Origin of the sequence: Shewanella sp. SM71 (assembly GCF_025653905.1) — a bacterium.
GTDB classification, from domain to species: Bacteria; Pseudomonadota; Gammaproteobacteria; order Enterobacterales; family Shewanellaceae; genus Shewanella; species Shewanella oncorhynchi.
The window spans coordinates 1-57,671 of sequence record NZ_JAKKRW010000004.1; the positions used below are offsets into that span (position 1 = coordinate 1).

Here is a 57,671-nt window from a genome sequence, read left to right on the forward strand (position 1 = left end):
GGGAAATCTGTTATTCCAAGGCGCCGCTATAAGAATACACCTCAAGAAAGAGTCGATTGGTGCTTATATCGGTATCGACATTTAGTGGAGAATGCTTTTGGAAGAATTAAGCACTATCGAGCAATATCAACAAGATATGACAAGCTAGCAAGAAATTACGCCAGTATGGTGTCACTGGCGTTTATGTTAATGTGGCTGCCGATGTATTGCTGAACAACATTTGTACAGCAAAGATCAACAGACCCTAGTTAATGGAACAATTAATTTGTCCTCTTCGGCAATGGGAATCAACAAATCAGGCCGCACTAGCCCATTTGCGGGTGCTGCCAACGTACTAATGCCTCGACTCCCTTAGCTTTACCTTTCTCGGCACATCACTGGCTGATAAGCTAAGAAAAACTCTTCTTTCTCTATTCCACTACAATGTCATCGGTGAGGGAATGGCGAGTAACTCTTGAATCGAGTACAAATAGGATAGAACCCGTAAGTAAGACGATGCTAACTGGCCATGAAATGGCCAGAAATATCCATAAGAAATGCCAGAAAAATGCGGGGGACATTTCTAATAACACTGAAAAATTGTTCTCTTCAGAATCTAGTGTTATCACCTTATTTTTTATAAACTCGAGTGATTCAGGGATCGTGTTGCCAGTTATGGATAAAGCGACATTGATAACAGCGCTGGGAAACACATTCGGCTGTACAAAGGAGTCTAATAAATATCTCCCTTCTTTAATGAAGGCGGCGCCGCGCTTAGAGATAGGATCCTAGTTTAATGATACTACTGCTGGCACTAACATATTGACGAAGGTTAACAAGTAATGAATTACTATAAATTAGGTATAAATTCGGAAAGTAAAAAATGGATGAATTATATGAATCCTAGTTCATTTTTTATAGATGGCGAAGGAAATGAATTAAGTGATGTGAAACTATCTGCGATTCAATCTGGATTCAAAGGTGTTTTATATTTCAATGCCTTAAAAGAAGGTAAATCACCTCCGGTGGTCTCGGTTGGAACCAGGTTATTGGCGTTTAATGAGGATGTCTTTTTTGAGGACGATATTAATGTTAGTGGTGTCCAGTTAATACCATTTATAAATAGGCATAACAATTTAAAGTATGTGTTGATGCATGTATTTAATTATACTGACTGCGTTGATTGGGAATGTTCTAAAATTGAACGCTGGCCTCTGGGCTACATTCCAGAAGTTTGGGAATCAAAGCGTGGGCGATTTTTTATTGAACCCGTTGTCTATAAGGACAAAATACCTGAAAACTTAGACGCCTTTCGTTTGTATGAGTGGGGTGGTGCATTTAATATAATAATATCAGAAGCTTTCAAAGATAAATTGTTGTCTGTGGAGTTTGATAGTTCCCTTCTTGATTTTAAACCACTATCTCTTAAATAATAAATGCCGAGGAGGTTATTAAACATCCTCGGCATAATTTTTTTGTATATCCATCCCTCAACTTTGTAGGCGCATATTGATGCGGGACACATATTGGGCAAGGTTCTTGGTGTGCAGGTCAATACCCACAGATTATTGATCACTACAATGCAGATGACTTGGTAATATCATAGCAACAGTCTAGAACCACGGTGAACAGCTCCTAGACAGCGAGCCCCCGCAGTGCTTTTAGATTCTTTCACGTACGTAATCTCCTAATTCTATAATGTTTCTAAATTCAAGATATATACCTTTCCCATCTAGAAGCCTATATGACTTAAAATCTCTACGAAAGAGCACAACAGCATCTAATGTCTTTAATTGATAAACGAGCCACCAATTCTGCCCTTCCTTTTTTGGGTAGCTCTGACGACATGATTTTAGGTACTCTTTTATAGACAAACCACGAATTTTTCTTCTATCTAAATCTGCCTCCTTCATTACATCCGGAGGATAAACATATGCACTAAGTTTTGCAGCAGAGATACCTAAGAATTCCGCCTGTCTTACTAATTCACTTGAAGGATTAATTATTTCTTCCAGTTCTGACTGTGTGAGATTGCTATAAATGTTATCTTTACCACATATTCCGCAATGAAATGAAAGATTAATTTCATTGCTGGTCATAAAGTCATCAAAAAAACACGCATCGACTTCATTATATTTTTCACAATACTTACACTTTAATGATGCTGTTGTTGACATTGTTATCCCTACAAAAAGCTAACGTCTTAGTATTTATGCGCTGCGCTGTTTGCAGGGCATAAATCGCTTGTCGGACTTGGCCGCTGCCATATCCGTGTCAATTGGTATAAATGATGCTATAGGAATTTGCTTTTTTGCGGTAGCGTTTTTTATACCGTTTGAAGAGTAATTAGTTGATATCTATTACTGGATGTTACCCTATGAACCAGACTAGGAAAGTCTGATTCACTAGCTAATTTTTGGACATTTTCGAGTTAGACTTTAGCTCGAATTAGAGAGTCTCGAATTAAAACTTCTATGGGTAACACCTTGCTCACCGACGAGTAAGTTGGTGCTGTTTTTGCCGCATTTTGTTTTAGCAAAAAGCGCGACAACTGTATCAAGTCCACGTGCAGCAACTTGTTAGGCATTTTTGTTGACGATTTCCTGAAGCTCATTTGCAAATTTTTTAATATCTACAAACATATTAAAAATAGCTTGTTGGTCCAAATAAATTGGATTACCCTCTTTGGTTTTTCCGTTTCTATGGACTATATCATGGCGAATTTTAGTTATTTTATCTACTTCAGAGATATTCAGATCAATTTTGTTTCCAAGTATGGTCTCAAATATTACTTTTACTTTTGGCATGCTGTGATAGAGTATTTTAGATAGTTCCTTTATAGCAAGCGCTTTGGGGTTTGATTCTGTTACTGCTAAAAACTCAAGCGTATATTTTGCATTTTTTAATTCTTCGATTTTAAATGAATTCACAAAAAAACGATCATTATTATTTACTAGAGATTTTACAGTTTCACCGAGAAATGCCTCAAGCAAACTAACCGAATGTGCATAAGTCATTCTATACATAATATATGGTTTTGTTTTTAGTGGGTTATTAACTATAAGTTTTTCAAGCTCTCTTATCTCTTCGAGAAAAAGTCTGTAAAGAGTTGAAGAATCATTTTTTTGTAACCATTTTAGATCTTCTTCGAATTCAAATTGGTCCCTTAAATGCTCTTGAAGATTAAAGTATTCGTCAGCTAAATCTCTATACTCTTCGGATTCTTCATCTGCATCTTTATCCTCAAGACGGTCTCTTATCCATTGATCTGCCTTTTCATTTTCAAGCTCTATCATTAAATCTGACATTCTTCCCATGACATTATTCCTTAGGATAAAAAGTGTTCGATAAAATTGATGCCTAACATTTTATGAGGGGCATGCGCGTTTACCTCATTAGACCAGTAAAAACGCGAATAGTTAATTACTTGTAATATAAGGAACTTATCAGCTTTCTCTCAAATACACCATCCGGAAAAACGCGCATGCGCGTTTTACAAACCTATTATCTAAGTTTCGCTTTATATAACTAATTAATTTTAAATAGTTTTAGATGTTAATGATTGAGATGGCGCGCACAAAAATTGACTTAAAAACACTCAGAGCTACGCATTTTTTAATACGACTGTCTAGCGCTCCAGTTTCGGCCACTTATGGTGAATTGCTGAAAGCAGAAAATAGATGAGAATTTGTTGGGAAATGAGGTAGCAAGTTTGTGGTCAAACGCCCCGTGTTAACTCACTTTGGGGCAAAAGCTGTTTAGGGCTGATTTGTGTATTAATGACTTAGTTAAGATTGGCCTTGTTACAACAGTGACCGTTGGCGATATGGCTGCTCTTTCACATCTGACCCATAGGGATATGGGAAATATCACTATGATGTCGGGAACATCATTGACCATGTGAACGCGGTATTTACACTTTCGTGTGCTGCAGATGTTACCGTCGAGTCCAGAGGGATACTTCTTATTAAATAAAAAATCGACGAGTCACTGGGAAACAATGACAATTAATGCCGCACAGCTAGCTTTTTGCATCAGTTCTTGATGCCGGAATTCGTCATTAAGAATTTGCCTAAGATTGGCATTGCTGTACCTGTGACTATCTAAAAAGGATGCTTTAGTCGAGCACTCAGGTGTCGCGCTGGACAGGCATAAATAGCCAAAGCATTTTATTTACTGGGTATGAAAGGGCATAATGCGGCGCTTACTATTTGTTTGAGATACAAGGAATAACCATGAAGTACTTGGTTAGCGTAGTTGCATGCTGTTTATTATCGGCCTGTTCTTTTGGGGATGCTGATGTTGAGTTTACGCCTGAAAAAGGGGAAGAGCGCTCGTATCAGCTGTATAGCACCACTAACATCACTGTAGACAATGGTAGTCGTACCGAAACGGTTAACGCCACGTCACATCAATTGCTGCGTTATAAGGTCCTCGAAACAGGCAAAAACAGTCGGTTTCAAGTGCACGTCGATTATATGAACATGCGCGATGGCCAAGGGAGCGGTGTCAGTAGTGGCCAGCGGGCCGATCGTAATCCAGAAATGCACGCTATTTTCTCGCAGGGGTTTGAATTTTCTTTAAATCTAGACGATGGGAGCGTTAAAGAATTCAGTGCACTGAACAAACCTGTATGGCAGGCGCTGTTGGCTGAACGCGGCGCAGAGCTTGAGCAGGAACTGAAAAAGCTCTTTAGCTCATCTGCCTTCCTTAGCACCATACCCGCCAAAGCGGGGGCGGTCGTCGCGCTTCCTGCCTATCAAGGCCACGCCAATGCCAAGCTTACTGTATTGCAAGTCACTGATACTCATGTGTTAGCCAAAGTTGAAAGTGGCGGCGAGCAAGCCAAAATATACGGTCAGTTGATGTTAGAACGTGAGCGGGGTTGGTTAGCGCAGTTAGCCTTAGTGGCGGAAGCGCCGTTTGAGCGCTACGGCTATAAGGGCACAGTGCGCAGCAACGTTATTATGTTGCCGCAGGAGCGCCAGTTGGGCGATCTGACGCAGTATTTAGGTTTTTATGATTTCCCAGTATTTGAGTATCAAAAACAACCTGACGTTGTGTTGGATAACGTCAATAAGACCTTAACCCAAGATGCTGTATTTGCCTATGATGCGGGCTACTTTTACCAGCAAGATGATTTATTAAAGCTGACTTATCAGTATGACTTTTCAGGTTTTAAACCCGAAGGCGGGTTTAGCTTAACCGATATCACAGCACACAGTGCGGATGGCACAGTACTGCCGCTGCAATTGAGCAAGGTAGGTAGTTATAGTTATCCAGAACAGGATGGTTTCCATCAGTCTGAGCAGCAGAATTTGCTTATCGGTTGGAATGCGCCGAATGACCTCTTAGCTCAGGTTGCTGAGTTTCGCGCGACTGCCCATTATCGCGGCGCGAAATTAGTCAAACTTAACCTGACCCCCGATCCCAGCAAAACTGTGGCCTTGCAATATGAAGATATACATCTGGAACTCTCGCCAATCCCAGATAAACCATTCAGTTATTTGCTGAAATCGCGAGGCAGCACTGACAAATCTTGGTTATACCGGCGCTTTGACGGTGCCGAAGGCGCTATGGTGAAATATTTTTCACCGCCGCCCACTGGGCCGGATTGGTTAACCCCGGCAGAGCAAAATATGGTGGCGTTGGCCTCATCGGCACAATATGAATCGATCACACAGTTTACCTTTCCCGCAGCGCCGCCCACGCTGACACTCTATGTGAATACTGTGGTTGACAGTGGTGAACTAACTAAGAACATTCGTTTTATTCCGACTCAAGATTACGCGCAAAATGTCGCCTATCCGCCAGCGCAGCAACAACTGCTTTATAGTGATGATATGTATGCGTCCTATGTTAATCTGCCGCAAGTTACTGCACCTGAAGACCCCGCCTTACTTGAGCCGCAAATCGTGGCCAAATACGGCGTCAGTTTGCTGTTAACTTCCGAGCAGGCAGCGGTGTGCACGCTCAGTGTTGTCGATTCACCTAAGGTCAACGGGCACACACTGCAATGGACAAACACAAGCACTAACACTAACAACACGGGTTTTGGTGGAGGGCTGGATAAGTTTGTGCTGTACCAACTGACTAGCGCCGATGGGATCCGCCGCAATTTTTACGACATCAATGTTAGCAGCACTTTGGCCTGTACCGGTACGCCCAAATGGCAAGCGCTAGCGTATCAACCCGAGCAAAGCTGGTTGATTGATATCACTCAGTTGCCGAATGTTGATGCTCATCAAACCGTGGCCGACTTTATGCGGCGCTATCGTTTTTTAAATGCGCAAAATTTACAGCTAGCTCCTGCTATTCAAGGTGACAGCAGTGATTTTTATCAGCGTCCGTTGCAGCAAGTATTACGTGAGGAACGCTGGTTTGTACTGGCGGGGCGCGCAGCACAGATAGAGCAGCTGACGATAAGCGGCGAACCGGTCAATAAACAGTGGGTTAATACATTCCCTGCGTTACCTTAAGGAGCAGAATATGAGAGTCTTATTACTATTATCTGCACTACTTATGTCGTTTAATCTGTCGGCTGAGCGAATTTTACTCGACGAACTATGGCGGCTTAGCGATGTGCCTGGTGAAGCCATTTATTATCAGGAGCAAGCGCCGACAGAGCAAAATGGCGAGTGGCCGCTACAACTCTTTTATCTGGAGACGGATAAACCCGTTTTTAAGGGCAGCGTCAACAGTCCCAATTTAGCCGAGAGTTTTATCGTTGGTGATTTCGAGTTTTTCTACCCCGATGGTCAACTGTCTCGCAAGGGCAGTAGCGATGCACAAGGGCGTTATCAAGGCACGCATCTGCATTATTGGGAAGACGGAGCGCTCTCGGGAGAGTACCACTACCAGAATGGCCAGTTGAATGGAGATCAGAAAAGTTACCATACTAATGGTCAATTAAGGGAGCTTCAGCATCGTGTGAATGGTGCTGAATTAGGATTATCGCAAAGTTATTTTAACAATGGCCAGTTGCAAACACGCGTAACCTACGGCGCTAACGGTATGGAAGGGCTATATGAAAGCTTTCATAACAATGGTCAGCCGGAGCAAACCGTTAATATGGTGGCGGGGAAAAGAGAAGGCGAGCGACTGTATTGGACAAAAGAAGGCTGGTTATACACTAAAGAGTTTTATCTTAAGGGGAAAATACACGGCGAAGTGTTGATTTACCGAGCTGCCGATGTGCTGCAAGAGATTAAACACTATGAACATGATAAACAGGTGGGAAACCAGCAGCGTTTTGATGAACAAGGGCGGTTAGCAGAGCTGCAAAATTATGATAAGGATGGTCGTGAAATTCAACATATTACCTATGATAATGCCGGTAACGTTGCGACCCAAACCGACACGCAATACCTCGCTAAAGGTCGGACTAGCACTGAACAGCGCTTCGATTCTGCGGGTAAGTTAACTTATCAATATCAGCAAGATACTGCAAATGACTGGAGCTTACGTCAGCGTTTTGATGTAGCAGGTCAGCTGATTGAACGTGATGAACAACTCAAGGGGCGATACGATGGCTTGTATATCGGTGCTGGTTGGAACGGTTATATCAGGCGGATAAACTACCGCAAAGGTCAAATGCACGGTGCATATCGAGAAGATAAGGCCGAGGACGGCGGTTTTGTCATCGGCCAATATCACTTAGGGTTAAAGTCCGGCAAGTGGGTCACAAAAAACGCGGATACGACGCGCAATGAGCAGTTTAACCAACAAGGTGAGCTGAGTGGTGAACAAACAGAAATCGCAGCCGATGGCACGATAATGCGTCGAGAGTTTTATAAAAACGCTAAGTTACATGGCGCGTATTTACTGCGTGGCTTTGATAAACAACTGCAAGCCCAAGGTCAGTATGTTAACGGTCAGCGCGAAGGCCAATGGCTGCTGCAAGATGAAAGCAGCTACAGCATGGTTAAGCTCTGGCATGGCAACTATAAAGCAGGACACGAAGTGGGTCACTGGCAAGCCTTTTCCGCCAATGGCCATTTATTAGGGCAGGCCCAGTATGATGATAAAGGTCAATTGCAAGGCAAAGGCTATAGTTTTAACGAAGATGGCAGCCTGCTGCAAAGTGATGAGTATCTTGATAATCAACTGCACGGCAGGTCGGTGTACTACTTCAACGGTGAACCCTCATCCGAGTATCGCTATCAAAATGGTCTGATGATAAGCGAGTAGCACTTCATCACCTAATCACACAATCAAGCAAAAACCGACTAATTAGGCCGGTTTTTTGCTTTTTTGCATCTAGTTTGCTTGCCTTGCTTTATCGTCAGGCATACGGCCGCTTGTCATTAGAGGGCTCACTTCTCAACCCCTCGTTTCGCGTTTACTAACTTGCCAGAACAAACGCAATCTCAGCGTTAAACGTCAACACGCCTTTATACTTCTTCGGCTATCACAGGGGGTGTTTTTAAACATGAACAATGCAGATGGGTGTACGAGCTGATTTTCAGCTAAAAGCATTATATTCATTCGGGATGGATAGTTTTACTTTTCAAACTCTTGAAAATAATTATTTATTGTGTAAAGTAGCGACCCTTGCTATTTTGTAACAAAATGATACAGAGTTGCTGTTTTATTTGTCCATTTATTGGATATCCCTTTGCGTATGTCGCCCGACACAGCTAGCAGCAGTCTTGTTAGCTGTTTTTTTTGCCTAAATTTAAATATTGTTTGTTTTTTGCTCTACAAATCCATAGGTTAACACTTAGCCTTTGGATAATTGCGGCTATGCTTATTTCTATAACAAGGTTCCGTGAAAAAGGAGCGTGAGATGAAGCGAGTATTAATTAATTTGACGGGGAAAGTGCAAGGTGTTGGTTGCCGTCATGCGACCTTGACTAAGGCCAGAGCCCTTGGTGTGACAGGATATGTAACCAATTGCCGCGATGGCAGTGTTGAAGTACTCGCCCAAGGCAGTGACATTGCTGTTAATGCTTTAATTGCTTGGTGCGAAGTAGGTGTGCCTTGCACTGAGGGATTAACCGTAACGGTAGGAGAAGACGAGGCTGATGATATCTACCTCGATTTCTCCATCGTTCAGTCTTAATTTAAACGTACCGTGTTAACTTAAGAATTGTGCGGATTGTGTGTTTGTTCAGTATTGGCCAACAGTCTGTATTGATTCGGCATTCTGATTATTTTGCATTGCACTGGGTTGCGCCATCTTGCGGATTTGGATCACCATGCCCATTTCGGGATGATCTAAATAATGGATTTCTTCACTCTTCACACGGCGGTTTTGCTCCAAAGGCACAGACATTAAAAATGGTGTCATGACTTTGGGCGCCGTGAGTGTTGCGCTGGTATCGGCCGCATCACTGGGTACGGCTGGCATTAATTTTCTGCCTTCTTTGCGCAAGTGCAATGCGGTTTCAATATACAAATAGTGGCTTAAATAGATATTCAGTGTGCCATCTAATTCCCATACTGGTGATACAGCAGGTGCAAGCATTGATGTGCCATCGGCATTAGTCATAGGCTCTGCTTGAGCTTGCTTAATGATTTTTCTGCCATCGAAGTGATAAGTACCTGAGAAATCTTTACCCGCAAATAAGCGTATGGGTACTGAGCCACTTTTACCACGCATAGGTTGTTGCCAAGCCATGTGCAGTAAACTGCGCGTACCACGTTCGCGGGAAATACTATTGATAATGCTCGCGAACTGACTTTGGCTGCGGGTTAACAATACTGGGTTGCCATTGGCTGTAGGATAACTGATCTGTGCGCTGCTGATTTCTGATGGGATCACCGGCGGGTAACGATATTCCACACTCGCAGGCGCGGCAGGCATAGGTTCTGACGTCGAGGTACCGTTTAAGGTTTCAGCGCAGTGGCTATTTGCATCGGCATCAAAGACCAGTGTGCAAGGCGCAGATGCGCTGGGTATCGGCGTGATTGCTTGCGCGATAGCTGGGGAGATTAAGTCTATTGCGTTATCGGTTTTCGTCTTGTTCGGCGCATCAGGCCATTGTTCACTTGACTGACTTTGGCGTTCAAACACATAGACTTCAACCTCGAACCAAGCTTCTGCTTGGACGACCTGGCTGTGTGATAGTGCAATGAGTGTAGCGATAGAGACCGCGAGTTTACGTAACACTATTTATCTCCAAGACGATGTTGCGATAATTGTTCTAGCAAGAGTTTCACTAAAGCGAGCCTGTCTTTACTGGTTTCGGCTGCAAGGCTGAACTTTAACTTATTCGGTCCTTCCATTCGATAGATTTGTGGCTGGCTTTGGAGTAATCCAATAATAAACACAGGATCTATGACATGATCATCACTAAATTCGATGCTGCCACCTTTACTGTGCACTTCTATTTTAGTCGCACCTAAGCGAGTCGCCTCATGTTTATAGAGGGTCATTTCCATTAAGTTACGCGTCGGTTCAGGTAATAAGCCAAAACGGTCGATCAATTCGACTTTTAACTCATCCAGCGCCGCCTGTGTTTCACAACCTGCGATGCGTTTATAGAGCGACAGACGAATATTTACGTCGCTCACATAGGCTTCTGGCAGTAGGGCGGGGATACGCAGTTCAATTTCGCATTGCTGATTGAGCATTTGCGCCAGTGACGGTTCTTTGCCTTGTTTTAAGGCTTTGACTGCCGCTTCGAGCATTTCCATGTACAAGCTAAAACCAATTTTAGAAATATGGCCACTCTGTTCATCGCCCAAGAGTTCACCTGCGCCGCGGATCTCTAAATCTTGGGTCGCCAGCATAAAGCCCGCACCGAGATCTTCAAGAGCATCAATGGCTTCTAAACGTTTGCGCGCATCTGGGGTCATACGTTTGGGATGCGGCGTCATCAAATAAGCGTAGGCCTGATGGTGCGAGCGTCCGACGCGGCCGCGTAATTGGTGTAACTGTGCCAGACCAAAGGTATCGGCGCGCTCAATAATAATGGTGTTGGCACTTGGGACGTCGATACCAGTTTCGATAATAGTGGTACAGACTAACACGTTGAATCTTTGATGGTAAAAGTCTGACATTACCCGTTCTAGATCGCGCTCACGCATTTGACCGTGGGCAACAACGACTCGCGCTTCAGGCAATAAATCGATAATGCCTTGGGCACATTTCTCAATACTTTCAACATTATTGTGTAGGTAATACACTTGGCCGCCACGGAGAATTTCCCGCAAAATAGCCTCGCGCACAGTCGCGGGATCCGATTCCCGCACAAAGGTTTTCACTGCTAAACGTTTGGCGGGCGGGGTGGCGATAATCGATAAATCGCGCATACCCGACATGGCCATGTTTAAGGTGCGCGGAATGGGCGTCGCGGTCAGGGTTAAGATATCCACGTTGGCGCGCAGCGCTTTGATTTTCTCTTTTTGACGCACACCGAATCTGTGTTCTTCGTCGATAATCAACAGGCCTAAGTTTTCAAACTTGGCCTCAGATTGCAGTAACTTGTGGGTACCGATCACGATATCGACTTTGCCTTCTTCCAATTGTTGCAGCACTTGAGTCTGCTCTTTGGCGGTACGAAAGCGTGACATCACTTCAGTGACCACGGGCCAGTCGGCAAATCTGTCTTTAAAGTTTTCATAGTGTTGCTGGGCAAGCAGTGTGGTCGGAACTAGCACGACCACTTGTTTGCCAGCGTTGACGGCCACAAAGGCGGCGCGCATGGCGACTTCGGTTTTACCAAAGCCCACATCGCCACAGACTAATCTGTCCATTGCGGTCGGCGATTGCATATCGGCTAACACGGCGATGATGGCGCTTTCTTGATCAACGGTTTCTTCGAAGGGGAAGCCGCGGGCGAATTGAGCGTATTCTTCTTCGTCAATGGCGCAGCTTTCGCCGGGACGCGCTTGGCGACGGGCATAGACATCGAGCAGCTCGGCCGCGACGTCGCGGATTTTTTCAATCGCCTTTTTCTTGGCTTTAGCCCACGTCTCGTTGCCGAGTTTATTTAAGTGGGCGTCTTCATCGGCGCCAACACTGTAACGGCTGATGAGATGCAATGAAGACACTGGCACATACAGTTTGTCACCGCCAGCGTATTCTAATTGCAAGTATTCTGCGACCAGTCCACCCGTATCTAAGGTGACTAAGCCCCTATAAAGTGCAACGCCGTGTTCTAAATGCACTATGGGCTGGCCAACTTTGAGTTCGGCCAAGTTTTTAATCAGGGCATCATTACTGATCTGACGCTGTTTTTCACGGCGACGTTGCTGGGAAATACGATGGCCGAAGAGTTCAGTCTCACAAATGATACTGATACTTTCTTTGGCGCTGATCTGCAGCAAACAACCGCGTGACAGCGGCGACACGATAAGGCCTAACTTGGCATCACTTTGAATAAATTCATCAAAATGGTTAAACAGCGCAGGTTTTAACTGAATTTTAGCGAGCAATTCAAGCAGCGCTTCGCGGCGACCCTCGGACTCAGCGCTAAACAACATGCGTTTGGCGCTGCTGGCATAATCTTGCAGCGCTAGCAGCGGTTGCTTTAATTTATGATTGGCGCTGATGTCGGGCAGGGTACTGGCGGCAATAACAACCGCTTTCGTTGTTTCAGTGCCATCTGCTGGCACTTGCATTTGATAACGTGGCAGCGGTTTAAAGGCGGCAAATAACTCTTCTATGAGTAAATACAGTTCTTTAGGCGCCAGTAATGGCCGCAGCGGATCGACGCGTCTGTCTTGATAGCGATGCTCGACTTCTTGTAGATGGGCGCGCGCCGACTTTTCGATATCGCCTAAGGTGACGAGTTGAGTGTCCTTGGGCAAGTAATCGAATAGGGTGGCTGTGTCATCAAAAAATAGCGGCAGGTAGTTTTCGATCCCCGCCGGCATCAAGTTACGGCTCACTAGCTGATAAACCGATTCCGGCTCTTTGACTATGACCTCGAAACGGCGGCGGTATCTTTGCCTAAAACCTTCGATGGCCGAACTGTCGGTTGGGAATTCCTTCGCGGGCAATAGGCGAATCGAGTCGACAGGTTGCAATGAGCGTTGGGTTTCTGGATCAAAATGGCGAATGGTTTCCACTTCTTCATCGAATAGCTCGATGCGCAGTGGCATATTCATCCCTGTTGGGAAGATATCCAGAATCGATCCGCGAATGGCAAACTCGCCATGTTCATACACTTGCTCCACCGAATGGTAGCCAGTGTCGGTTAAATGCTGGCGTACATCGTGTAACTTGTAGCTATCCCCCTTTTTGAGCACAAACACGTTGGCGCTTAAATAGGCCTTAGGTGGCAGGCGCATCATCAAGGTGGTGACGGGCACGATAACGATATTTTGCTCAATCTGAGACAGCTGCGATAGCGTTTCGAGTCGCTGGGAAATTAAATCCTGATGGGGCGAAAAACTGTCGTAGGGCAAGGTTTCGCGGTCAGGGAATAATCTGACCTTAATGCCTGTTTTACTGAGCAAATAACTTAGCTCTAACTCTAAGCTTAAGGCGCTTGGCGTGTCACTGGTGACGACTAAGGTCGTTCCCTTATGTTGACGCGCTAAATTGGCGAGTGTAACTGCTTGGCAAACCCCGCCCACGGTGGACAGAGTCTGAATTTGAGTGCCATTTTTGACGGCTGGCGGCGTTAGGGCTGATATGTGAGTCATTGGCGTGCGATAAACTGATTCATTCACAAAGAGTTGCAGACATTGTAGAGACTTGATGGCGTAGGTGCCAGAGAAAAGTCAGCGGCTATTGACGCTCGTCTCTGGCGAGTTTGCGTAACTTGAGTTGTTTCTGTTGCACATTGAGGCTGGCTTTGACTAATTGCTCCACGTCAGATTCAAGAATTTGACTGAATTCAAAGTCGGTTTGCCATTGTAGATGTTCAGGTTGAGTATGTTGTTCTGTTCTGTCATTACGACTCATATCGCCTTCGGCTTGTGCTATTTTTTGTGCTTGAGTGGCGATGACTTTGCCAAAACAGAGAATGGCAACTAATTCGTCGTGAATAAACAGAGTAATTTTATAGTGGGAGCCAATGTCTAAGGCTGTTGGGGTGAGTAATCTCAGGCCACTACCACCAAATTGGTTACCAAAGCATTTTTCGCCCTCTTGGGTTTCTTTTTCTAATACATGTTGCAGCACTAGATCTACTTTGCGGGATTGCAGCTTTAAAAAATCCACGACAACTTTTGCCTCGTTATCTAAATGGCGCAGCTGTAGCAAGCAGTTAGCTTCGAGTGTTTTGACTTCGCTGAGTAGTTGAATGCCTAATGATTGCATTGATCTCAGTGCCATTTCTGAGGGTAATGGCTGGGAACTCGGCCATTGGCTTAGGTAGGCGGTAAAGTGGTGAGGCACACTAAAATACGGATTGGTGTCAGTGAACAAGGCTTGCCTCTTTATTTATAGGACCAATACCCCTATTATCGTGCCCATCTTCATGATTTAGCAAGTTCAGCACACAGGACGCAACCCTCTTTCAATGAATCCAGGATTCCCTTTCTATATTGGTTACCGTTATTGGCGGGCCAAAAAAGCGAACGCGTTCGCGTCGTTCATTACCTTATTTGCCGTTTTGGGCATTTTTTTAGGCGTTGCAGCCTTGATCGTTGTCAGCTCAGTGATGAATGGCCTTGAAGGCCAACTTAAGCAACGTATCTTAGGTGCAGTGCCACAATTAACCCTTTATAGCGAAGCGCCATTAGTCGATTGGACAAAGCAGGCGAGTGCGCTTAAAGCCTTACCGGGTGTGTTAGGCGTTACACCGAGCGTGTCGACGCAGGCCATGGTGCAATCTGCGTCGAATATTCGCGCTGTGCAGGTTTATGGGGTGTTTCCCGAATTAGCACAAAAGTTATCCTCCGTTGCGCAGCATACTTACTCAGGTGCATTTGAACAGTTGGCGAGTGGCGACTTCAAGGTGATTTTAGGATCTGAGCTCGCACGGCAACTCAAAGTTGCTCCCGGTGATACGGTACGATTATTGAGTGGCGATGGTGTGGTGTACTCCCCATTAGGCCCAGTTCCGAGTCAACGTAAGTTCTTGGTATCTGGCATTTTTGAAATGGGCTCTCAGGTTGATGCTGGCGTTGCATATATCCATTATCAAGATGCAAAGCGTCTAATGCGTCAACCGAGTGAGGCTATTGATCAGCTTAGACTCTATTTAACCGATCCCTTTAGCGCGCCCGCTTTAGCGTCTAAAGTGCAGGATGTTCTCGCTAAACAAGATATTAAGGTAACAACCAGCGATTGGCGTGATACCTATGGTCACTTGTTTGGTGCGGTAAAAATGGAAAAGAACATGATGTCGCTGATGCTGAGCCTGATTGTGGCCGTGGCCGCATTCAATATTGTTTCGGCGCTAGTGATGATGGTGGTCGATAAAACCACGGATGTGGCAGTGCTAAAAACCCAAGGTGTAACCACGCCCGCCGTGATGGGCATTTTTGTGGTGCAGGGTTCGCTCAATGCAGTACTCGGTTTAGTGCTTGGGCTCGCGGTAGGTATACTTATCACCTTGAATCTGAATGGCATTATGACGACCTTAGGCATTTCGATTTTAAGTGCGGGACAGAGTTTGCCAGTAAAACTGGAGTTGATGCAGTTGTCAGTGATCGTGATAGGCACGCTATTGGTCACCTTGTTGGCGACCTTATATCCCGCGCTGCGTGCGGCCAGTGTGCAACCCGCAACTGCGCTGAGATACGAGTAACCCGTGAGCTTTTATGATTAGTCGTCACCCATGGGCATTCATCCGTGAGTGATGGTTTGCCAAGATGAAAATAATTTAATGTATTGATTTAATGAAATAAATCGATGCCAAAGCATGTTTAAGAGAGAACTTCAATGCAAGACGTGTTACTGCAAGTGCAGAGTGTCAGTAAGAGTTACCATGATGGCGCCGTGACCACGCAAGTGTTGTCTAATGTCGATTTGCAGGTGTTTAAGGGCGAGCAGTTGGCGATTGTCGGCAGCTCAGGCTCAGGTAAGAGCACACTGCTGCATATTATGGGCACTTTGGATGAGCCAACCGCGGGCAAAGTCTTGTTGCTAGGCGAAGATTTATACCAAGTGTCTAGTGCGCGCCAAGCGCAGATCCGCAATCAAGATCTCGGCTTTATTTATCAATTCCATCATTTATTGCCTGAATTCACTGCGCTAGAAAATGTCGCTATGCCGGCATTTATTCAAGGTAAAGACCGTAAACAAGCACTCGCCGATGCCAAAGTCTTATTGGAGCGGGTAGGGCTAGGCCATCGCATGACTCACATCCCCGCCGAATTATCGGGCGGCGAACGTCAGCGTGTAGCTATCGCAAGGGCGTTGATTAATAAACCTAAGTTAGTGCTGGCCGATGAACCTACGGGTAATTTAGATGCTAACAGTGGCGATGCGGTTTATGAGTTGATCCGCGAGCTGGCCGATCAGTTAGGCACGGCGTTTGTGGTGGTGACCCATGATCATAAATTGGCTGCCCGTATGGACCGCCAACTGATGATGAAAAACGGTTACTTGCAATTAGCGGCGGAAACCCAAGTATGAAAGGACCGTTAGCCCTATCGATTGGTTGGCGTTTTTATCGCGCCCGCCAATCCAACAGTTTTATTAGTTTTATTTCCTTTGCATCGACTGCCGGTATCGCTTTAGGTGTGGCGGTATTGATCATAGTTCTGTCTGCAATGAATGGTTTTGAGCGCGAGCTAGAGCAAAGATTACTGGGTGTAGTGCCGCAGGCGGACATTGTCGGGGTGGACGAACCTATCGTCAATTGGCAGAGTGTTGCGCAAGGTGCGCTACAAATTGAAGGTATTCGTGGTGCAGCCCCCTTTATTCGCATGCAAGGTTTAGTGCAGAAGCCTGGTGGTTTTCAAGGCTTAGCCGTGGTGGGTATTGATCCGAAAGAAGAAACGAAGGTTTCAACTTTGTCACAGTTTATGAGTGATGCAAGCTGGCAGAGTCTGAGCCAAGATGAGAATCATATCGTCCTTGGCGAGAGTTTATTGGCTAAGTTGGGGCTTGAGGTGGGTGATACACTGGCCTTATATGTGCAGGATATCGATCCCGATGCGGCAGGCAGTTTACGTGCGGCGAAGAGCCATCGTTTTGTGGTGTCAGGCACCTATCATCTGGGCGGCGAGCTTGAACTGACAACCGCTTATATTCCATTGCAATATGCGGCGCAGATCTTGAACATGAATAGCGGTGTAACGGGTGTGCGTATTAGCGTCGATAAAGTGTTTGATGCACCAGTAAAAGTGCGCGAACTCGGTTATGCGCAAAAGCAGTCTGTGTATATCAGTGACTGGACCCGTACTCAAGGGCATTTATATCAAGATATTCAGTTAGTTCGTACTGTGATGTATTTAGTTTTAGTGTTGGTGATTGGTGTGGCCTGCTTTAACATCGTCTCCACCTTAGTCATGGCGGTGCGGGATAAAGCCTCCGAAATTGCGATTTTGATGACCATGGGCTTGAGTCGTTTGGCTGTGATGGGGATTTTCATGGTGCAGGGCGCGTTAAACGGTCTGCTTGGCTGTGGTCTTGGCGGCATTATCGGCGTGAGTGTGGCGCTGAATTTAAGTGCGATTGCGAGCTCAGTTGAGCAGTTACTCGGTATTCAACTGCTCTCGGCCGATGTTTACTTTGTCGATTTTTTACCGTCTGAGTTGCATGTTTCGGATGCAGTACTGGTGATTGTGATGGCGTTTGTGATGAGTTTAATCGCGACTTTGTATCCCGCTTGGAAGGCGAGCCAAATTGCACCAGCACAAGCGTTAGCGGGTAGATAACTGGATAAATAGCTGTTCGTCCTGTTAGCCGATTTGGGCTGAAATCAGTGCAGATGTTTTCAGGACACTCCTTTCTTCCCAATGACTATTGCTTAATTACTATACTATTTATAAATACGATATTGTGGCGACTGAGGACTTGATGACTCGAGTACTTAAGGCTTTAGAATGAAAGCCACATAAACAAAAAGGCCAGTGGGCGCTCTTAAAGAGATTACCACTGGCCTTTTTTGTATTTGTTTTATGCGTTTATTTAAAGCTAAGTGTTAATCTTGATTAACGCTTTAAGCCTTCGTTCAATAATGGACGCATGATCTTCACTAATTCTGTGGTCACCTTAGGTGAGCCAGCAACTATGTTACCCGAAACCAAATAGTTATGGTTGCCAGTAAAATCAGTCACAGTACCGCCCGCTTCGCGGCAAATCAGATCGCCAGCAGCAATATCCCATGGCTTTAAGCCGATTTCGAAGAAACCGTCCAAACGACCCGCGGCAACATAGGCTAAATCTAATGCGGCAGAACCTGCGCGACGTAAGTCAGCACATTGGCCGAAGACTTCGCCGAAAATAGCCATGTAAGTTTCAGTGTGTTGACGCGCCTTGAATGGGAAGCCAGTACCAATCATAGTAGGCGCTAATTCATTCACGTTGGTAACACGCAGACGGAAATCATTGAGTTTGGCGCCTTTACCACGGACGGCGGTAAAGAGTTCTTCACGGACAGGATCGTAAACAACGGCAACTTCAGTCTTGCCTTTGTATTGCAGAGCGATAGAAACCGCGAAGTGGGGAATGCCTCTAACAAAGTTGTTAGTGCCATCCAGAGGGTCGACTATCCAAACATAGTCTTTATTCTCACCGCGGTTTTCGCCTTTCTCTTCACCCACGATAGTGTGATCAGGGTAAGATTTACGAATTTGGTAAGTAATTGTCGCTTCTGCTTCCTTGTCTACACTGGTAACAAAATCGTTGATACCTTTTGAACTGACTTCGATACGGTCAAGTTCAGTATAGGCGCGCATAATAGTTTGGCCGGCCGCGCGGGCAGCGCGTACAGCAATCGTCAGCATCGGATGCATTGCAATCCCCTGGATGTTAAAGAACGTTAAAATAGCGGGCGGTATTATACTCGATTTGATAGTTATATCAAATACCGATTTTCATATAAGCATTCGGCAATGGCTGTGATAATATTCGTCCCCAACGTTTTATGAATTAAATTAAGTTGTTTCATGCTAAGTAATATTCGAGTGGTTTTAGTGGGGACTTCGCACCCCGGCAATATTGGTTCTACTGCCAGAGCGATGAAGACTATGGGTCTGTCTACTCTGTATCTTGCAGAGCCCCGGGTTGAGCCCGACGGTCATTCCATAGCATTAGCCGCGGGTGCATCGGATATTCTGAAACATCTTGTGAAAGTGGATTCACTTGCTGAAGCGATTGCCGATTGCAGTCTAGTGATTGCAACCAGCGCGCGCAGTCGCACCTTAGATTGGCCCATGTTAGAGCCAAGACAAGCTGGGGTGAAATTAGCGACCGAGGCACTTAAAGGCCCTGTTGCGATTGTGTTTGGCCGTGAAAACCATGGTTTAAGCAATGAAGAGCTGCAACAGTGCACTTATCATGTGGCTATCCCTGCAAATCCAGAGTACAGCTCGCTTAATCTGGCGCAAGCCGTACAAATCATTTGTTATGAAACCCGCGTTGCCCATCTCGCGCAAAAAGATGTTGCCGAAGAAGAGCTGACTGAGTATCCCTTGGCTGCCGATCAGGAACGTTTTTTCGCACACCTTGAAACGACACTGTTATCAACTGGATTTATCATAAAGAACCATCCTGGACAAGTGATGATGAAACTTCGCCGCTTGTTTAGTCGTGCACGGATTGAGAGTCAGGAAATGAATATCCTCAGGGGTATTTTGACGTCAATTGAGAAAGTGGCGGGTTCTAAAGAAAAATAGCCAAACCTTAATAATTAACACTAATCGCGAAGGATAAACAATGGGCGTGATAGCTAGGCTAAAAGAAGATATTGAATCTATATATCACCGTGATCCTGCGGCGCGTAGCGCGTTTGAGATCTTGGTTAACTATCCAGGCATGCATGCCATTTGGTTGCATCGGATAAGCCATAAGCTATGGAAGCGCGATTGGCGCTTAACGGCACGTTGTTTATCGACGTTTTCCCGTTGGTTGACAGGAGTTGAAATCCATCCTGGGGCAACCATAGGTCATCGATTTTTTATCGACCACGGTATGGGCGTTGTGATAGGTGAAACGGCTGAGATTGGTGATGATTGCACCCTTTATCACGGTGTCACGCTTGGTGGAACCACCTGGCAGGCGGGGAAACGTCACCCGACGTTAGCCAATAACGTGGTGGTGGGCGCAGGGGCAAAAATCCTCGGTCCTATTACCATGCACGATGGTGCGCGTGTGGGTTCGAATTCTGTTGTGGTGAAAGATGTGCCCAAAGATACCACGGTTGTGGGGATTCCTGGGCGCGTGGTGGCTACACCGTCACCGCAATCGAAAGAGAAAACTGAACGCCGCAGCGCGATGGCAAAAAAATATGGCTTCGATGCGTACGCGGTATCACCGGATAATCCCGATCCGGTGGCCAATGCAATAGGGCAGATGCTCGATCACATGCATTTGATGGACTCGAAAGTTCAAGAGTTGTGTCAAGCCATTCAAGGGCTGGGTGGCAATGTCTGTACTGAAAAACTGCCAGAGCTTGATATGGGCGAGTTTAATGATGCAGAAAAAGCGGCAGCGGAAAAACGCCATAGTGCATTAGATGAGTTTGATCCGAGTATCTAAGTTTCAAGAAATGGTTCAACGAAATGATTTAACTTAGCGGTCTAACTTGCCTAAGGGTTGACCCTCACAAAGGTCTCCTTTAGCGTTTTACTTTAGCTTATCCTGTTGTAAAGGCGCATATTGCGATCAAACCTGAGTTTGATCGCGCCATAGTACCGAGATCACTTTTATCCTGCGTTTATATCGTGCTAGATGTCGATTAATTGGCGCTTTAGCATTGAATCTTAGGCTAGAAAAAGGTTAAATACCCCACTAAGATGAAAGGGTATTGGTTATGTGCACACTCATATACTTGAGTGTTTTAGTAGGTTTTAATACTTGACTGAATTACTCGGGTATGTTGAAATAATGCATACCTGTTCGGGAGCTATGGTAGTTATGAAACTTACATCAAAAGGTCGTTATGCAGTAACCGCTATGCTAGATGTGGCAATCCACTCAGCATCGGGACCAGTTCCCTTAGCGGATATCTCTGAAAGACAAGGGATTTCGCTTTCCTATCTGGAACAACTCTTCGCTAAGCTAAGAAAACACGGTTTAGTTGCCAGTGTACGTGGACCGGGCGGTGGTTATCGCTTAGGCCTAGAAGCCAATGATATTTCAGTCGGCATGGTTGTCCATGCTGTAGACGAGTCTGTCGATGCGACTCGTTGCCAAGGACTTGGCAATTGTCAGAGTGGAACTCGCTGCTTAACCCATTCACTTTGGGGCGATTTAAGCAAACAAATTTCCGATTTTTTAGATGGTATCAGTCTTGCCGGCTTGATGCAGAAGCGAGATGTGCAATTTATCTCACTTAAGCAAGACACTATGCAAAAGGAACAAAGAGTCAGTTTATAGCGGCACTTTGTTATATATAAAAATAATTTTTGTACGTTGTATGTAGCCTCTACCAGAGACTGCTCAGTACGGAGTGTGTTATGAAGCTTCCTATCTATTTAGATTATGCCGCCACCACGCCTGTTGATCCTAGAGTCGCGGAAAAGATGTTCCAATGCATGACAATGGACGGCATCTTTGGTAATCCGGCCTCACGTTCACACCGCTACGGCTGGCAAGCCGAAGAAGCGGTGGATATTGCTCGCAACCAAGTTGCCGAGTTAATTAACGCCGATCACCGCGAAATTGTGTTTACCTCTGGCGCGACGGAATCGAACAACTTAGCGATAAAAGGTGTTGCTCATTTCTATCACAAGAAAGGCAAGCACATCATCACAAGTAAGACTGAACATAAAGCGGTTCTCGATACTTGTCGCCAATTAGAGCGTGAAGGTTTCGAAGTGACTTACTTAGAGCCTGCTGCAAACGGCATCATTCCGATGGAACGTTTAGAAGCAGCAATGCGTGACGACACTATCCTTGTCAGCATCATGCACGTGAACAACGAAATCGGTGTTATCCACGATATCGATGCAATCGGTGAACTATGCCGTTCAAAAGGCATCATTTTCCACATGGATGCGGCGCAAAGTGCAGGCAAAGTGCCTATCGATGTGCAAGCCACTAAAGTGGATTTGATCTCGATTTCTGGTCACAAAATGTATGGCCCTAAAGGTATCGGCGCACTATATGTTCGTCGTAAGCCACGCATTCGCTTAGAAGCGCAAATGCACGGTGGTGGTCATGAGCGTGGTATGCGTAGCGGTACGTTACCAACGCATCAAATCGTAGGTTTAGGTGAAGCTGCTGCAATCGCAAAAGCGGAAATGGCCTCTGATGACGCTCGTATCGGTGCATTACGTGACAAATTATGGAATGGCATCAAGCACATTGAAGAAACCTATATCAATGGTGATGCGATTGACCGTGTTAGCGGTAGCCTCAACGTCAGCTTCAACTATGTTGAAGGCGAGTCGTTAATGATGGCACTGAAAGATTTAGCGGTTTCATCGGGTTCGGCTTGTACCTCAGCCAGCCTAGAGCCTAGCTACGTATTACGTGCGCTTGGCTTAAACGATGAAATGGCACATAGCTCGATTCGTTTCTCTATCGGCCGTTTCACAACCGAAGAAGAAATTGATCACGCTATCGAAGTAATTACTCAATCTATTGATAAATTAAGAGAAATGTCTCCTTTGTGGGAAATGTTTAAAGATGGGATCGACCTGAACCAAGTTCAGTGGGCACATCATTAATTCTGACCTTTACAATAGATAATTTTGGAGCAGTACCATGGCTTACAGTGAAAAAGTGATAGATCATTATGAGAATCCACGTAACGTTGGTTCTTTTGATAAAAACGATCCTTCGGTCGTGACCGGTATGGTAGGCGCGCCTGCTTGCGGTGACGTGATGAAACTTCAGTTGAAAATTGGTGCTGATGGCATCATTCAAGACGCTAAGTTCAAAACCTACGGTTGTGGCAGCGCGATTGCGTCTAGCTCACTGGTAACTGAGTGGGTTAAAGGCAAGACTATCGAACAAGCTGCGGCGATCAAAAACACGGATATCGCTGAAGAATTGGCATTGCCACCAGTGAAGATCCACTGTTCAATTTTGGCTGAAGATGCCATTAAAGCTGCTATCGACGAGTACAAATCGAAACAAGCTAAGTAACATCTGGAGTTAAGATGGCGATTACAATGACCCCAGCGGCAGCCGATCGTGTCAGATCTTTCTTAGTCAACCGAGGCAAAGGTGTAGGCCTGCGTCTCGGCTTAAGAACATCAGGCTGTTCTGGTATGGCTTATGTACTTGAGTTCGTTGATTCTTTAAATGATGACGATGAAGTGTTTGATATCGAAGATGTGAAAATCATCATAGATGCCAAGAGCCTTATCTATCTTCAAGGGATCGAGCTGGATTTTGTTAAAGAAGGGCTGAACGAAGGCTTCCAATTTAATAATCCTAACGCAAAAGGTGAGTGTGGTTGTGGTGAGAGTTTCACTGTTTAACCGCTAAAGTTGACGCATGAATTATTTCGAGCTGTTTAAATTTTCCCCTGCCTTCGATATTGATACCGCCTTACTTGCAGAACGCTATCGCGAACTGCAACGGGCGGTTCATCCCGATAAATTTGCCAATGATACTGAACAGCAAAAATTGCTGTCGGTGCAGCGCACGGCGCAAGTCAATGATGGTTTTCAAACCTTAAAAGATCCCATTCGCCGCGCTGAGCATATGTTGTCGCTGTGTGGAATTGAATTAAGCCATGAAACCACGACAGTGAAAGATACCGGCTTCTTGATGCAGCAAATGGAATGGCGCGAGGCGTTAGAAGATATACGCGATAGTGCCGATCCTCAAGCGAGTATTGACGAGCTATATCAATCATTTGCACAGTACCGCGCGCAACTTACTCAGCAATTGACTCAACTGTTAACCAGTGAGCAGGCTGAAGACGCATTGTTAGCGGCGGATCAAGTTCGCAAACTCAAATTTATGGCAAAATTACACGACGAGTTGACCAGAGTCGAAGACGCTCTGTTAGATTGATTTTCCGTGTTTATGTTACTTTGCTGACTCAAGTACGCTTGAGTTGGCATTACTAAGTTGGATATATATGGCCCTTTTGCAGATAGCTGAGCCCGGTCAAAGTGCCGCGCCGCACCAACATAGACTTGCCGTTGGCATAGATTTAGGTACGACCAATTCTTTGGTGGCGGCCGTTCGAAGTGGAGAGACGGCAACCCTGCCGGACGAACTTGGACAGCATTCATTACCTTCTATCGTGCGTTATACCCAAGATTCAGTCGAAGTCGGCGCGCTTGCTGCGTTGAGTTCGGCGCAGGATCCGCAAAACACGATCGTTTCGGTTAAGCGTTTTATGGGCCGCAGCCTAGCGGATATTAAAGCTGGCGAGCAATCATTACCCTACGAGTTTGCCGAAAGCGAAAACGGTTTACCTTTATTTGTGACTCCCCAAGGCCAAGTGAATCCCGTGCAAGTGTCTGCGGAGATTTTACGTCCGCTGATCGCCCGCGCTGAAAAAACCTTAGGCGGCGAACTGCAAGGTGTGGTGATCACTGTGCCTGCGTATTTCGACGATGCCCAGCGCCAAGGCACAAAAGATGCCGCAGCTTTGCTGGGTGTTAAAGTGCTACGTTTGTTGAATGAACCGACTGCTGCTGCGATTGCCTATGGTTTAGATTCTAAGCAAGAGGGCGTGATTGCCATCTATGATTTAGGCGGCGGTACTTTCGATATTTCTATTTTGCGCTTGAATCGCGGTGTATTCGAAGTGTTAGCCACTGGTGGTGATTCAGCGCTTGGCGGCGATGATTTCGATCATTTACTGCAAGCACATATGCAACAAGTGTGGCAGCTTAGTGACATCGACTCACAATTAAGTCGTCAACTGTTGATTGAATCGCGTCGAGTCAAAGAAGCTTTAACGGATGCAGCAGAAACTGAAGCGAAAGTGATCCTTGCCGATGGTACTGAACTGACGCAAATCGTTACTAAAGCTGAATTTGATGCCATGATTGCGGCATTGGTGAAAAAGACGATTGCCAGCTGTCGCCGTACCCTGCGTGATGCGGGCGTGACGACGGATGAAGTGCTTGAAACTGTGATGGTTGGCGGTTCAACGCGCGTGCCATTAGTGCGTGAACAGGTCGAAGCTTTCTTCGGTAAACCACCGCTGACATCTATCGATCCCGATCGTGTTGTCGCCATTGGTGCGGCCATTCAAGCCGACATTTTAGTGGGTAACAAACCCGAATCGGATTTGCTATTGCTCGATGTGATCCCTTTGTCATTAGGCATAGAGACCATGGGCGGCTTAGTGGAAAAAGTGGTATCGCGTAATACCACGATTCCGGTGGCTCGGGCGCAGGAATTTACCACCTTTAAAGATGGTCAAACGGCCATGGCATTCCATGTGGTGCAGGGTGAGCGAGAGCTCGTTGCCGATTGCCGCTCACTGGCGCGTTTTACCTTAAAGGGTATTCCGCCGTTAGCTGCAGGCGCTGCGCACATTCGGGTGACATTCCAAGTAGATGCCGATGGTTTACTTAGCGTGACCGCGATGGAAAAATCCACCGGCGTACAATCTAGTATTCAAGTTAAGCCGTCTTTTGGTTTATCGGATACTGAAATTGCCACTATGCTGAAAGATTCGATGAAGTATGCCAAAGACGATATCGGTCGTCGTATGCTGGCCGAGCAGCAAGTGGAGGCGGCGAGGGTACTCGAGTCTTTACATGCAGCGTTAGCGAAGGATGGCGATTTGCTGAATGCTGATGAGCGTGGACAAATCGATGCTACTATGGCCAATGTGGCGCAAGTGGCTACGGGCGATGATGCCGATGCGATTAAACTCGCGATTGAAAAACTGGATGAGCAAACCCAAGATTTTGCTGCCAGACGTATGGACAATTCTATTCGAGTGGCATTTAAAGGCCAGTCGATCGACAACATATAGGTGATGTAATGCCCCAATTAGTCTTTCTTCCCCATGCCGAGTTGTGCCCAGATGGCGCAGTGCTTGAGGCGAATGTTGGTGAGACCATTCTTGATGTTGCGCTGCGTAATGGCATCAATATCGAGCATGCATGTGAAAAGTCCTGTGCTTGCACGACGTGTCACTGTATCGTGCGTGAAGGCTTTAATGATCTTGAGCCAAGTGATGAGCTGGAAGATGATATGTTAGACAAAGCTTGGGGACTTGAGCCTGAAAGCCGTCTATCTTGTCAGGCGAAAGTGGTCGACACTGACATGGTGATTGAGATCCCTAAATACACGGTTAACATGGTCAGCGAAGGCAATTAATGCTGTCGCGGTAATTGTTAAAACCAGTCCATGTGACTGGTTTTTTGCTTTTGGCGTTGAGCATTTGTGCAACTAATCTTGTCTATGCCTCTAGTTGTTTGATTTATCCCTGCGCAGGCGTATTATGCGCTCAAAATTAATGGTTGCCGGAGACCAAATGAGAATAGCGATCTTATCGCAAGGGCCTGAGCTATATTCAACGAAGCGACTCGTTGAAGCGGCGCAATTACGTGGTCATGAAGTACACGTAATTAATCCCCTTGAATGTTATATGAATATCAACATGCGGCAATCGAGTATCCACATTGGTGGGCGAGAGTTACCTGCATTTGATGCAGTGATCCCCCGTATTGGGGCGTCGATTACCTTTTATGGCTCGGCGGTGTTGCGCCAATTTGAGATGATGGGCGTCTATGCTTTAAATGATTCTGTAGGGATCTCGCGCTCACGTGACAAATTGCGTTCTATGCAGTTGATGTCACGCCGCGGCATTGGCTTGCCCATTACGGGTTTTGCCAATAAACCGAGTGATATTCCCGACTTAATTGATATGGTGGGTGGCGCGCCTCTGGTGATTAAATTACTCGAAGGCACCCAAGGTATTGGCGTGGTATTAGCCGAGACCCGTAAAGCGGCTGAGAGCGTGATTGAAGCCTTTATGGGCCTTAAAGCCAACATTATGGTGCAGGAATATATCAAAGAGGCTAATGGTGCAGACATTCGCTGCTTTGTGCTCGGCGATAAAGTGATTGCCGCCATGAAGCGTCAAGCTATGCCCGGTGAGTTCCGCTCTAACTTGCACCGTGGTGGCACGGCAAGTTTAGTCAAATTAACCCCAGAGGAACGCTCAGTCGCCATTCGTGCGGCTAAGACCATGGGGCTCAATGTCGCTGGCGTTGACTTGCTACGCTCAAACCACGGTCCTGTGATCATGGAAGTGAACTCTTCACCCGGTCTTGAAGGAATTGAAGGCGCCACCACGAAAGATGTGGCGGGTGCTATTATTGATTTTGTTGAAAAAAATGCGATAAAAGTAAAAAAGGTGACGCAAGCACAGGGTTAATGCTCTTGCTGTCGAGTATTGACTGCGGAATATCAACACTTGATTCACCTCCTTATGGGTAACGCCGTTTAGCCAGAACTTACCCATTAAAGCGAACCGAATAGGGGCAAACGATGACATTAACTTGGATAGATTCGTTAGATATTGCGTTGGAATTACTCGAAGCACACCCAGAAGTGAATCCCACTCAGCTGCATTTCACCCAATTGTATGAGTGGGTGTTAGCTTTGAATGATTTTGCTGATGATCCTAAGCATTGCAATGAAAAAATACTGGAAGCAATTCAGCAGTGTTGGATTGATGAAAAGTAGTGAGCACAGTTGTGGTACGGCTTTTTATGTGAGGCATCTTGTCCTTCAGAAGATTAACTAAGGTGATTTACCTCACGTATTTGCAGTGGCGCAGAGAATATTTCGCGAGAGTTTGATCACAGTCAAGTTCATTTTCAGTGGATATCGTAATTTGTTGTATATTGGTTAAGGCATTTATATGGCTTAACTTTATTATCGCAACTGCAAGGATGTTCACATGAAACTTTTGCTTGTATTGTTATGTATGCTTGTCCCTTCAATGGCTTGGGCTCATCCAGGTCATGGCGGTGTCGGTTTATTCCATCACTTATTAGATCTTGCACCCGCAGTCATTTTAGTCGCTTTGATTGCATGGGCTGGTATTTGGGCAAAAAACAAAAAATAATCCCATTTTTTAATGAGTTAATGAACCCTGCTAAGGATTTATCCTCCTAGCGGGGTATTTTGTGTGATCAAACTGATTACGAATAAAGCGAATGTGCGCAATATCTCAGACTAATTTGCTATAAAGATAGGATTTAGCTTTTAAATTTCGTATAATCCGCGCGAATTTTTTAAACTTGCTGACAAAGGAAGCTAGTTATGGCGATCGAACGCACATTTTCTATTATCAAGCCAGATGCTGTTGCAAAAAACCACATCGGTGCTATCTACAATCGTTTTGAAACTGCTGGTCTTAAGATCGTTGCAGCTAAAATGTTACACCTGACCAAAGAACAAGCTGAAGGTTTCTATGCTGAGCATAGCGAGCGCGGTTTCTTCGGTGCTCTGGTTGCATTTATGACTTCTGGTCCAATCATGGTCCAAGTATTAGAAGGCGAAAACGCTGTTTTAGCTCACCGTGAAATTTTAGGTGCAACTAATCCTGCTCAAGCAGCTCCTGGTACTATCCGTGCTGATTTCGCAGAAAGCATTGACGAAAACGCGGCTCACGGTTCAGATGCTGTTGAATCTGCTGCTCGTGAAATTGCTTACTTCTTCAGCGCTGAAGAATTGTGTCCACGCACTCGTTAATTCGATGCTAAGACTGAAAAAGGAGCCTAGGCTCCTTTTTTATTGGCTGCAATTTAGCGAATATAGATTTCCGTGTTGCAATGACGCTAATGCCTCTATACAAATCACACGTCAATTCAAAGTATTAAAATTAATAAGAGTTCGTTTTTGTTGGTCTTTTTAAATTTTGCACATTTTTTTAATTTTCTTGCTTGAAATTTTCTCTCCCGTCCTTATATCTATTTCAGGATAGCTCGATGAGGATCCTAGTGTGAATTCTGTGCCGTAAGGGCAGAAGATTTAACTCGGCAGACTCTACAAGCGTTTTCATCGTGAAAACCGTCCGCCAATTCTCCATATTGCTTAAGACAAGGATATGAATATGCGTAATTATGATCTAGCTCCCCTGTACCGTAGTGCCATTGGTTTTGACCGTTTAGCTCAGCTGGCAGAACATGCCGCCGCTAATAATGGCAATACTGGCTATCCCCCATATAACATTGAATTATTAGGCGAAAATCGCTATCGCATTACTATGGCCGTGGCCGGATTCTCAATGAATGAACTTGAGATCAGCAGTGAAGGTGAGAAATTACTGGTGAAAGGCAACAAAGCTGAAAGCCAAACCGAGCGTAAATACTTGTACCAAGGCATAGCGGAACGCGGTTTTGAGCGCACTTTCCAACTGGCAGACTATGTCACTGTGCTCGGCGCAAGTTTAGAAAATGGCTTACTCAATATTGATTTAGTGCGTGAAATCCCTGAAGCATTGAAACCACGCAAAATTGAGATCACTTCATCGCGCTTGCTAGACAGCCAGTCATAATTGACACTGTGGTAACCACCTAAAAACAAGGGGAGCATAATGCTCCCCTTGTTTTTGTGTTCACGCAAAAAATGTCCGCGAGATTTCCGTGAGAAAGTTACGCTTTCATGGCCTTTTCTCCGCGAGCCAAACCCACCACACCGGAGCGAGAGACTTCGACCAATTTAGTCACTTCACCTAGCGCATGAATAAACGCATCGAGTTTCTCTGATGTGCCGACCATTTGGATGGTATATAAATTGGCGGTGACATCGACAATCTGGCCGCGGAAAATGTCCGCCATCCGTTTAACTTCTTCCCTAAACTCGCCTTGGGCGCGGACCTTGATAAGGGCTAATTCGCGTTCAATATAAGCTGACTCGGTAATATTCGAAACTTTTAACACATCGATGAGTTTATGTAGCTGCTTCTCTATTTGCTCTAACACCATTTCATCGGCAACGACTGTGATGTTAAGCCGCGACAGTGTGATATCGTCCGTTGGCGCCACCGTTAAACTTTCAATGTTATAGCCGCGCTGTGAAAACAAACCGACCACACGAGAAAGGGCGCCGGATTGGTTTTCTAATAATACAGATATAATTCGACGCATTAGCATTTCTCCGTCTTGGTCAGCCACATTTCATTCATCGCACCACCACGGATCAACATTGGGTACACGTGCTCAGTTTCATCCACCATGATGTCGATAAAGACCAGTCTGTCTTTCATCGCCAGCGCTTCTGCCATTTTTGACTCAAGTTCGGCGGGATCGCTGATCGTCATACCTACATGGCCATAGGCCTCGGCAATTTTGGCAAAATTAGGTACTGAATCCATATAGGAATGTGAGTGACGGCCAGAGTAAATCATGTCCTGCCATTGTTTAACCATGCCAAGGAAACGATTGTTTAAGTTGATAATTTTAACCGGCGTATCATATTGCAGCGCGGTCGAAAGCTCTTGAATGTTCATCTGGATTGAACCATCTCCCGTGACACAGACAACCGTGGCATCAGGCATCGCCATTTTAACCCCCATCGCGGCGGGTAGGCCAAACCCCATGGTGCCTAGACCCCCTGAATTGATCCAGCGGCGCGGCTTATCGAACGGATAGTACAAGGCGGCAAACATCTGGTGCTGGCCAACATCAGAGGCGACATAGGCATCGCCATTGGTCAGCTTATACAAGGTTTCAATCACTTGCTGTGGTTTGATGCGACCACTGTTTTTGTCATAGGCCAGACAATCGCGGCCGCGCCATTGCTCAATATCATTCCACCAAGTGGCGATGGCATCGTTGTCATTGTGCTCGTTCGATTCATCTAACAGTGTCAACATGCTGTCTAAAATACTGTCGGCCGACCCTACGATGGGAATATCGACGTGGATAGTTTTTGAAATAGACGAGGGGTCGATATCTATGTGCAAAATGGTCGCGTTCGGGCAATATTTTTCCACATTATTAGTGGTTCTATCGTCGAAGCGCACACCAATACCGAAGATCAAATCGCAGTTATGCATTGTCATGTTGGCTTCGTAGCGACCGTGCATCCCTAACATGCCTAGGCTGTTTTTGTGGGTACTTGGAAAGGCACCCAGTCCCATGAGTGTGCTGACGACGGGAATATTTAATCTCTCAGCTAATTGTAAAATTTGCTTATCACAACCTGAGATAATGGCGCCGCCACCGACATAGAGCACAGGCTTTTTAGCCGCTAATAGTGCCTGTAGTCCACGACGGATCTGTCCTTTATGCCCCGAGGTTGTCGGGTTGTATGAGCGCATTTTCACGCTTTCGGGATAAATATATTCGTGCAGCAGCGCTGGGTTTAAGCAATCTTTTGGCAGGTCGACGACCACAGGCCCAGGACGGCCGGTAGAGGCAATATAAAAGGCTTTTTTTATCGTTTCAGGGATTTGAGTGGGATCTTTAACTAAAAAGCTGTGTTTGACCACAGGACGAGAGATACCGATCATATCGCATTCTTGGAAAGCATCATTACCGATAAGGTTGCTCGGTACTTGACCCGATAATACTACGAGGGGAATAGAGTCCATGTAGGCGGTGGCAATACCGGTAATCGCGTTGGTGGCACCGGGTCCTGAGGTGACTAATACCACGCCCACTTTACCCGTTGCACGGGCGTAGCCATCGGCCATGTGCACGGCAGCTTGTTCGTGGCGAACGAGTATGTGTTCAATACCTGGGATAACGTGCAGGGCATCGTAGATATCTAAAACTGAACCGCCAGGATAGCCAAAAATGTGTTTTACGCCTTCATCAATCAAAGAACGCACTATCATGCTGGCGCCGGATAACATCTCCATGTGGAACTCCTATTGCATAGTACCGTTACGGTAAACAGTATTTTGTTACAGCGACGGTAATCGCTCTAAAAATTAAGCCTGAAGGGTAATTCAGGCTCCGAAATGCTGAACTGACTTCGTAGAAGACAAGTGATTCATCCTTAGGATGCAGCAACTGTTGCAATGAACAGAATTTCATCATATTCAAAAAAAACAACATTTCAAGCCTTTTATGTAAAAAATAACCAACTTGAAACAATTTCACGTTTGAATGGCTGGAGAACTTGCTGGAATCGCCAAGTAATCTAGGCTGATTTATGGGCTTATCTTATATTTTTCAGATTGTTAGATGCTTAAAAAGCAAAAACGGCACTAAAAGTGCCGTTTTGGTGTGGGACGTTAGATAAGCAGATACTTAACTATTGCGATTAAATATTACTTATTTGCTATATTTAGTGAAAGCCAATGCGCTGTTTTCACGCGATCAAACATGTGTTGTAGATGAGGCATTGGCATCCATGATTTCTTAAAAATAGACCCTTAAAAATAAATCCTTAAACCGTCGGCTGCGTTTGATGTTTTGGACGATTGAATTGGCAAATACCGACTAACACAATAGAGCCTAACATAAGGGCGGAGAAGGGCACTGCTGTGCCATCATAGAACACCGCTAATAATGGCCCCGCTAGCGCGCCACAGCCAAATCTTAAGGTGCCAATAACCGCCGTTGCCGTTCCGGTTTCTTGTTTGAACTTCATCAGCACTATCGCATCGGCGTTGACCGACATCACCCCTAGGCTGCCCATCAAAGGAATAAGCATGATCACGGTAAAATGATAGCTCATATCCAGTAGGTTGACCGTTAATAAACCAGCCCCCGCAATAGCGCCAAAAAAGGTCGATACGTGCAACATACGCAGCGAACCATAGCGGCCGACAATGCGAGTATTAATGATATTGGCCAACATCAAGGCGCCAACGTTGGTGCTAAACAAGATGGCAAAATAGGATTTATCTAAGGCAAAGACTTCCATATAAACGAAGGGTGATGCGGTGAGATAACAGAAAAACGCAAAAGACGTTAACACGCCGCTGGCAATGTTCAACTTAACGCCAGGTCGGGAAAATACGGTCGCATAGGCACCAAGAAATGATTTTTGGCTGCGGGTATCCATATCTTTATCGCTGGGCATTTTTAGCGCAAACAGCACGAGTAATAACAGGGTCGCGGCATAGGCAGATTGAATGAAGAAGATTAAATGCCAATCACCGAGTTCTAAGATAACGCTGCCAATACTAGGGGCCAGTAATGGCGCTAACATCATGATTAAACTCACGTAAGACATACCTTTGGCGGTATTGTCGCCATAGACTTCTTTTATGTATCCCGGTACCACCACAGTCGCTGCTGCGCCGATAAAGGCCTGCAAAAAGCGTAACCCAAGAAAGATTTCGACTTGACCAGCAAACCCAATCAGTAAACTGGTTAGCATAAAGCCACTCAGCCCCATTATCACCATAGGGCGACGGCCAATGCGGTCAGCTAAGGGGCCAAAACACAACATGCCCAGTGCATAGCCTGCTAAGTAGATACTCAGGGACTGTTGCACTGTTGTGATATCGGTATGAAAACTAAGGGCCAATGTCGACATCGCAGGTAAGTACATGTCGATGGCCAATGGTGTGATCGCGACAATCGCCGCTAGCATGGGAATAAGCAGTGCTAAATTCGGTATACGTCTACCGTTATGGGCAGAAGGTTGTGATTGTGGGTCCACTGTTACCTCGGGTGGCGAAAGAATTGAAAGCGTATTTCTCAGGGTTATGCGGCGTGGTTTAAATTGTACTAGGACAATTCACTCTAATCCGTCCATTTTTAGCCAGCATCTTGCGCTAATTGGCAGTGTTTGGGGAAAAGTGAATTGTGCTTCGATCAATTTTCACGGTAAGGCATTAAGCAATAGCATAGTAAAGCGCTAGGACAAATAAACCAATCTTTGCGATGATTTCTTTACCGTATTTTACCGATTAAATTGTAACTAAGTAGCAAGTCTCGATAATCGAGGCATAACCTTGGCGGCTCGAGTCGTTATCCTCCAATATGCTTCATTCAAAAGTGTTAGTTGTCATCTGAGTGTCACTGCTTTGTCATCTAGGTGTCTTTTATGCTGACTAATTTAGTGGGCTTTAGCTTCACCCTACTAAAAATAAAATATTCAGGAATGACACGATGAAAACACAACGACTCCCGCTTGCAGCCGCCATTATGGCGAGCTTATTACTCGGAGCTTGCAGCGGTGATGATGGCGCAGCAGGTGATAAAGGCGACAACGGCTTAAATTCACTGGTTAAAGTGACCGCATTAACTATCGGTGATGCAAATTGTCCCGCCGGTGGTCAGCGTATCGATACCGGATTAGATGCCAACCATAATGGACAATTGGATGACAATGAAATTGCGGTCGCGCAAACCCAATATGTTTGCCAGCCACAAACTGCAAGCTTAAAAGCTGAGTTAATTGGTCGTCATCAGACTGGCGTTTATGGCTTAAGTGCCGCCGAAATCGTTGAATATCACAGTGCATCTAACCGTATTTTTGTGGTCAATGCGATTAGCGGCAAAGTCGATATTATCGATGGCAGCTTATTAGCGACTGCATCAAACGCCACAGATCCTTTAGCATTGAATAATCTCGACAAATTAGCAGAACTCGATGTTGCTAAGGATGTGGGTCAAACCTTTATGGGTAGCGTTAACAGCGTGAGTATTTCAGGCAACTTGTTAGCGGCTGCCATTGAGCGTGGTGACGCTGCAGGCAATAAAACCCAAGCCAATGGTTTTGTGGCTTTTTATCATCTTAACGGCACAGATGCTCCGCAGTTTATCAGCGCCGTCGAAGTCGGTGCTTTACCCGATAATGTGGTGTTCACCCACGACGGTAAAACCTTACTCGTGGCCAATGAAGGCGAACCTAATCCTGCTTATACCTTAGATCCTGAAGGCAGTGTTGCGTTGATTGCGATTACTGACGGTAAGCCCGCAGCTACTGCGACCATCATAAATTTTAGTGCGTTTAATCAGGGCGGTGCGCGTGCAACTGAAATCACCGCAGACATTAAAATTAATGGCCCAATGGCGAGTGTGGCGCAGGATTTAGAACCTGAATATATCGCCATTAGCCATAATAACCGCCGTGCATTTGTCAGTTTACAAGAGAACAATGCTATTGCCGTGATTGATATCGCCAATGCGAAAGTCTCTAAGATTTTACCGCTAGGCCTCAAATATTACGGACTTGATGTGAATAAAATTGATGCGAGTGACAAAGATAATCTTGTGAACTTGCAAAGCTACACAGGGGTGTACGGCATGTATCAACCCGATACCCTTGCTAGCTACCGTTGGAATAACACTGACTTTATTGTAACTGCGAATGAAGGTGACTCCCGTGACTATGCGGCTTTTTCGGAAGAAGCCCGCGCAGGGGATTTAGTGCTCGACCCGAATCACCCACAATTTGCCGCCGCAAAAGATAAAACCCAATTAGCGCGTCTCAAGGTAACGACGAGCATGGGGGACGATGATAAGGATGGCGACTACGACAAAGTCGTGAGCTTTGGTGCTCGTTCATTCTCGATTTGGAATGCTGATGGTCAGCAAGTGTTTGACAGTGGCAGTGATTTTGAACGTATTACCGCCGCACTACTGGGGGATAAGTTCAACAATAACAACGAAGAAAATAAAGGTGATAGTCGCAGCGATGACAAGGGGCCAGAGCCAGAAGCTTTAGCCCTAGGCCAAATTGGTCAACGACTATATGCCTTTGTTGGTTTAGAACGTACCTCTGGCTTTATGATCTATGACGTGACTAATCCTTTCGATGTGCATTTTGTCGACTATGTTGTGAACCGTGATTTTGAAGCTGACTTCGTTGTTGATACTGATACGGGTGAAGTTAAGGGGGATGCAACATTGGCGGGGGATTTAGGGCCAGAAGGGATGAAATTTGTCAGTGCCGATAAAAGCCCTAGCGGTAATCCTTTGTTAATCATAGGCAATGAAGTTAGTGGCACCACGAGTGTTTACCAACTTAAGATTAAATAGTGGTGCAATAGTAAACTATAGCTAATGGCTCACCGATAGTTCATCAAGCTTGTCAGTAACACCAGCGCCAGTAGCATGTATGCTACTGGCGCTTTTTTATTCACTCTTCTACAAAATTCGCCATTTTGTGTGAATTAACTTCATCTGAAATGGCGCATAAAAATTGGCTGAGCTTAATGGTCTTTAAGCGCTTTTACACCACTGAATAAGCATTTTGCACTAAGGAACGTATGGTCGATTCTATGCATTCAACCGCGAGATTGAATTGAGTGTCGTTTTCGGCGCCACCAAGGCTCAAGCGGATAAAATTATCATGGCAATTAAAGTCATCACCATTACGGACTAATATGCCTTTTGCGGCCAGTGCGGTAACGAGGTGATGGGCTTTGATATCTTCTGGCAGTTGTATCCAACCGTTTAACCCTCGCCAAGTTTGGGTTAATCCCAGCCGTTCGCCCATAGCGATACAGTGACTTTGGCGTTGACGTACGAGCGTATCTCGTTCTGCAGTAATATGACCTTTCTTTATCAACTGACAGGCAATTTCAATATTCAGCGGCGACACCATCCAGCATTGGCTATGAATAGCGAGTCGCACTTGGGCGATTAGTTGGTCAGGAACCAGAATAAAGCCTTGCCTTAAGCCGCCAGAAAACAATTTTGACAGGCTGGAAATATAAATCACCCGTGGTATCACCAGCTGTTTTGCTAATTGCCACAGGGGCGAATGCCATTCTTCAGGTAAACAATAATTCACGTCATCTTCAATGATATAGAATTGATATTGCTCTGATAATTCAAGGATTTTCTGCCGCTGTGATTCACTGTACTGAATGCAAGTGGGGTTTTGATTATTCAGCGTGAGATAGACTAATTTAGGGTTGTGGATCTGTAATAGGGCTTCAAAGCGCGGCAGATCTAATCCTTCGTGGGTAAGGGGCACTCCAACGCTAGTGACACCAAGCTGTTTAGCACAAATTCTCACGCCTGGATAACTGTATTGCTCGTGTAACAGTACATCGCCTGTTGATAAAAATGCGCTCAAACAGGCAAAAATGGCTTGCTGGCCGCCATGGGTAAAGACCAGTTGCTCGGGTGTTTGCTGTATACCGCGTTGGTTTAACCATTGGTGGAACACTTGTTGGTGTTGATCTAATGGACTGGCGCGATAACCGAGTAACTGACTCAATTTAGTGGGGTCTTTCGCTAATTGGCTGAGGCAATCGCTTAGGGTGCTGATTTGATCTGTGAGTGGCTGCTGACAGGTCGCCATATTCAATTGTACGTTACCCATTTCAGGTACAGGGGAGGCGTTGACATAGGTGCCATCTCCCACTCGTGCTTCGACGTAACCCCTTTGTTCCGCCAATGCATAGGCGCGGGTCACGGTGCCAATAGTGATGCCTAAGGCATCGGCTAAACGGCGCTGTGGTGGCAGTTTACTGCCTTGGGTTAACACCTTCTGCAAAATGCCTTGTTCTATGGCACTGACTAAGCGCTGATATTTCGGGCCTGAAAAAGTCGTTAGGTCTGGTGTCCAGATTGTACCCATGACAATAAATCCATTGATCTCTAATATTCTCCGTATATTATTTATTGCATCTTTTTATGTCAACAAATGTATGCATACAATTTAAGGCGAATATGAATACTGCACTGCTTTATGATCCACAATTATGGACTTTAATGGCCTCGACCGCGCTGTTTTGCGCGACGATGACAATGACTCCAGGACCGAACAATATTCTCTTGGCTAGCTCTGGAGCGCATTTTGGTGTGCTGCGTACCGTGCCACATATTGCAGGGATCCGCTTGGGTTCGACCTCTTTACATCTTGCGGTATTATTCGGCCTCGGTACCTTGTTTGAAGCATTACCGGTATTGCACCAAGTATTGAAATATTTTGCTTTAGCATATTTGCTGTATCTCGCGTACAAATTAGTGACGTCGCCAGTGCAGAGCACGCATTTGGATGATGGGCGAAAACCTATGACGCTCATTGAAGCTGCATTATTTCAATGGATTAACCCTAAATCTTGGATGTCGACGATTACCCTGTGTAGCGCTTTTACATTAAGTGGCGATGGCTTTTGGTTGAGTGCGTTTCTTGGCGTATTAATGTTCAACATAGTGGGATTTCCTGCATCATTTACTTGGGTATTTGTCGGTGCAGCGATCAGTAAGAAACTCAATACCGATAGACGTAAGCGCCATTTTAATTGGTTTATGGGCAGCTTGCTCTTAGTGTCATTACCTATGATATTACGCTAGCTTGGCTTGAATTAAGTGCCTAAGCCTATAAATATTCTGAGGAAGACACTCGCGTAATGATTGGCTTTATGCCATAACCAACATACTATTGATGGCTTTTTAGGTAATGACCTTTTAGCTGAACATTTTCAGTCTCAGTTATACTTGTTGCTTATCTTGATAGTGTGTATATGGAGGTTGCCGAGTGAAGTTCCCTAGTTTGATTTCGTTTATGCCGGGATTGGCGCAATTATTACAATATGAAAAGCAATGGCTTAGGGATGATGTGCGCGCAGGCTTATCCGTTGCCGCTGTGGCATTACCCGTAGCGATTGCTTATGCCCAGCTCACTGGTGTGAATGCTGCCGTGGGTTTGTATTCCTGCGTATTACCAATGTTGGTATACGCACTATTTGGCACCTCAAAACAATTAATCGTGGGTCCAGATGCGGCGACTTGTGCTGTTATCGCCGCGGTTGTCACGCCCCTAGCTGCAGGGGATAGTATGAAGCACTGGCAGTTAGTGATGACCATGACGGCCATGACAGGCTTTTGGTGCTTGATTGCGAGTCGTTTTAGGCTAGGGGTTCTCGCCGATTTTCTATCAAAACCGATTTTGATGGGACTGCTTAATGGTGTTGCAATTACTATTATCGTGGGACAGTTTTCAAAAATATTCGGTTTTACCTTCGATGAGCGTTATCTAATCGAACGCCTCAGCGGTGCGCCTTCTTACTTATCCAAAACCCATTGGCCGACATTGACGATGGGGATTGTGACGCTAGCGACTTATGCCTTAGTGAAACGGTTTCGTCCTCAATGGCCTGCTTCTATGTGCGCAATGGCGATGGCGGCTTTCCTTGTTTGGGTGTTTAACCTGACGAGCTTTGATATTAGCGTCGTCGGAGAAGTGACCTCAGGATTACCTTCATTTCAAGCGCCTGTATTTGATTTAGGTATCGCCCGTGAGCTTGTGGTACCAGCGCTTAACTTAGCCATGGTGAGCTTTGTGAGTATGATGTTGACGGCTCGAAGCTTTGCGGCAAAAAACGGTTACGATATAGATGCCGATAAAGAGTTCAGGGCGTTAGGTATAGCCAATATAGCGTCAGCCATATCTCAAGGTTTTGCGGTGAGCGGCGCGGATTCCCGCACTGCGGTTAATGATGCCAATGGTGGTAAGAGCCAGTTAGTGTCTATCATTGCGGCGGTATTGATTGGTGTTGTGGCGCTATTTTTCACTGCGCCTTTGAAGTTTATCCCCAGTGCCGCCTTAGGTGTAGTGCTGGTGATTGCCTCTATCTCGCTTATCGATTTAAAGTCACTGTGGAATCTGCGAGTGCGGGATAGGTCTGCTTTTCTACTTGCCTGTATCACCTTGTTCTCTGTGTTGTTTATTGGGGTTATCCCTGGGATAACCTTGGCTGTATTACTGGGTTTATTCCAGTTCCTTGCTACTGTGATGCGGCCTACGGATCAAGTGCTTGGTTTAGATCATAAGGGCGTTATCCGCAGTGTCGATGAATCGGGTAAAGCTAAATCGGTTCCAGGAGTATTTATATATCGCTTTAATTCACCGTTAACTTACTTTAATGCGACGTATTTTAAGCGCCGTTTACTGGAAAAGTTTATTCGGGAATCTGAGCCTGTCGATTGCATCATTATTGATGCAGTGCCTTGTTTTACCCATTTGGATTTAAGTGTGATGGCCATGTTGGCTGATTTACATCAACTGCTTAAAAAACGTGGCGTTCGTTTAGTGCTTGCGGGACGTAAACGGCAGATGCTGAGTTGGTTTGAGCAAGCGGGCATGCAGACAGGGGAAGGTGGTATTTTGATCCGGCCAGATTTGTATCTCGCCCTTAAAATGAATCAAAGCTATAAACAAGCCTTGGCTGAAGGGCAAGCGCCTGTGATCCAAAAAGTTCCTGATGACTCGGTATTGTTGCACAGTCATTTGTAGTTAACTGTAATGCCTTGTTTGATTAAACAGGGTCATAAATAGCGCAGCTTAAGGTTGCGCTATTTTTTTGTCTTAATTTGATAAGTAAATCAATGGTATGACTGGTTTTTTGAAGGTATTTAGTTTTACCGTTTAGTCTTTGAGAATTCTATCTAGGGGAATAAAACCGTGAAAACCATAATAACCCATAGGGCCGAGTATCAGACTCAGTAGGCACCATAAGCACTTTTTGTTGGTGCTGAGATCCACTTTACTTTTGAAGGCCCGAAGGGCAAATAGACAATGCAATAGCACTAGGCCCCCAAGCATAATAACGATATTAATATCCATATTTTCCAACTGTCTTATCCTTGTGTTCTATCATTCACGTCCTTGAGTCTTTAGGCGTGGTTACTTTTCTTGAAAAGATTGTCTAGCTACGATTAGCTAAATTAGTTACCTAGTGGCAAATACCTTACTCGAATATTTTACCGATGGCTATAACATAAAATAAAAATAATCTTTAAATCTTATTGGCTTACACGTCTCCTAACAAGCAAATTGGAGAATGGCTAGCGTCCCAGATCACATATTTTTCCATCGAACGAATAAATATTTCACTCGAAATCAGTCGATTTAGCCAAGCGGCGACTCGCGGAAAATCATCACTCAGTGCACGTTTAAGATCCACTGCGGCAAACTGGCGTACAAAAGGTACGATTGCGTAGTCGGCAAGGCGAGGTGTATCGGCGACTAAAAAGGGGTGTTGCCCTAAGCATGTTTCAAGTTGCAGGAGGAAATGACTCGCTTGCTGATAATAATAAGCTTGCGTTTGCTCAGGGTAACGGTCGGCATATTTATAGCGGTCAAGCCATGGTTTAAATTGCTGATCATTTTGCGCGATAAGCTGTGTCATTTTATCTTCAATAGCAGGATTTTGCTGACACAATAGATCTAAGGGATCTGCTTGCGTGAGTGCCCAGCGCATGATCTCAAGACTTTCGGCAATCACCTCGCCGTTTGCTAGCACTAATACCGGCACAGTACCCTTAGGTGAGGCAGCTAGCATTTGTGGTGGTTTGGCTTTAAGGGTGATTTCACGGACTTCAACATTGCATTGGGCTAATAAGAGTCCCAAACGTGCTCGCATAGCATAGGGGCAACGGCGGAAGGTGTATAAGACGGCTAGAGTCATTCGGATTTCCTCTACTGTGCGGCGCCATGCGTGGAAGTTGATGCGACTAAAGCTGACGTCAGCATGTTTATGTATGCTTATTGACGACGCGAGTATGCCAATGCGAATGTTGCGTGCCAATCATGCAATATTCAAAGGGCACAGATGGTAACGCTTTCATACTGGGATTTCTGCTTAATTTGCCATCATAGAATGATTTTTCTCACCACTGTGCGTAAAGAATTAAAGACCCTGTATTTTATCTGTGTTTATCTTGCTGTGACTCAGGTAGAATTCCGCGCTATTTTTGGGATCTGCAGCAAGGCTGCAGATGATTGATTTGTTTATGCACTGGAAATTAAGTTCCAGCCAGCAAAGAGGGTGTTATGGCTAAAGTTGTCGTATGTGCGTTATATAAATTCGTGTCGTTACCGCATTTTGAATCTATCCGAGCGCCATTACTCGCTATGATGGAACAGGCCGAGATCAAAGGCACTCTGCTCCTCGCAAGTGAAGGGATCAATGGCACAGTTGCTGGCACTCAAGAAGCTATTGAAGCGTTATTAGTGTGGCTTAATAGCCAAAATGGCCTAGACAATATCGTTCACAAGCTGTCATTTGACGATGAAATGCCGTTCTACCGCACTAAAGTCAAGCTGAAAAACGAAATCGTGACTATGGGCGTCGAAGGTATTGACCCACTTAAAGTGGTTGGCACCTATGTGAAGCCTCAAGATTGGAATGCGCTGATTTCTGATCCGGACGTGATTTTAGTCGACACCCGTAACGACTATGAAGTGCAAATCGGCACCTTTAAGAATGCCATTAATCCTGTGACTGAAACCTTCAGAGAATTCCCTGAATATGTGAAGCAGAATCTTGATCCTGCTAAACATAAGAAGGTCGCCATGTTCTGTACTGGCGGTATTCGCTGTGAGAAATCAACTGCTTATTTAAAAGAGCAAGGCTTTGACGAGGTCTATCATCTCGAAGGCGGTATTCTTAAATACCTAGAAGAAGTGAAAGCGGAAGAAAGCCTGTGGGAAGGCGAGTGCTTTGTATTTGATAACCGCGTTGCGGTAAATCATGACTTGAAGAAAGGTCAATACGATCAATGTAATGCTTGCCGTATGCCAATCACCGAAGCTGAAAAACAGAGCCCTGCCTATGTGCAAGGTGTCAGTTGCCCATATTGTATCGATAAAATTTCTGACGAGCAGCGTAAACGTTTCGTTGAGCGTGAACGTCAAGTGAATCTGGCTAAAGCCCGTAATGAAGCGCATATCGGTAGCGATGTGAATCAAGTGATTGAAGCGCGCCGTGAGAAAAAAGAAGCGCAGCGTCGACTCGCCGCCGAGAAAAATAACGTGAAAAAATCGCAAGCGCTTTAACTTTATATGCCATTAGATGGGTCGTGAGTGAGTCATGAGTTCGCACTGAGCTCATTTCGTACTCAGGTAGCTTGCACTCTGGCCCGACTCGTTCGGGCCATTTTTTATGCCGATTTTAGTTTTAGTGTGAATGTGCTTTAAACCATTATTTATCATAGCGCTATGCCGAAAACCTTAAATTTATGATAACTTTCAGTCGCTAGTATTAAAAACGTTAGTATTAACAACGCTAGCATTTCAAAAAAGTCGAGTGCTATATACGAAGGGAGCGATTCAGTGCAAGGTAGGCAAAGCGCATGAGCATTTGGAAAGAGCTATACGATATTTTTGATAAGGAACGCAGTCGCTGGCAGCAATCGAGCGCCAGTAAGCAGGCGATTGCCTTCGAGTTAAAAGCCAATTTGGGTTTTCTGGCCGATGCGTTAAGCAGCTGTTTGTCGCAAAGTGCGATCGCCAGTGGTTTAGAATGCAGTATTTTTGAGGCAAAACTGAAAGAGGGCGCAGCACTCACTTCGTTAAATCGCCGTAAAGTGACACTGAAATTTATTGGTGAATTTGCCGAGTTTGCTAAATATGTCGGTAAAGAGAACGATGCTTTAGTCGAGAATGCTTACGCTAGAATCAAATCGCTGCAGAAGTTAGTCGCGGCTGAGCCCAATAAAAATCATGATCTTAAGATTAAATCCCTGTTTCGCTTTTTAGTCTTTTTAGTGGCGCACCTTGAGGAGCAGCCATTGAGTCGCACATCAGCGAAAAAAGCCTAAGGCTGATGAGTGGCATTGACTAGCTTGTTATTTGAGAGACAAAAAAGGCGCCTGTGGCGCCTTTTCTATGTTTGTGAACGTCATTGCTCAGTGTTTATAGCGCAGTCTTTAAAAGGCATGTTTAAGAGCCATCTTTAGACTCACTCTTTAAAAGCCGCCATTGAATTTAGCGCTTAGGTGGTTCAGTTTCGCTTTGATCTGCTTTATTGGGTTCTGAGTCCGCTGAACTTGGCTTGTTTGAAGCCGCATCGTCATCATTGTCTGCTGCCGAAGGCTTGGCAGTATCTGACTTTATCTGCTTATCTTTACCATGTTGACCGAACTGCGGCAGTTTGAACTTAGCACTGTACTTCAACGCAGCAAGATTGCTGGCGATGACACCGACGATCAAAATAATAATGATCCAGACTTCTAAGGTCGACATACTCAGCTCCTGTTTCGAATTGACTCGCGCACACCTAACGGGCGATTAATCAACCGCTAAACGTTGCTCACATTTACGAATGTCTTCTGGCGTATCAACTTCAATAGAATCAAAGGCGCTAATGGCGATTTTGATTTTATGGCCGTACTCTAATGCACGTAATTGCTCGAGTTTTTCCAGATCTTCTAGACGACCTAATGGTAGGGCGGCGAAGGCCTGTACGAATTTGCGTGTATAAGCATACACACCTAAGTGCTTATAAACGGGGTAATCTTGAGTATCGCGGCCAAAAGGAATACGCGAACGAGAGAAATACAAGGCGTAGTTGTTGTTATCGAACACCATCTTCACATGCATAGGATCGTCAAGCTCGGCTTTATTGACGATTTCAAAGCCTAAGGTGGCCATTTCAAACTCACCAGGGTGACGCTCGAAGAGGCTGATGACTTGCTCGATGGATGTTGGGTCAATAAGGGGTTGATCGCCCTGTAGGTTGATCACTAAATCGTCATCTTTCAGTCCCAGTTGGTTTATCGCATCATTGATACGATCTGTACCCGAGGCTGCATCTGGGCTGGTCATGACTACTTTGCCGCCAAAACCTTCAACGGCCGCTTTAATGCGATCATCATCGGTAGCGACGTAAATATTGGTGAGGCCTTTGGCTAACGACGCGCGTTCATACACGTGTTGGATCATTGGCTTGCCGTTAATCGGGGCTAAGGGTTTGCCCGGGAAGCGGCTTGAACCGTAACGAGCCGGGATTAACAGAGTCACATTCATCAAATTATCCTACTTTTATCAAAGATATACAGTGTAGATATACAATGCATATAGACAAAAGGGCTCACAATTGAGCCCTTTTAACATGTGTTAGAGCTTAGATGCGACGGAACAGCGCAGTCAACATTTCATCTGTGACTTTCTCTTCCCAACCCGCGCCGTAAACGTTAGCCCATAGTGGACCCATGCTCTTAGTCACGGCAACCATTTTCGCTATGGTTTCGTCTGGCAGATCTTTACAGATGTTCTTCGGCAGCGTGATGTTATGTTTCTTCATCATCAGACGGAACTCTTCAACGCCTTCTGGATAGAATTCTTCTAACACGTCAAAGGCGATACAGTTGCCGATACCGTGGTGGTAGCCGAGGATATAAGACAGACCGTAAGAAACCGCGTGACAGGCACCCACTTGGCTATAAGCTATGCTCATGCCGCCCATGAAAGACGCCATCATTAGCTTGTCGTCTTTTTCTACGTGGTCGTCTAAGTACACTTGGCGACATAAATCCATCGCTTTTTCAGCGTAGGATTTAGAGAACTCGTTTAAGAAGGTACCTTGTAAAGATTCAACACAGTGGATATAGCAATCCATACCTGTGTAGAACCATTGGTCCGTTTCTACGCCTTCGATTAACTCAGAATCCATGATGATTTGATCGAATACTGTGTAATCTGAGTTCAGGCCTAGCTTACGAACTGGACCACATAATACGGCGGTGCGTGACGCTTCTGCACCAGTACCAGAAATCGTTGGGATACCAATGTGGTGTACCGCTGGGTTCTTGATTAAGTCCCAACCTTGATACATAGCAGAGCCACCTGGGTTGGTCAGCATCAGCGATACCGCTTTAGCTACGTCCATGGTTGAACCGCCACCTAAACCGACGACGCTCACTGGCAGTTTGCTATTGAAAGCTTGAACTTGTTCAGTCAGGGCATCGATTTGAATTGTGCTTGGCTCTTCATCAACGTTAACCCAAATTACCATGTCTTGTGCTTTAGCTGGAATGCGGCCCTCAAGGGCTTTGCCTTGATGCACGTCATCGACTAAAAACACCACGAAATCGTCGGCGGTTTTACGTTCAGCAGCTAACACTTCATCCAATTGGACGAATGAGCCACGGCCGAAGATCATTTTTTCAACTACTTTAAAATTCTTAAAACTCATTGCAACAAACTCCCGTAGAATTATTGGGCAAATGCTTTCTTGATGTTTTCGATACGCTCGGCGATCTGAGCATCGGTCCAAGACAACTTGATGAGCATAGAAATCGTGCGGCTCATAATGGCATCGGATTTAGGCACAGAAACTTGAGTATAGTCAGGTCTGTCGGCGATTAATGTGATTGGCAACGCAGCAGATGCCTTAAGCTCCTGAATGTGTTTCCAGTTTTTCAAATAATGCCAGTTGTTTACATACCAGTAGAAGCAACCATCAACGCCGTTTTCAGCCAGTTTTTTGCTGATTTCTTGCGTGCGCGCTTCGGTTGGCAACATAAAGGTTAAGAAGCCAGCCGAGTCGCCTTCGGGATCTGGGATCTGGCGGAAGGTGACTTCTGGAATAGCGGCCATTGCATCTTTAATGGTCTTTTTGTTTTTACGTTGAATATCGATAATGGTATCGAGTTTACGTAACTGCGCTAACCCTAAGGCGGCATTCATTTCCGAAATACGGAAGTTCAAGCCAATGATAGGGTGTGACTCTGCGCCGCGGTCTTTACCAATATGGTCATGGCCGTGATCTGAGAACATGTGCGCGTTGTTGTAGATTTCTGTGTTGTTAGTGATCACAGCGCCACCTTCACCACAGGTGATGGTTTTGACTGAATCGAATGAGTAACAACCCACATCACCGATAGTACCTAGGGCTTGGCCCTTGTAGCTACCACCGATGGCTTGGCAAGCATCTTCTAAAATCAGTAAGTTATGTTTTTTACAGACGGCTTTGATCTCGTCCATCTTCGCCATAGAACCGCACATGTGCACTAAGTTGATGGCTTTAGTGCGTGGGGTAATCGCGGCTTCGATACCTTCTGGAGATAAACACAATGTCTCATCTATTTCGGCAAAAATCGGAATCGCGCCTGCCATAAAAATCGCTTCAACTGAGGCTACAAAGGTAAAAGGTGGCACGATAACTTCATCGCCAGCCCCAATGCCTGCAGCCATCATGGCCGTTTGCAGCGCAGCAGTACCGCTTGATAAAAGGTGAGCATGCTTCACGTTCATCTTCTCGCACAGTAGTTGCTCCATATCGCGCGTCTTCCAGCGATCATTACGCATATGGTCGAAGTTGTAACGGAAGGTAAAACCGTTTTCCATAACGTCAGCGACTTCCTGCTTCTCTTCAGGACCAAATAATTCAAAACCGGGCATGGAAGGTATCTCCTTAGAATTTGTGGCGCATAGGTCGCCTGCAATTAACTGGCGAATTATAACTGGCGTAATAGACCCTTGCGATGTTTTATTGCTGAAAATTGCCATGGAAAAAGAAAAACCTGCACAGGGGCAGGTTTTATCTGAGCATAGATGACACTCAGCTAAGGGTTAAAAGCCTATATTCAGGCCGTTAGCGTGGATTGGCTAGACCATGTTCACGGTCAACCGTGACATCTAAATCTGTCAGTAAACCGTTATCAATGCCGTAAATCCAGCCGTGTACCGCCACTTCTTGGCCGCGATCCCAAGCTTCTTGCACTATGGTTGAACTGGTCACATTAGCAACCTGCTCAATCACGTTTAGCTCGCACAGGCGATCAAAACGTTTGGCTTCGTCCATCTGTTGTAATTCTTCCTGATAAATACGATAGATATCACGTAAATGCCCGAGCCAGTTATCGATGAGTCCTAAGCGTTGCTGACCCATGGCCGCGCGCACACCACCACAGCCGTAGTGACCCACCACCATAATATGCTTCACCTTGAGCACATCGACGGCGTATTGCAGTACAGATAAGCAGTTAAGATCGGTATGGATCACCATGTTGGCGATATTACGGTGAACAAAGACTTCACCGGGCATAAGATCAATGATTTGGTTTGAGGGTACGCGACTATCTGAGCAGCCAATCCACAGGTATTCAGGATGTTGCTGTTTCGCTAATTGTTCAAAAAAATCAGGATTTTCTTGGCGTATACGTCCGGCCCAGCGGCGGTTATTGTCGAATAAAGGTTTGAGTAGTTTCATTTTAACCTATTGTTTTATTGACATATAAAATGTCTTCTCATGCTCTAATTCATGCAAGCAGCACATTTTTAGCAAGAGTATACCAGCAAATTTGGCTCTGCTGGTCTATCCAATTAAGGTTTGAATCAGGATATTGAAAAATCGAGATTATTTTTTCTTAATAGTACTGCAAATGGATAAGCCCTCTCTGAGGGTTCAAGTACCATTTGATAGTGTGTTTGTTGTTTATATCGCTAATGCTGAGTGGAAACCTTGTCCGCCACAGGTTAAGGCGGACAAGGATGATGCCGTATGGGTTAGAACTTACTGATCACTTTCACGCTGTCGTTTACTTCGCTGACGTCAACAAATCCGATCATATTGGGATTGGCGGCAATCAATGCGAGCATTTCAGCGCTGGAGTCGACGACTTTGGGCGGTTGACCTTGGCCTGAAAAGACCAGTTTTGACCAATAGGCTTTTAACTGACTCTCGGTTTTATTAAGGATCTGTTTAACAAAGGCATCACGTGCGGGCGTGCCTTCAGGTTGATCGAGTGCGACGACAGTGCCACCACTGGGGAAAGACTTGAGTTTGCCTAAATAGATCCGTGAAATATCCGCAGCGCTAATTTCTGACGTATTAGAAGGGTGCACCACGACGGCAATTTCGGCTTGAACACAGGCACTGCCAAGTAGAAGCGCACTGGCGACTAAGGTTTTTATCATCAACCGAGAACTTATTAATAGTTTCATGCTTAACTCCTTAAAAAACTAAGTCTATTGCCATACTCAGCAACTGTTCATCGGAGGACGGTTTGTCGTTACTGTAGTTGGTGTACTCTAGTTTCAGTGCGGCAGAAGGATGGAAATCCCAGCGGGTGCCTATGATGTAGTAGGCGCTGTCTTCCTGTTGTGCTTCAAGCGCCGCTTGTGTACCAAAAACAAGCGGTGCGAGTGCAGCTTGGTTTGCCGGTGGCAGACCATTGTAAACAGGTAACATAGCGTCATAGGCATCGTATTGAGGCTCACCTTTATCAATACCGTAGGTTAAGTGGAAGGTGAAATCGTGATAGCGGATCCCGCCGGAAACAAAGGCTGAATCTTGAATATTAAAGCTACTGGGATCGACATCAATTCGCGTGTATTCGGCCAAAATAAACCATTTTTCAGTATCATATTTAACGTTAGCGCCAATGAGTAACGCGCTGTCATTAATCGGTAAAAGATCATCAACTACTTGCTGAGTAAAGAGTCCTGTTTGAGAAATTGCATTACCTAAGCCAAGCAGTGCGGGTAATTCGTAGGAGAAATCGGTAACTATGCCAATATTTAAACCGTACTCAAACCCTGAGGTTACAAAGTTAAAGTTCATTATGTGGCCCTCGGCGGAGAAGGGCGCAGGAGGTGTTGATGAACCTGTAGGCGAGTAGTCAGAAACTGAAGTGGTAATGTATTTATAGGTCAAACCTACTTCGGTATCGCCCCATAAATCGGCATAAACTAAGCCTACACCTTCACCTGAATTAAATGGCAGGGAATAAACTCCGCGGGGCGGAGTGATCCAGTGATAGGCATAGCCTACATCAATATAATCGGAGTATTTATAGAGATTAAAACGTTGGCGACCTGCCATAAGCATAAGTTTGTCGCTGATGTCATAGGAGATATAAGCCCATTCGAATTCAGCGCTATAATCGTTACTGCCTCTGGATAGCACTTGTGCAGTCGCTCTTAAGCCACTACCAAGATCGGCGGTAAATTGTAAGGCAACTTTGGAATCATTATTAAAATCGAGTTCTTTATCGTAACCATAATAGCTTTTATCGTCACTTAGACTTGAGCCCGCGACAATAGAGGCAAATCCATTTATTTGAACATCGGCATAAAGAGACGGCATATAAAGTGTGCTGAATACGCAGAGGGCAACTGTACTTTTTCTCATGGCATAATACCTTGTTGAGGGAATACAGTATAAAGGTAGTTGATAATTAGTAGATTTCACCTTTGTGCAACATTTTTTAAGCCGCTTGGAACAAAAACAACGTCTTTAATTGTTAATAGAGGTTTCACAGGTGAGTTTAATGAAACGAGGCGTGCTCAATAACAGACTTTAATAAAGTAAAGCCTAATGTATTTATCCATAAAATAGGAATTAAGTATGGGTGAGCAATATTGATATAAGCACATCTTGGTAACATGTGCTAAGTAGAAATACTCATCTTCAAGATGCGAGTTTTCGCACCTTGAAGCGTAGATTTAGCGATTGATTAATAATATTTAGCCAGAAAATCGGCTAAATGTTGGTTAATAAATTCCGCTTGTTCGAGAGTTGATATGTGTCCTGCAGCAGGAATATGCACAAGTTGGCTGCCGTCAATGGCATCACTCATCAGGTAACTTTCCAATACGCTGCGGGCCTTATCTTCCACGCCAGCCATGATGAGGCAGGGCCGCGTCAATTGCTCGGCGTATTCCATGGTATCGCGACGACCAAAAATCATTCGTCCAAGTTTAACTATCGTGGGGATTTGCTCCGCTGTGATACTGGCAAGGGACTGTTCAAAGCCCGTAACCAGTTCGGGCGTGTTATTCTCGGCATCATTGGCGAAGAATAAAGGTGAAATTGCACTGATCAGCGGCGCAGGGATCGCCTTAGCGGCGCTGATCATATCCAGCATGCCATCATATTTCGCACGGGTGACTTCGGGTTCGAAACCGATAAAACTGTTGAGCATAACGAGGGTTTTAACTCTTGTTGGTGCTTTCAGTACCAATTCTGCGCCCCACATAGCACCGACAGATTGTCCGACAACACTAAAGTGAGTTATCTCAAGAGCATCCATTAGCTCAAGCATTTGATCGGCAATATCGAGTAGCGTTTTGCTGTTATTGGGCAGTAAATCTGACTGACCATGGCCCCAAAGTTCAGGCACTATGCAGCGATATTGGGCGCTTAAGGTGGCAATTTGAGGCGCCCACATAGCGCTATCCCATAAATAACTGTGCCCAAACAACAATACAGGGCCTGAGCCGACATCAAGGTAACTTAATTTTCGATCGGCAATAACAAGCTGCTGACGGTGTGAAGAAAAATCCATAAAACCTACTTAATCAAATATATCATTGTGTTAAAAAGCATTTTGGCGCCCATTTTGACGATATAGCGCTAGGCTTAACCTTTGTTGACTGATCTTGGCGAGTATTTCGCGATTAGGGCTGAGCGATACGCAGCACATATTCATCTATTAGACAGTCTAATCGGGCGAGTACTGCATCTTTGAGCAACATATCACTGTTTGCTAACAGTGTGGCTAATTCCGCACGATCAAATTGCGGCAGCAATAATTGTGAAATAGGGAAATAGCTGATGTGCCAAGGTTCTGGGCTCACCGCACTTTGTCCCTGCTGAAACGGGAAGTAAAAGCCAAAATGATGGGCATTTTCTACCAGCCAAGCATGCAATTTAGCGCAGGGACCACCCTGAACATATTCAGCTTCAACAAGGCGCAGGGCTTTAACATCAATTTGAGCCGCATCGAACACATCGAGATCGGTACCCCAATGGTGGCGTGAAGCGCCGGGCAACGCCGACCAGAGCAAAATCAAGTCAACTATGGCATCGTCACTTAAGCCCTGAATATTGACCGGTAACTCATTGGCATCCAATACCGCGCGTTTACCGCTAGCCTTGGCATTCCAAATTGCCAGTTGCCGTTCAAAGGGACGATGAGCTGAGCAAATAGCGAGTTTTATGCCCGCATCTTCAGCTTTTGCCGCCATAGACTTAAAAGCGATAGCTGTGTTCTCCTCTAACCCAAAGCTATGATAACCAAGGTGATACGGGCTTAAATAATCCACTAATTCAGGGGAGCTTAAGCCGTAAAGCTTTGCGGTTTCGGGACGGATCTTAAGGTGTGCTAACACAGTAATTGTTCCAAAATGACTTCATAACACAGGGCTAACTGCTCAAGGTCGTCCACTTTAACGCATTCATTCACTTTATGAATGGTGGCGTTGACAGGGCCAAGCTCTAACACTTTGGCACCCGTTGGCGCGATAAAGCGACCGTCTGACGTGCCGCCTGTGGTTTGTGGATCGGTTTCATAACCTGTGACTTGGCGGATCGCGATACGGGTTGCATCTAATAACGGGCCATCACCGGTTAAAAATGGTAGGCCATTGAAAATCCAGCTGATATCGTAATCTAGCTCATAGGCTTTCAGTAGAGTTTCAACTCGCTCAATCAAGATTTCGGCGGTCACTTCGGTGGAGTAACGGAAGTTAAACATCACTTCCAGTGCGCCAGGGATCACATTTGATGCACCTGTGCCGCCATTAATATTGGCGATTTGGAAGCTGGTGGGCGGAAAGAACTCATTGCCATTATCCCAGTGCATTTGACTTAGCTCGGCTAAGAAAGGCGCGGCTTTGTGGATTGGATTATCGGCAAGGTGTGGATAGGCCACGTGGCCTTGAATGCCTTTCACGGTTAAGTTGCCAGTTAAGCTGCCGCGGCGACCATTTTTGACCACATCGCCCAGCTTTAGGGTCGATGAAGGCTCGCCGACTAATGCCCAGGTGATCTTCTCGTTGCGCGCTTCTAAGGTATCAATGACTCGCGTCGTGCCGTTGATGAATGGACCTTCTTCATCGCTGGTGATCAAAAAGGCGATAGAGCCATGATGATCGGGATGTTTAGCCACAAACCGCTCGGTGGCAATGATCATAGCCGCCAGTGAGCCTTTCATGTCCGCTGCGCCTCGGCCATATAAGTAGCCATCAATGATGGTGGGCACAAAAGGCGGCGTGTGCCAGCGGCTCACATCGCCTGTCGGCACAACGTCTGTGTGACCCGCAAAACAAAAAACGGGGCCTTCATTACCACGGCGAGCCCACATATTGGTGGTGTCTTCAAATACCATAGGTTCGATATTAAAGCCGATGGCGCTGAGTTTTTCTGCCATTAAGGTTTGGCAGCCTTCATCAAGCGGTGTCACCGAAGGGCGGGCGATCAGCGCTTTTGTCAGTTCTGTAACGGGATAATCGTCGGCTGGCATCATAGTGAAAATACTCTTTTATAGGCGGCTTCATCAAAGCCAATCAGCACTTGTTCACCGACGACCAAGACGGGGCGTTTGATCAGTGTCGGTTGCGCCAGCATAAGTTGAATGGCTTTGGCTTGATCGATATTGGTTTTATCTGCGTCACTGAGGGCACGAAAGCTTGTGCTGCGCTTATTGAATACGGTTTCCCAGCCTGATGTGTTACACCAGAATTCGAGGTCTTCTTGACGTAGACCGTCATCTCTAAAATCATGGAAATGAACTGGAAGTTGATGATTTTCAATCCATTTACGTGCTTTACGCACTGTATCGCAATTCTTAATACCGTAGAGGGTCAAAATGATGCTCCAGTGTGGATGGACGCTTGGCTTGCAAGCATTGATTTTGCTGGCATTGTGGCATTGTGCGTCGCATGTCACAAGTGGGATGTGTTGCTGAGATAGCGTGAGCATAAAATGTCAGTGTGCTTGAAGCGTATTGGGATTATCGGGTGATGTCTGTCACTTTATGTAACCAAACGCCCTCAGGGCGTTTAGTCATATCTTGCTGCTTACTGATGCCGTATAGCACGCTTCATTGAGTTCGCTGCGGGCTTAACGGTAATGGGATGGCGTTGACTAAAGTTGCCAATTTAAATCAAAATCATAGCGAATGCCTAAGGCTATGATAGTGTCGTCTTCACGTTGATCATTATTTTGTTGTAAATATTCTAAATGCATGCGGACATTTGTTGCGGCTTGCCACTCTAAGGTGAGATTGTAGCCATCATAATTTTGGCTGCTGGTATCTTCTATCCCATCTTCAAACCTGAAGTATCCTAGTTTCAGCTTATAAGCTTTCGCAACTGGAATCGCGATGGCGCTATCAAATGTATTACCGGTTCTATTGACTGCGGTTTCAAATTCGTAGTCTTTATGCTGATAACCAACGGCGGCATATATGCCATTGCTAAATTCATAGGAAATGACGCCCCCGGCCAGTTGTTCTTCTCCAGTCATAATATCGTTAACATAGGTATCTTGTTGTAAGTAGGCGATACCTACGTGAAATCCACTCTGGTTAAATCCTGCGCCGACATTAATTACATCGGCACCACTGCCACCTGAGTTACCATCAAAAATGGCTGAAGCCATTAAGGTGATTGGCTTAATGTTAAGCTCATAGATCAAGGCATTATCAACAAAAAATGGACTCTCTTGGTTATAACCAAAGGGGCTATTCGCATTGTTAAAGATATCGACATATTCAGCGACTAAAGTGTATTGGACTGGCCTCTGACGCCCAAACGTTAACTTACCATAGGGTGAATCGATTCCCGCATATGCTAGTCTTGCTTCTCCGAATCGGCCATTGTCATCGAGCCGAATTTTCCATTCACCTTGGGCGATGGCACGCCAGCCGGGGGAAAACTCGGTTTCAGCTTTCACCCCTAAGCGGGAGAGGGCATCACCGATATCCCATACATCCTCCCCTTTGTCTCGGTATTCTAAGGTTGGTCGTAGCGAGCCGTAGAGGCTAAAACGACTATCTTTAAGGGCGGATTGTAATGAGGGACTGGCAGGCTCCGCTTTGGCTTGTTGCTCCAGTTCTTTAACTCTTTGCTCGAGTTGTTGCAGTCGTTCCGACTCTTCTGTGGTTGTTTGGGCATTAGCCTGTAGTGGGATCTGAAGCATGCTAACTATGACGAACAACGTTATTTTGCTCATGATGAGGTCCTGTTGTTAGTAGATGTCATGGTGAGCCATGGATAAAATCATGGCTCACTGGCTTAGACTATGAATTTATTAAGGATTGCATCTTGTTCTTTGATGTATTGAGTTTGCGTATGCATGGCTGTATTTGCATGAACTGCAGTGTCAGAAACTTGGACTGATAAATCTTTGATCCTGATAGTATTATTGTTAATTTCTTCAGCTACTAAACTCTGTTCTTCTGCTGCAGAGGCAATTTGTAGGTTCATATCACTTATCTGTAATATTGCTTCACGAATTTTGTTTAATGCGGTATTAGCACCTTGGGCGCGTGTAACCGCATCTTCTGCATTATCTTTACTTTGGCTCATTACCTCTGCAACAGCCCTTGCTCCTGCTTGAAGTTGCTCTATCATGTTACGGATTTGAGTTGTAGATTGTTGAGTCCTTTGGGCGAGGGTTCTGACTTCATCTGCTACCACAGCAAAACCACGACCAGAATCACCGGCTCTTGCTGCCTCAATAGCGGCATTTAAGGCTAATAAATTTGTTTGATCTGCAATGTCATTGATCACTTTCAATATTGTGGCAATGTTGTCAGTTGCAGATTCTAATGTTTTGACTTCAGTGACGGCCATATCGATTTTTGATGACAGGGCATTAATGGCATCAGTTGTATCGCTGACGATTTTAGAACCTACACTTGTCGCTTCATCTGCTTCTTTCGCAGCAGAAGCCGCGCCTTGGGCATTACGGGCTACATCAGTTGAAGTGGTTGCCATTTCGTGCATGGCAGTTGCAAGTTGTTCTAGTTCATGCAGTTGCGAGTTCATGGCATCAGTAGATTGCTGTAATTCTAGCGATGTCATTTCTGAACTTTTATGGATGAGCTGACCAATGGATTTAGATTGAATGATCAACTGTTGTAGATTTGCCGTGAAGGTATTGAATCCCAAGGCTAACGCTGAAAACTCAGTGTCTGTTTTAGTATTTAAGCGTTGAGTCAAATCACCTTCGCCAGAAGCAACATCTTGAATTGCATCGTTTAATGTTTGTAATGGGCGCATTAAGGTTGTGATCAATAGTAGTAGGGTTGTGATACTGATGATTAAGGCGATAACGGAATAGAGAATAGAGCTATTGCGTAAGTCCGTCACTGCAGCATAGGCAATCTCCTCATCCAAGATAACACCAACATACCAGTCCTCTCCCGCAACGCGTGAGAAATCCAAGGTGAAGCTTTTTCCCTCTATGGTTACTTTTTGTGGCGTTTCCATCACTTTGACATTAGGTAAATAATCGGCCATAAGAGTGCCATTTCGTTTTTCCTCTGGGTGGGCTATGGTCGTTCCATCCCCAGAAACAATAAACACATGGCCAGCGTTGAAGAGTTTGACCTCATTGACGAGTTTGGCTAACCCGACCAAGCTAACATCATAGAAAATGGCACCGATGAATGTACCGTGATCTTTCACGGGCGTCGCAATTGAGACGAGAATTTCACCGGAGGCTGAGTCCGCATAGGGAGCCGTGATGATTAATTTATCGGCTTGTTTTGCATCGAGATACCAAGGCCTTACTCTTGGGTTCCATCCCGCACCCGGATCCCAGCTAGGATTATTATTGATATTCGTGCCATCTTTTTCATAACCTAAACCGACGAGAATAAATGCATTTTTAACTATGGGGCGAGTGATGACTGCACTGATGTGTGCGGGCGTGAGATCTTGTTCCAGTAGGCTGGTCGTATAAGCTGCCAATTGTTTACGGGCTTCAATTTCCGATGAAACCGTATTTCTAACCCCATCGACGATTTCGGTGACACTGGCTTCCACCTGTGCCTGCATTTCATTCTGAATCGAGTAGTATTGTTTGGTCGTTAGAAGCGTTACTGTCACTAACAGTAACGCAGAGGATGCGGCGACAATCTTATGACTGAACTTCATTGTTATTCCTCTGTAATATTAAAAGCACCTTTAGATGTATAGTCATGATTTCGTTCGAGAGCCAGCGGGTACATTGATCTTTTTGCTTTTTGTGACCTATGTGAGCCGATACTCTGACGCTCGAACAGCACTCGCTATACAGGATAGGAAGTTTTGTTGGCCTGGTTGTCTTAGTCTACTCGGCCTGCAAATAGCCACATTGCTAACGTGCTTTCGATAGTCATTCAATCCTACATCTGGGTGGTTGATATTTGGTTTATTCTGTTTTAAATCAGTTTGAAACATTATGTCGGTTTTGTGATGAAAATATTTCAGCTATCAGACAGGCCTCTTCGCGAGGAAAGTGGAGATAAATAAAAGGCTGGCGCCTTTGGGGGAGCCAGCCTTTTTATATCAATCAAGGGTATTTTCAAACTGCTAATTCAAACACTTAAAGTAAAGCTTGATTAGAGCTGTACCGTAAAGATCACGTCTTTGCCTGCAGTGACGCTGCCTTGGGCTTTGTCGAGGTATTTGACATCTTCCATGTTCGCCAAAACGACAGGAGTGAGTAGGCTGTCGACTTGATCTTTTAGATAATCAATATCGAATGACAGAATCGGATCGCCGACTTTCACTTCTTGACCTTCCTGGGCTAAACGTTTAAACCCTTTACCTCTCAGCTCGACTGTACCTACACCAAAGTGAACAAATAGCTCTAAACCTTGGGGAGACTCAATACTGAATGCATGATTTGTCTCAAAAATTTTACCTATGGTGCCGTCGATAGGCGCCAGAATTAATTCGCCTTTGGGAGCGATAGCGATGCCATCACCGACAATCTTTTCAGCAAAAACCACGTCGGGGACTTTTTCAATGGCGACGATATCCCCGGAAACGGGGGCATATACCATGATACCGCCAGCTAACTGAGTCTGGCCCGATACCAAGCGCCTTATTCGGCTTAAAAATCCCATAATCTAGAGCCTCTTTTGCTTGTTTTTGTCATTGTTTTTGTTCTGTAACGCAGCATAACGAATAAATGTCTCTATTTATAGCTTGTTATACACTGTTGTAAGCTTGCAATTCTATCTTGTTGTAATGCCGTGTGCGCTAATGCTGAAAATTGTGTGATGCTGCCTTGGCAAATGGCCGCTTTCACTTCTAAGAGTGAGCTTAAGTTAACACTGAGTTCGTCCAACCCCATGCCGATTAACAGCGGCGCAATTTGCGGTGAACTGGCGAGTTCACCGCACAGAGAAAC

At 45.4% G+C, this 57,671-nt stretch carries 55 protein-coding genes and 1 pseudogene (1 of these 56 running past the window's edge); 28 read left to right on the plus strand and 28 right to left on the minus strand.

Going from position 1 to position 57,671, the window contains the following annotated elements; translation table 11 throughout:
• A partial coding sequence (locus L5L97_RS04950; RefSeq protein ID WP_248943622.1) for a transposase occupies positions 1 to 213 on the plus strand: 213 nt, incomplete at its 5' end.
• Between the two features lie 33 nt (positions 214 to 246).
• Here the strand turns inward: L5L97_RS04950 and L5L97_RS22930 are convergent.
• Positions 247 to 794: pseudogene (locus L5L97_RS22930) on the minus strand (EAL domain-containing protein); the annotation flags it as partial.
• Between the two features lie 27 nt (positions 795 to 821).
• Between L5L97_RS22930 and L5L97_RS04955 the strand changes: the two are divergent.
• Positions 822 to 1,412: a hypothetical protein gene (locus L5L97_RS04955; protein WP_263181315.1), complete on the plus strand. Its 591-nt coding sequence runs from the start codon at positions 822 to 824 to the stop codon at positions 1,410 to 1,412.
• Positions 1,413 to 1,640: 228 nt separating this feature from the next.
• Here the strand turns inward: L5L97_RS04955 and L5L97_RS04960 are convergent, their stop codons facing one another.
• Together L5L97_RS04960 and L5L97_RS04965 are read right to left on the minus strand one after the other, a co-directional pair.
• On the minus strand, positions 1,641 to 2,156 hold the full coding sequence (locus tag L5L97_RS04960; protein ID WP_263138767.1) for a hypothetical protein: 516 nt from the start codon (positions 2,154 to 2,156) through the stop codon (positions 1,641 to 1,643).
• Positions 2,157 to 2,558: 402 nt separating this feature from the next.
• Positions 2,559 to 3,296: a hypothetical protein gene (locus tag L5L97_RS04965; protein ID WP_263180475.1), complete on the minus strand. Its 738-nt coding sequence runs from the start codon at positions 3,294 to 3,296 to the stop codon at positions 2,559 to 2,561.
• Between the two features lie 918 nt (positions 3,297 to 4,214).
• Here L5L97_RS04965 and L5L97_RS04970 point away from each other — a divergent pair.
• The 3 genes from L5L97_RS04970 to L5L97_RS04980 all read left to right on the plus strand — a co-directional run bounded on the left by L5L97_RS04970 (position 4,215) and on the right by L5L97_RS04980 (position 9,043).
• A complete protein-coding gene (locus tag L5L97_RS04970; RefSeq protein ID WP_263181316.1) occupies positions 4,215 to 6,458 on the plus strand; it encodes a hypothetical protein in 2,244 nt (747 codons plus the stop codon).
• A gap of 10 nt (positions 6,459 to 6,468) precedes the next feature.
• Positions 6,469 to 8,169 (plus strand): toxin-antitoxin system YwqK family antitoxin, encoded by a 1,701-nt coding sequence (locus tag L5L97_RS04975; protein ID WP_263181317.1) that lies wholly within the window; start codon positions 6,469 to 6,471, stop codon positions 8,167 to 8,169.
• 598 nt (positions 8,170 to 8,767) lie between these two features.
• Positions 8,768 to 9,043: an acylphosphatase gene (locus tag L5L97_RS04980; RefSeq protein ID WP_028759808.1), complete on the plus strand. Its 276-nt coding sequence runs from the start codon at positions 8,768 to 8,770 to the stop codon at positions 9,041 to 9,043.
• Between the two features lie 48 nt (positions 9,044 to 9,091).
• On the opposite strand, the gene L5L97_RS04985 is transcribed toward L5L97_RS04980, so the two are convergent.
• The 3 genes from L5L97_RS04985 to L5L97_RS04995 all read right to left on the minus strand — a co-directional run bounded on the left by L5L97_RS04985 (position 9,092) and on the right by L5L97_RS04995 (position 14,305).
• A complete protein-coding gene (locus L5L97_RS04985; protein ID WP_263181318.1) occupies positions 9,092 to 10,093 on the minus strand; it encodes a peptidoglycan binding protein CsiV in 1,002 nt (333 codons plus the stop codon).
• Positions 10,093 to 13,578 carry a transcription-repair coupling factor gene (mfd, locus tag L5L97_RS04990; RefSeq protein ID WP_263181427.1) on the minus strand — a complete coding sequence of 1,162 codons (3,486 nt, stop codon included), beginning with the start codon at positions 13,576 to 13,578 and terminating at the stop codon, positions 10,093 to 10,095. Before mfd ends, L5L97_RS04985 begins: the two co-directional genes overlap by 1 nt.
• Before the next feature lie 85 nt (positions 13,579 to 13,663).
• Complete coding sequence (locus L5L97_RS04995) at positions 13,664 to 14,305, minus strand: hypothetical protein (protein ID WP_212601065.1); 642 nt, start codon at positions 14,303 to 14,305, stop codon at positions 13,664 to 13,666.
• A 94-nt stretch (positions 14,306 to 14,399) separates the two neighbouring features.
• On the opposite strand from L5L97_RS04995, the gene L5L97_RS05000 reads away from it, so the two are divergent.
• From L5L97_RS05000 to lolE, 3 genes are all read left to right on the plus strand, one after another.
• On the plus strand, positions 14,400 to 15,632 hold the full coding sequence (locus L5L97_RS05000; protein WP_263181319.1) for a lipoprotein-releasing ABC transporter permease subunit: 1,233 nt from the start codon (positions 14,400 to 14,402) through the stop codon (positions 15,630 to 15,632).
• Positions 15,633 to 15,766: 134 nt separating this feature from the next.
• Entirely contained in the window at positions 15,767 to 16,462 is a 696-nt protein-coding gene (lolD, locus tag L5L97_RS05005; RefSeq protein ID WP_028759813.1) for a lipoprotein-releasing ABC transporter ATP-binding protein LolD, read from the plus strand.
• Entirely contained in the window at positions 16,459 to 17,709 is a 1,251-nt protein-coding gene (gene lolE, locus L5L97_RS05010; protein ID WP_263181320.1) for a lipoprotein-releasing ABC transporter permease subunit LolE, read from the plus strand. Before lolD ends, lolE begins: the two co-directional genes overlap by 4 nt.
• A gap of 276 nt (positions 17,710 to 17,985) precedes the next feature.
• Here the strand turns inward: lolE and suhB are convergent, their stop codons facing one another.
• On the minus strand, positions 17,986 to 18,789 hold the full coding sequence (suhB, locus tag L5L97_RS05015; protein WP_028759815.1) for an inositol-1-monophosphatase: 804 nt from the start codon (positions 18,787 to 18,789) through the stop codon (positions 17,986 to 17,988).
• A gap of 153 nt (positions 18,790 to 18,942) precedes the next feature.
• Here suhB and trmJ point away from each other — a divergent pair, with 153 nt between their 5' ends.
• The 14 genes from trmJ (at position 18,943) to L5L97_RS05085 (ending at position 29,438) form a co-directional block, all read left to right on the plus strand.
• Positions 18,943 to 19,671, plus strand: a complete 729-nt coding sequence (trmJ, locus tag L5L97_RS05020; protein ID WP_028759816.1) for a tRNA (cytosine(32)/uridine(32)-2'-O)-methyltransferase TrmJ — start codon at positions 18,943 to 18,945, stop codon at positions 19,669 to 19,671.
• Positions 19,672 to 19,711: 40 nt separating this feature from the next.
• Positions 19,712 to 20,533: a serine O-acetyltransferase gene (cysE, locus tag L5L97_RS05025; protein ID WP_028759817.1), complete on the plus strand. Its 822-nt coding sequence runs from the start codon at positions 19,712 to 19,714 to the stop codon at positions 20,531 to 20,533.
• A gap of 378 nt (positions 20,534 to 20,911) precedes the next feature.
• The gene (iscR, locus tag L5L97_RS05030; RefSeq protein ID WP_006081858.1) at positions 20,912 to 21,373 is read left to right on the plus strand and encodes a Fe-S cluster assembly transcriptional regulator IscR; all 462 of its coding nucleotides are present in this window, start codon (positions 20,912 to 20,914) and stop codon (positions 21,371 to 21,373) included.
• Positions 21,374 to 21,453: 80 nt separating this feature from the next.
• On the plus strand, positions 21,454 to 22,668 hold the full coding sequence (locus L5L97_RS05035; RefSeq protein WP_028759818.1) for an IscS subfamily cysteine desulfurase: 1,215 nt from the start codon (positions 21,454 to 21,456) through the stop codon (positions 22,666 to 22,668).
• 37 nt (positions 22,669 to 22,705) lie between these two features.
• Positions 22,706 to 23,089 carry a Fe-S cluster assembly scaffold IscU gene (iscU, locus tag L5L97_RS05040; RefSeq protein WP_006081856.1) on the plus strand — a complete coding sequence of 128 codons (384 nt, stop codon included), beginning with the start codon at positions 22,706 to 22,708 and terminating at the stop codon, positions 23,087 to 23,089.
• A 14-nt stretch (positions 23,090 to 23,103) separates the two neighbouring features.
• Complete coding sequence (gene iscA, locus L5L97_RS05045) at positions 23,104 to 23,427, plus strand: iron-sulfur cluster assembly protein IscA (RefSeq protein ID WP_006081855.1); 324 nt, start codon at positions 23,104 to 23,106, stop codon at positions 23,425 to 23,427.
• 16 nt (positions 23,428 to 23,443) lie between these two features.
• Positions 23,444 to 23,968, plus strand: a complete 525-nt coding sequence (gene hscB / locus L5L97_RS05050) for a co-chaperone HscB (RefSeq protein ID WP_263181321.1) — start codon at positions 23,444 to 23,446, stop codon at positions 23,966 to 23,968.
• Between the two features lie 67 nt (positions 23,969 to 24,035).
• The gene (gene hscA, locus L5L97_RS05055; protein WP_263181322.1) at positions 24,036 to 25,898 is read left to right on the plus strand and encodes a Fe-S protein assembly chaperone HscA; all 1,863 of its coding nucleotides are present in this window, start codon (positions 24,036 to 24,038) and stop codon (positions 25,896 to 25,898) included.
• A gap of 8 nt (positions 25,899 to 25,906) precedes the next feature.
• Positions 25,907 to 26,245 (plus strand): ISC system 2Fe-2S type ferredoxin, encoded by a 339-nt coding sequence (gene fdx / locus L5L97_RS05060; RefSeq protein WP_006081852.1) that lies wholly within the window; start codon positions 25,907 to 25,909, stop codon positions 26,243 to 26,245.
• A gap of 157 nt (positions 26,246 to 26,402) precedes the next feature.
• Positions 26,403 to 27,308: a 30S ribosomal protein S6--L-glutamate ligase gene (rimK, locus tag L5L97_RS05065; RefSeq protein WP_006081851.1), complete on the plus strand. Its 906-nt coding sequence runs from the start codon at positions 26,403 to 26,405 to the stop codon at positions 27,306 to 27,308.
• A gap of 113 nt (positions 27,309 to 27,421) precedes the next feature.
• Positions 27,422 to 27,619, plus strand: coding sequence for a Fe-S cluster assembly protein IscX (gene iscX / locus L5L97_RS05070; RefSeq protein ID WP_028759821.1), 198 nt, complete (start codon positions 27,422 to 27,424; stop codon positions 27,617 to 27,619).
• A 217-nt stretch (positions 27,620 to 27,836) separates the two neighbouring features.
• Positions 27,837 to 28,004, plus strand: a complete 168-nt coding sequence (locus tag L5L97_RS05075) for a hypothetical protein (RefSeq protein WP_081729028.1) — start codon at positions 27,837 to 27,839, stop codon at positions 28,002 to 28,004.
• A 197-nt stretch (positions 28,005 to 28,201) separates the two neighbouring features.
• Entirely contained in the window at positions 28,202 to 28,633 is a 432-nt protein-coding gene (gene ndk, locus L5L97_RS05080; RefSeq protein WP_011789197.1) for a nucleoside-diphosphate kinase, read from the plus strand.
• 361 nt (positions 28,634 to 28,994) lie between these two features.
• Positions 28,995 to 29,438 (plus strand): Hsp20 family protein, encoded by a 444-nt coding sequence (locus L5L97_RS05085; RefSeq protein ID WP_028759822.1) that lies wholly within the window; start codon positions 28,995 to 28,997, stop codon positions 29,436 to 29,438.
• 97 nt (positions 29,439 to 29,535) lie between these two features.
• Here the strand turns inward: L5L97_RS05085 and ilvN are convergent, their stop codons facing one another.
• From ilvN to L5L97_RS05100, 3 genes are all read right to left on the minus strand, one after another.
• Complete coding sequence (gene ilvN, locus L5L97_RS05090; RefSeq protein WP_028759823.1) at positions 29,536 to 30,030, minus strand: acetolactate synthase small subunit; 495 nt, start codon at positions 30,028 to 30,030, stop codon at positions 29,536 to 29,538.
• On the minus strand, positions 30,030 to 31,748 hold the full coding sequence (locus L5L97_RS05095; protein ID WP_105252618.1) for an acetolactate synthase 3 large subunit: 1,719 nt from the start codon (positions 31,746 to 31,748) through the stop codon (positions 30,030 to 30,032). The genes ilvN and L5L97_RS05095 overlap by 1 nt, the downstream gene beginning before the upstream one ends.
• 533 nt (positions 31,749 to 32,281) lie before the next feature.
• The gene (locus tag L5L97_RS05100; RefSeq protein ID WP_263181323.1) at positions 32,282 to 33,505 is read right to left on the minus strand and encodes a multidrug effflux MFS transporter; all 1,224 of its coding nucleotides are present in this window, start codon (positions 33,503 to 33,505) and stop codon (positions 32,282 to 32,284) included.
• Between the two features lie 452 nt (positions 33,506 to 33,957).
• On the opposite strand from L5L97_RS05100, the gene L5L97_RS05105 reads away from it, so the two are divergent.
• Positions 33,958 to 35,832 carry a choice-of-anchor I family protein gene (locus L5L97_RS05105; RefSeq protein ID WP_263181324.1) on the plus strand — a complete coding sequence of 625 codons (1,875 nt, stop codon included), beginning with the start codon at positions 33,958 to 33,960 and terminating at the stop codon, positions 35,830 to 35,832.
• Between the two features lie 193 nt (positions 35,833 to 36,025).
• Here the strand turns inward: L5L97_RS05105 and L5L97_RS05110 are convergent, their stop codons facing one another.
• Positions 36,026 to 37,384, minus strand: a complete 1,359-nt coding sequence (locus L5L97_RS05110) for a PLP-dependent aminotransferase family protein (protein WP_263181325.1) — start codon at positions 37,382 to 37,384, stop codon at positions 36,026 to 36,028.
• 92 nt (positions 37,385 to 37,476) lie between these two features.
• Between L5L97_RS05110 and L5L97_RS05115 the strand changes: the two genes are divergently transcribed.
• The gene (locus tag L5L97_RS05115; RefSeq protein ID WP_028760074.1) at positions 37,477 to 38,103 is read left to right on the plus strand and encodes a LysE family translocator; all 627 of its coding nucleotides are present in this window, start codon (positions 37,477 to 37,479) and stop codon (positions 38,101 to 38,103) included.
• Positions 38,104 to 38,287: 184 nt separating this feature from the next.
• Positions 38,288 to 40,045, plus strand: a complete 1,758-nt coding sequence (locus tag L5L97_RS05120; RefSeq protein WP_105252613.1) for a SulP family inorganic anion transporter — start codon at positions 38,288 to 38,290, stop codon at positions 40,043 to 40,045.
• A 132-nt stretch (positions 40,046 to 40,177) separates the two neighbouring features.
• Here the strand turns inward: L5L97_RS05120 and L5L97_RS05125 are convergent, their stop codons facing one another.
• Both L5L97_RS05125 and L5L97_RS05130 read right to left on the minus strand, forming a co-directional pair.
• On the minus strand, positions 40,178 to 40,375 hold the full coding sequence (locus tag L5L97_RS05125) for a hypothetical protein (RefSeq protein ID WP_028760072.1): 198 nt from the start codon (positions 40,373 to 40,375) through the stop codon (positions 40,178 to 40,180).
• Positions 40,376 to 40,562: 187 nt separating this feature from the next.
• On the minus strand, positions 40,563 to 41,219 hold the full coding sequence (locus L5L97_RS05130; protein ID WP_263181327.1) for a glutathione S-transferase: 657 nt from the start codon (positions 41,217 to 41,219) through the stop codon (positions 40,563 to 40,565).
• Positions 41,220 to 41,363: 144 nt separating this feature from the next.
• Between L5L97_RS05130 and L5L97_RS05135 the strand changes: the two genes are divergently transcribed.
• The 3 genes from L5L97_RS05135 (at position 41,364) to L5L97_RS05145 (ending at position 43,353) form a co-directional block, all read left to right on the plus strand.
• Complete coding sequence (locus L5L97_RS05135; RefSeq protein ID WP_198573292.1) at positions 41,364 to 41,537, plus strand: hypothetical protein; 174 nt, start codon at positions 41,364 to 41,366, stop codon at positions 41,535 to 41,537.
• Between the two features lie 47 nt (positions 41,538 to 41,584).
• Positions 41,585 to 42,589 carry a rhodanese-related sulfurtransferase gene (locus L5L97_RS05140; RefSeq protein ID WP_263181328.1) on the plus strand — a complete coding sequence of 335 codons (1,005 nt, stop codon included), beginning with the start codon at positions 41,585 to 41,587 and terminating at the stop codon, positions 42,587 to 42,589.
• 296 nt (positions 42,590 to 42,885) lie between these two features.
• A complete protein-coding gene (locus L5L97_RS05145) occupies positions 42,886 to 43,353 on the plus strand; it encodes a hypothetical protein (protein WP_263181329.1) in 468 nt (155 codons plus the stop codon).
• A gap of 166 nt (positions 43,354 to 43,519) precedes the next feature.
• Here L5L97_RS05145 and L5L97_RS05150 read toward each other — a convergent pair whose 3' ends face one another.
• The 15 genes from L5L97_RS05150 to ptsP all read right to left on the minus strand — a co-directional run.
• Positions 43,520 to 43,777, minus strand: coding sequence for a DUF2897 family protein (locus tag L5L97_RS05150; RefSeq protein WP_219251555.1), 258 nt, complete (start codon positions 43,775 to 43,777; stop codon positions 43,520 to 43,522).
• A gap of 45 nt (positions 43,778 to 43,822) precedes the next feature.
• Positions 43,823 to 44,560 (minus strand): 8-amino-3,8-dideoxy-manno-octulosonate cytidylyltransferase KdsB, encoded by a 738-nt coding sequence (gene kdsB / locus L5L97_RS05155; RefSeq protein ID WP_012197229.1) that lies wholly within the window; start codon positions 44,558 to 44,560, stop codon positions 43,823 to 43,825.
• A gap of 97 nt (positions 44,561 to 44,657) precedes the next feature.
• Positions 44,658 to 45,728: a 3-deoxy-alpha-D-manno-octulosonate 8-oxidase KdnB gene (gene kdnB, locus L5L97_RS05160; RefSeq protein WP_113939602.1), complete on the minus strand. Its 1,071-nt coding sequence runs from the start codon at positions 45,726 to 45,728 to the stop codon at positions 44,658 to 44,660.
• Positions 45,729 to 45,748: 20 nt separating this feature from the next.
• Positions 45,749 to 46,936, minus strand: coding sequence for an 8-amino-3,8-dideoxy-alpha-D-manno-octulosonate transaminase KdnA (gene kdnA, locus L5L97_RS05165; protein ID WP_028760065.1), 1,188 nt, complete (start codon positions 46,934 to 46,936; stop codon positions 45,749 to 45,751).
• 193 nt (positions 46,937 to 47,129) lie between these two features.
• Positions 47,130 to 47,747: a carbonate dehydratase gene (can, locus tag L5L97_RS05170; RefSeq protein WP_028760064.1), complete on the minus strand. Its 618-nt coding sequence runs from the start codon at positions 47,745 to 47,747 to the stop codon at positions 47,130 to 47,132.
• Between the two features lie 296 nt (positions 47,748 to 48,043).
• Complete coding sequence (locus L5L97_RS05175) at positions 48,044 to 48,481, minus strand: phosphate ABC transporter substrate-binding protein (protein ID WP_028760063.1); 438 nt, start codon at positions 48,479 to 48,481, stop codon at positions 48,044 to 48,046.
• Between the two features lie 10 nt (positions 48,482 to 48,491).
• Positions 48,492 to 49,670, minus strand: a complete 1,179-nt coding sequence (locus L5L97_RS05180) for a porin (protein ID WP_219251553.1) — start codon at positions 49,668 to 49,670, stop codon at positions 48,492 to 48,494.
• A 325-nt stretch (positions 49,671 to 49,995) separates the two neighbouring features.
• Entirely contained in the window at positions 49,996 to 50,826 is an 831-nt protein-coding gene (locus tag L5L97_RS05185; protein WP_263138723.1) for an alpha/beta fold hydrolase, read from the minus strand.
• A 112-nt stretch (positions 50,827 to 50,938) separates the two neighbouring features.
• Positions 50,939 to 51,652, minus strand: coding sequence for a M15 family metallopeptidase (locus tag L5L97_RS05190; protein WP_263138724.1), 714 nt, complete (start codon positions 51,650 to 51,652; stop codon positions 50,939 to 50,941).
• The gene (dapE, locus tag L5L97_RS05195) at positions 51,646 to 52,785 is read right to left on the minus strand and encodes a succinyl-diaminopimelate desuccinylase (RefSeq protein ID WP_263181428.1); all 1,140 of its coding nucleotides are present in this window, start codon (positions 52,783 to 52,785) and stop codon (positions 51,646 to 51,648) included. The genes L5L97_RS05190 and dapE overlap by 7 nt, the downstream gene beginning before the upstream one ends.
• Positions 52,785 to 53,129, minus strand: a complete 345-nt coding sequence (locus L5L97_RS05200) for an ArsC family reductase (protein ID WP_131524471.1) — start codon at positions 53,127 to 53,129, stop codon at positions 52,785 to 52,787. The genes dapE and L5L97_RS05200 overlap by 1 nt, the downstream gene beginning before the upstream one ends.
• A gap of 279 nt (positions 53,130 to 53,408) precedes the next feature.
• Complete coding sequence (locus tag L5L97_RS05205; RefSeq protein ID WP_263181332.1) at positions 53,409 to 54,497, minus strand: porin; 1,089 nt, start codon at positions 54,495 to 54,497, stop codon at positions 53,409 to 53,411.
• Positions 54,498 to 54,559: 62 nt separating this feature from the next.
• Positions 54,560 to 56,428, minus strand: a complete 1,869-nt coding sequence (locus L5L97_RS05210) for a methyl-accepting chemotaxis protein (RefSeq protein ID WP_263181334.1) — start codon at positions 56,426 to 56,428, stop codon at positions 54,560 to 54,562.
• 446 nt (positions 56,429 to 56,874) lie between these two features.
• The gene (crr, locus tag L5L97_RS05215; protein ID WP_006081821.1) at positions 56,875 to 57,384 is read right to left on the minus strand and encodes a PTS glucose transporter subunit IIA; all 510 of its coding nucleotides are present in this window, start codon (positions 57,382 to 57,384) and stop codon (positions 56,875 to 56,877) included.
• Positions 57,385 to 57,455: 71 nt separating this feature from the next.
• Positions 57,456 to 57,671, minus strand: partial view of a phosphoenolpyruvate--protein phosphotransferase gene (ptsP, locus tag L5L97_RS05220; protein ID WP_198573285.1) — the 3' portion only. Its footprint extends 1,488 nt past the window's final position; 216 of the gene's 1,704 nt are visible here — the last part of the coding sequence; its start codon lies beyond the right edge, outside the window; its stop codon occupies positions 57,456 to 57,458.

Bases quoted from the DNA above. Each gene is read 5' to 3' on its own strand.
- L5L97_RS05035 (WP_028759818.1), top strand. From the start codon at position 21,454: ATGAAGCTTCCTATCTATTTAGATTATGCCGCCACCACGCCTGTTGAT.
- dapE (WP_263181428.1), bottom strand. From the start codon at position 52,785: ATGCCAGCCGACGATTATCCCGTTACAGAACTGACAAAAGCGCTGATC.
- suhB (WP_028759815.1), bottom strand. From the start codon at position 18,789: ATGCATCCGATGCTGACGATTGCTGTACGCGCTGCCCGCGCGGCCGGC.
- trmJ (WP_028759816.1), top strand. From the start codon at position 18,943: ATGCTAAGTAATATTCGAGTGGTTTTAGTGGGGACTTCGCACCCCGGC.
- L5L97_RS05210 (WP_263181334.1), bottom strand. From the start codon at position 56,428: ATGAAGTTCAGTCATAAGATTGTCGCCGCATCCTCTGCGTTACTGTTA.
- iscX (WP_028759821.1), top strand. From the start codon at position 27,422: ATGACATTAACTTGGATAGATTCGTTAGATATTGCGTTGGAATTACTC.
- L5L97_RS05105 (WP_263181324.1), top strand. From the start codon at position 33,958: ATGAAAACACAACGACTCCCGCTTGCAGCCGCCATTATGGCGAGCTTA.
- fdx (WP_006081852.1), top strand. From the start codon at position 25,907: ATGCCCCAATTAGTCTTTCTTCCCCATGCCGAGTTGTGCCCAGATGGC.
- L5L97_RS04980 (WP_028759808.1), top strand. From the start codon at position 8,768: ATGAAGCGAGTATTAATTAATTTGACGGGGAAAGTGCAAGGTGTTGGT.
- L5L97_RS04975 (WP_263181317.1), top strand. From the start codon at position 6,469: ATGAGAGTCTTATTACTATTATCTGCACTACTTATGTCGTTTAATCTG.
- ndk (WP_011789197.1), top strand. From the start codon at position 28,202: ATGGCGATCGAACGCACATTTTCTATTATCAAGCCAGATGCTGTTGCA.
- L5L97_RS04955 (WP_263181315.1), top strand. From the start codon at position 822: ATGAATTACTATAAATTAGGTATAAATTCGGAAAGTAAAAAATGGATG.
- iscU (WP_006081856.1), top strand. From the start codon at position 22,706: ATGGCTTACAGTGAAAAAGTGATAGATCATTATGAGAATCCACGTAAC.
- L5L97_RS05095 (WP_105252618.1), bottom strand. From the start codon at position 31,748: ATGGAGATGTTATCCGGCGCCAGCATGATAGTGCGTTCTTTGATTGAT.
- L5L97_RS05115 (WP_028760074.1), top strand. From the start codon at position 37,477: ATGAATACTGCACTGCTTTATGATCCACAATTATGGACTTTAATGGCC.
- L5L97_RS04965 (WP_263180475.1), bottom strand. From the start codon at position 3,296: ATGGGAAGAATGTCAGATTTAATGATAGAGCTTGAAAATGAAAAGGCA.
- iscR (WP_006081858.1), top strand. From the start codon at position 20,912: ATGAAACTTACATCAAAAGGTCGTTATGCAGTAACCGCTATGCTAGAT.
- L5L97_RS04960 (WP_263138767.1), bottom strand. From the start codon at position 2,156: ATGTCAACAACAGCATCATTAAAGTGTAAGTATTGTGAAAAATATAAT.
- L5L97_RS05150 (WP_219251555.1), bottom strand. From the start codon at position 43,777: ATGTCGACCTTAGAAGTCTGGATCATTATTATTTTGATCGTCGGTGTC.
- ilvN (WP_028759823.1), bottom strand. From the start codon at position 30,030: ATGCGTCGAATTATATCTGTATTATTAGAAAACCAATCCGGCGCCCTT.
- L5L97_RS05135 (WP_198573292.1), top strand. From the start codon at position 41,364: ATGGTAACGCTTTCATACTGGGATTTCTGCTTAATTTGCCATCATAGA.
- crr (WP_006081821.1), bottom strand. From the start codon at position 57,384: ATGGGATTTTTAAGCCGAATAAGGCGCTTGGTATCGGGCCAGACTCAG.
- L5L97_RS05140 (WP_263181328.1), top strand. From the start codon at position 41,585: ATGGCTAAAGTTGTCGTATGTGCGTTATATAAATTCGTGTCGTTACCG.
- cysE (WP_028759817.1), top strand. From the start codon at position 19,712: ATGGGCGTGATAGCTAGGCTAAAAGAAGATATTGAATCTATATATCAC.
- kdnB (WP_113939602.1), bottom strand. From the start codon at position 45,728: ATGAGTTTTAAGAATTTTAAAGTAGTTGAAAAAATGATCTTCGGCCGT.
- hscB (WP_263181321.1), top strand. From the start codon at position 23,444: ATGAATTATTTCGAGCTGTTTAAATTTTCCCCTGCCTTCGATATTGAT.
- lolD (WP_028759813.1), top strand. From the start codon at position 15,767: ATGCAAGACGTGTTACTGCAAGTGCAGAGTGTCAGTAAGAGTTACCAT.
- lolE (WP_263181320.1), top strand. From the start codon at position 16,459: ATGAAAGGACCGTTAGCCCTATCGATTGGTTGGCGTTTTTATCGCGCC.
- rimK (WP_006081851.1), top strand. From the start codon at position 26,403: ATGAGAATAGCGATCTTATCGCAAGGGCCTGAGCTATATTCAACGAAG.
- L5L97_RS05125 (WP_028760072.1), bottom strand. From the start codon at position 40,375: ATGGATATTAATATCGTTATTATGCTTGGGGGCCTAGTGCTATTGCAT.
- L5L97_RS05130 (WP_263181327.1), bottom strand. From the start codon at position 41,219: ATGACTCTAGCCGTCTTATACACCTTCCGCCGTTGCCCCTATGCTATG.
- L5L97_RS05205 (WP_263181332.1), bottom strand. From the start codon at position 54,497: ATGAGCAAAATAACGTTGTTCGTCATAGTTAGCATGCTTCAGATCCCA.
- kdsB (WP_012197229.1), bottom strand. From the start codon at position 44,560: ATGAATGTGACTCTGTTAATCCCGGCTCGTTACGGTTCAAGCCGCTTC.
- L5L97_RS05110 (WP_263181325.1), bottom strand. From the start codon at position 37,384: ATGGGTACAATCTGGACACCAGACCTAACGACTTTTTCAGGCCCGAAA.
- hscA (WP_263181322.1), top strand. From the start codon at position 24,036: ATGGCCCTTTTGCAGATAGCTGAGCCCGGTCAAAGTGCCGCGCCGCAC.
- L5L97_RS05075 (WP_081729028.1), top strand. From the start codon at position 27,837: ATGAAACTTTTGCTTGTATTGTTATGTATGCTTGTCCCTTCAATGGCT.
- L5L97_RS04970 (WP_263181316.1), top strand. From the start codon at position 4,215: ATGAAGTACTTGGTTAGCGTAGTTGCATGCTGTTTATTATCGGCCTGT.
- L5L97_RS05085 (WP_028759822.1), top strand. From the start codon at position 28,995: ATGCGTAATTATGATCTAGCTCCCCTGTACCGTAGTGCCATTGGTTTT.
- L5L97_RS05180 (WP_219251553.1), bottom strand. From the start codon at position 49,670: ATGAGAAAAAGTACAGTTGCCCTCTGCGTATTCAGCACACTTTATATG.
- L5L97_RS05175 (WP_028760063.1), bottom strand. From the start codon at position 48,481: ATGAAACTATTAATAAGTTCTCGGTTGATGATAAAAACCTTAGTCGCC.
- L5L97_RS05185 (WP_263138723.1), bottom strand. From the start codon at position 50,826: ATGGATTTTTCTTCACACCGTCAGCAGCTTGTTATTGCCGATCGAAAA.
- can (WP_028760064.1), bottom strand. From the start codon at position 47,747: ATGAAACTACTCAAACCTTTATTCGACAATAACCGCCGCTGGGCCGGA.
- kdnA (WP_028760065.1), bottom strand. From the start codon at position 46,936: ATGCCCGGTTTTGAATTATTTGGTCCTGAAGAGAAGCAGGAAGTCGCT.
- L5L97_RS05000 (WP_263181319.1), top strand. From the start codon at position 14,400: ATGAATCCAGGATTCCCTTTCTATATTGGTTACCGTTATTGGCGGGCC.
- L5L97_RS05145 (WP_263181329.1), top strand. From the start codon at position 42,886: ATGAGCATTTGGAAAGAGCTATACGATATTTTTGATAAGGAACGCAGT.
- iscA (WP_006081855.1), top strand. From the start codon at position 23,104: ATGGCGATTACAATGACCCCAGCGGCAGCCGATCGTGTCAGATCTTTC.
- mfd (WP_263181427.1), bottom strand. From the start codon at position 13,578: ATGACTCACATATCAGCCCTAACGCCGCCAGCCGTCAAAAATGGCACT.